At 65.1% G+C, this 57,671-nt stretch carries 52 protein-coding genes, 2 tRNA genes and 1 pseudogene (1 of these 55 running past the window's edge); 36 read left to right on the top strand and 19 right to left on the bottom strand.

Going from position 1 to position 57,671, the window contains the following annotated elements; all coding sequences use genetic code 11:
- The 13 genes from Q8P46_10290 to Q8P46_10230 form a co-directional block, all read left to right on the top strand.
- Positions 1-1,173: the 3' portion of a tripartite tricarboxylate transporter substrate-binding protein gene (locus tag Q8P46_10290; protein MDP2620547.1), read on the top strand. Its footprint begins 105 nt before the window's first position; the window shows 1,173 of its 1,278 coding nt (coding positions 106-1,278); its start codon lies off the left edge, out of view; its stop codon occupies positions 1,171-1,173.
- A gap of 33 nt (positions 1,174-1,206) precedes the next feature.
- On the top strand, positions 1,207-2,163 hold the full coding sequence (locus Q8P46_10285; GenBank protein MDP2620546.1) for an NAD(P)-binding domain-containing protein: 957 nt from the start codon (positions 1,207-1,209) through the stop codon (positions 2,161-2,163).
- A gap of 77 nt (positions 2,164-2,240) precedes the next feature.
- A complete protein-coding gene (locus tag Q8P46_10280) occupies positions 2,241-4,019 on the top strand; it encodes a thiamine pyrophosphate-binding protein (GenBank protein ID MDP2620545.1) in 1,779 nt (592 codons plus the stop codon).
- 248 nt (positions 4,020-4,267) lie between these two features.
- Complete coding sequence (locus Q8P46_10275; GenBank protein MDP2620544.1) at positions 4,268-6,307, top strand: tripartite tricarboxylate transporter permease; 2,040 nt, start codon at positions 4,268-4,270, stop codon at positions 6,305-6,307.
- Between the two features lie 84 nt (positions 6,308-6,391).
- Complete coding sequence (locus Q8P46_10270; protein ID MDP2620543.1) at positions 6,392-7,384, top strand: LysR substrate-binding domain-containing protein; 993 nt, start codon at positions 6,392-6,394, stop codon at positions 7,382-7,384.
- A gap of 188 nt (positions 7,385-7,572) precedes the next feature.
- Positions 7,573-8,682 (top strand): hypothetical protein, encoded by a 1,110-nt coding sequence (locus Q8P46_10265; GenBank protein MDP2620542.1) that lies wholly within the window; start codon positions 7,573-7,575, stop codon positions 8,680-8,682.
- 42 nt (positions 8,683-8,724) lie between these two features.
- Complete coding sequence (locus tag Q8P46_10260; protein MDP2620541.1) at positions 8,725-9,837, top strand: hypothetical protein; 1,113 nt, start codon at positions 8,725-8,727, stop codon at positions 9,835-9,837.
- 11 nt (positions 9,838-9,848) lie between these two features.
- Positions 9,849-11,390, top strand: coding sequence for an ethanolamine ammonia-lyase reactivating factor EutA (locus Q8P46_10255; protein MDP2620540.1), 1,542 nt, complete (start codon positions 9,849-9,851; stop codon positions 11,388-11,390).
- 50 nt (positions 11,391-11,440) lie between these two features.
- A complete protein-coding gene (locus tag Q8P46_10250; GenBank protein MDP2620539.1) occupies positions 11,441-12,670 on the top strand; it encodes an MFS transporter in 1,230 nt (409 codons plus the stop codon).
- A 9-nt stretch (positions 12,671-12,679) separates the two neighbouring features.
- The gene (locus tag Q8P46_10245; GenBank protein MDP2620538.1) at positions 12,680-13,384 is read left to right on the top strand and encodes an urease accessory protein; all 705 of its coding nucleotides are present in this window, start codon (positions 12,680-12,682) and stop codon (positions 13,382-13,384) included.
- 24 nt (positions 13,385-13,408) lie between these two features.
- Entirely contained in the window at positions 13,409-14,179 is a 771-nt protein-coding gene (locus Q8P46_10240) for a class II aldolase/adducin family protein (GenBank protein ID MDP2620537.1), read from the top strand.
- Positions 14,180-14,187: 8 nt separating this feature from the next.
- The gene (locus Q8P46_10235) at positions 14,188-14,667 is read left to right on the top strand and encodes a pyridoxamine 5'-phosphate oxidase family protein (protein ID MDP2620536.1); all 480 of its coding nucleotides are present in this window, start codon (positions 14,188-14,190) and stop codon (positions 14,665-14,667) included.
- A gap of 65 nt (positions 14,668-14,732) precedes the next feature.
- A complete protein-coding gene (locus Q8P46_10230; protein ID MDP2620535.1) occupies positions 14,733-15,947 on the top strand; it encodes a lytic murein transglycosylase in 1,215 nt (404 codons plus the stop codon).
- Between the two features lie 54 nt (positions 15,948-16,001).
- Here the strand turns inward: Q8P46_10230 and Q8P46_10225 are convergent.
- Both Q8P46_10225 and Q8P46_10220 read right to left on the bottom strand, forming a co-directional pair.
- Positions 16,002-17,173, bottom strand: a pseudogene (locus Q8P46_10225) (benzoate/H(+) symporter BenE family transporter).
- 85 nt (positions 17,174-17,258) lie between these two features.
- A complete protein-coding gene (locus Q8P46_10220; GenBank protein ID MDP2620534.1) occupies positions 17,259-18,134 on the bottom strand; it encodes a MurR/RpiR family transcriptional regulator in 876 nt (291 codons plus the stop codon).
- A gap of 165 nt (positions 18,135-18,299) precedes the next feature.
- On the opposite strand from Q8P46_10220, the gene Q8P46_10215 reads away from it, so the two are divergent.
- From Q8P46_10215 to Q8P46_10160, 12 genes are all read left to right on the top strand, one after another.
- Positions 18,300-19,112: an N-formylglutamate amidohydrolase gene (locus tag Q8P46_10215; GenBank protein MDP2620533.1), complete on the top strand. Its 813-nt coding sequence runs from the start codon at positions 18,300-18,302 to the stop codon at positions 19,110-19,112.
- Positions 19,113-19,301: 189 nt separating this feature from the next.
- Positions 19,302-19,814 (top strand): TRAP transporter small permease subunit, encoded by a 513-nt coding sequence (locus Q8P46_10210; GenBank protein ID MDP2620532.1) that lies wholly within the window; start codon positions 19,302-19,304, stop codon positions 19,812-19,814.
- Positions 19,811-21,133, top strand: coding sequence for a TRAP transporter large permease subunit (locus tag Q8P46_10205; protein MDP2620531.1), 1,323 nt, complete (start codon positions 19,811-19,813; stop codon positions 21,131-21,133). Before Q8P46_10210 ends, Q8P46_10205 begins: the two co-directional genes overlap by 4 nt.
- 150 nt (positions 21,134-21,283) lie before the next feature.
- On the top strand, positions 21,284-22,345 hold the full coding sequence (locus Q8P46_10200) for a TRAP transporter substrate-binding protein (protein MDP2620530.1): 1,062 nt from the start codon (positions 21,284-21,286) through the stop codon (positions 22,343-22,345).
- Between the two features lie 259 nt (positions 22,346-22,604).
- On the top strand, positions 22,605-23,975 hold the full coding sequence (locus Q8P46_10195) for a glutamine synthetase family protein (protein ID MDP2620529.1): 1,371 nt from the start codon (positions 22,605-22,607) through the stop codon (positions 23,973-23,975).
- A 19-nt stretch (positions 23,976-23,994) separates the two neighbouring features.
- On the top strand, positions 23,995-25,377 hold the full coding sequence (locus Q8P46_10190) for an aldehyde dehydrogenase family protein (protein ID MDP2620528.1): 1,383 nt from the start codon (positions 23,995-23,997) through the stop codon (positions 25,375-25,377).
- Positions 25,378-25,403: 26 nt separating this feature from the next.
- A complete protein-coding gene (locus Q8P46_10185) occupies positions 25,404-26,552 on the top strand; it encodes an iron-containing alcohol dehydrogenase (protein ID MDP2620527.1) in 1,149 nt (382 codons plus the stop codon).
- Positions 26,553-26,803: 251 nt separating this feature from the next.
- Positions 26,804-27,676, top strand: coding sequence for an ectoine/hydroxyectoine ABC transporter substrate-binding protein EhuB (gene ehuB / locus Q8P46_10180; GenBank protein ID MDP2620526.1), 873 nt, complete (start codon positions 26,804-26,806; stop codon positions 27,674-27,676).
- Between the two features lie 103 nt (positions 27,677-27,779).
- Entirely contained in the window at positions 27,780-28,508 is a 729-nt protein-coding gene (gene ehuC, locus Q8P46_10175) for an ectoine/hydroxyectoine ABC transporter permease subunit EhuC (GenBank protein MDP2620525.1), read from the top strand.
- Entirely contained in the window at positions 28,508-29,167 is a 660-nt protein-coding gene (gene ehuD, locus Q8P46_10170; GenBank protein MDP2620524.1) for an ectoine/hydroxyectoine ABC transporter permease subunit EhuD, read from the top strand. The genes ehuC and ehuD overlap by 1 nt, the downstream gene beginning before the upstream one ends.
- A gap of 3 nt (positions 29,168-29,170) precedes the next feature.
- Positions 29,171-29,962 carry an ectoine/hydroxyectoine ABC transporter ATP-binding protein EhuA gene (gene ehuA, locus Q8P46_10165; protein MDP2620523.1) on the top strand — a complete coding sequence of 264 codons (792 nt, stop codon included), beginning with the start codon at positions 29,171-29,173 and terminating at the stop codon, positions 29,960-29,962.
- Positions 29,963-30,064: 102 nt separating this feature from the next.
- Positions 30,065-31,285 (top strand): Xaa-Pro peptidase family protein, encoded by a 1,221-nt coding sequence (locus Q8P46_10160; protein MDP2620522.1) that lies wholly within the window; start codon positions 30,065-30,067, stop codon positions 31,283-31,285.
- Between the two features lie 42 nt (positions 31,286-31,327).
- Here the strand turns inward: Q8P46_10160 and Q8P46_10155 are convergent, their stop codons facing one another.
- Positions 31,328-32,518 carry an ABC transporter substrate-binding protein gene (locus Q8P46_10155; protein ID MDP2620521.1) on the bottom strand — a complete coding sequence of 397 codons (1,191 nt, stop codon included), beginning with the start codon at positions 32,516-32,518 and terminating at the stop codon, positions 31,328-31,330.
- The gene (locus Q8P46_10150) at positions 32,508-33,473 is read right to left on the bottom strand and encodes a PQQ-dependent catabolism-associated beta-propeller protein (GenBank protein MDP2620520.1); all 966 of its coding nucleotides are present in this window, start codon (positions 33,471-33,473) and stop codon (positions 32,508-32,510) included. Before Q8P46_10150 ends, Q8P46_10155 begins: the two co-directional genes overlap by 11 nt.
- 349 nt (positions 33,474-33,822) lie before the next feature.
- Here Q8P46_10150 and Q8P46_10145 point away from each other — a divergent pair, with 349 nt between their 5' ends.
- Positions 33,823-35,520, top strand: a complete 1,698-nt coding sequence (locus Q8P46_10145) for a PQQ-binding-like beta-propeller repeat protein (GenBank protein MDP2620519.1) — start codon at positions 33,823-33,825, stop codon at positions 35,518-35,520.
- A 79-nt stretch (positions 35,521-35,599) separates the two neighbouring features.
- Positions 35,600-36,181, top strand: a complete 582-nt coding sequence (locus tag Q8P46_10140) for a cytochrome c4 (GenBank protein MDP2620518.1) — start codon at positions 35,600-35,602, stop codon at positions 36,179-36,181.
- A 22-nt stretch (positions 36,182-36,203) separates the two neighbouring features.
- Here the strand turns inward: Q8P46_10140 and Q8P46_10135 are convergent, their stop codons facing one another.
- Entirely contained in the window at positions 36,204-37,130 is a 927-nt protein-coding gene (locus Q8P46_10135) for an ankyrin repeat domain-containing protein (protein ID MDP2620517.1), read from the bottom strand.
- 163 nt (positions 37,131-37,293) lie between these two features.
- On the opposite strand from Q8P46_10135, the gene Q8P46_10130 reads away from it, so the two are divergent.
- From Q8P46_10130 to Q8P46_10120, 3 genes are read left to right on the top strand one after another with little or no spacing between them, the layout of a single operon-like run.
- Complete coding sequence (locus Q8P46_10130) at positions 37,294-38,283, top strand: ABC transporter substrate-binding protein (protein MDP2620516.1); 990 nt, start codon at positions 37,294-37,296, stop codon at positions 38,281-38,283.
- Complete coding sequence (locus tag Q8P46_10125) at positions 38,273-39,052, top strand: ABC transporter permease (protein MDP2620515.1); 780 nt, start codon at positions 38,273-38,275, stop codon at positions 39,050-39,052. The genes Q8P46_10130 and Q8P46_10125 overlap by 11 nt, the downstream gene beginning before the upstream one ends.
- Entirely contained in the window at positions 39,021-39,770 is a 750-nt protein-coding gene (locus Q8P46_10120) for an ABC transporter ATP-binding protein (protein MDP2620514.1), read from the top strand. The genes Q8P46_10125 and Q8P46_10120 overlap by 32 nt, the downstream gene beginning before the upstream one ends.
- On the opposite strand, the gene Q8P46_10115 is transcribed toward Q8P46_10120, so the two are convergent.
- The 13 genes from Q8P46_10115 to Q8P46_10055 all read right to left on the bottom strand — a co-directional run bounded on the left by Q8P46_10115 (position 39,767) and on the right by Q8P46_10055 (position 48,104).
- Positions 39,767-40,570, bottom strand: coding sequence for an ABC transporter permease (locus tag Q8P46_10115; protein MDP2620513.1), 804 nt, complete (start codon positions 40,568-40,570; stop codon positions 39,767-39,769). The genes Q8P46_10120 and Q8P46_10115 overlap by 4 nt on opposite strands.
- Positions 40,571-40,572: 2 nt before the next feature.
- A complete protein-coding gene (locus Q8P46_10110; GenBank protein MDP2620512.1) occupies positions 40,573-41,310 on the bottom strand; it encodes an ABC transporter ATP-binding protein in 738 nt (245 codons plus the stop codon).
- Positions 41,311-41,597: 287 nt separating this feature from the next.
- Positions 41,598-41,933 carry a hypothetical protein gene (locus Q8P46_10105; GenBank protein ID MDP2620511.1) on the bottom strand — a complete coding sequence of 112 codons (336 nt, stop codon included), beginning with the start codon at positions 41,931-41,933 and terminating at the stop codon, positions 41,598-41,600.
- Between the two features lie 314 nt (positions 41,934-42,247).
- A tRNA-Phe gene (locus Q8P46_10100) sits at positions 42,248-42,323 on the bottom strand.
- Between the two features lie 200 nt (positions 42,324-42,523).
- Complete coding sequence (gene yacG, locus Q8P46_10095; GenBank protein MDP2620510.1) at positions 42,524-42,739, bottom strand: DNA gyrase inhibitor YacG; 216 nt, start codon at positions 42,737-42,739, stop codon at positions 42,524-42,526.
- A gap of 10 nt (positions 42,740-42,749) precedes the next feature.
- Entirely contained in the window at positions 42,750-43,373 is a 624-nt protein-coding gene (locus tag Q8P46_10090; GenBank protein ID MDP2620509.1) for a Maf family nucleotide pyrophosphatase, read from the bottom strand.
- 37 nt (positions 43,374-43,410) lie between these two features.
- Positions 43,411-43,629, bottom strand: a complete 219-nt coding sequence (gene infA / locus Q8P46_10085; protein MDP2620508.1) for a translation initiation factor IF-1 — start codon at positions 43,627-43,629, stop codon at positions 43,411-43,413.
- 115 nt (positions 43,630-43,744) lie between these two features.
- Positions 43,745-44,194 carry an arsenate reductase ArsC gene (locus tag Q8P46_10080; GenBank protein MDP2620507.1) on the bottom strand — a complete coding sequence of 150 codons (450 nt, stop codon included), beginning with the start codon at positions 44,192-44,194 and terminating at the stop codon, positions 43,745-43,747.
- Between the two features lie 3 nt (positions 44,195-44,197).
- Positions 44,198-44,698 carry a UPF0262 family protein gene (locus tag Q8P46_10075; protein MDP2620506.1) on the bottom strand — a complete coding sequence of 167 codons (501 nt, stop codon included), beginning with the start codon at positions 44,696-44,698 and terminating at the stop codon, positions 44,198-44,200.
- Between the two features lie 3 nt (positions 44,699-44,701).
- Positions 44,702-46,006, bottom strand: coding sequence for a histidinol dehydrogenase (gene hisD / locus Q8P46_10070; GenBank protein ID MDP2620505.1), 1,305 nt, complete (start codon positions 46,004-46,006; stop codon positions 44,702-44,704).
- Positions 46,006-46,500, bottom strand: coding sequence for a DUF2948 family protein (locus Q8P46_10065; protein MDP2620504.1), 495 nt, complete (start codon positions 46,498-46,500; stop codon positions 46,006-46,008). Before Q8P46_10065 ends, hisD begins: the two co-directional genes overlap by 1 nt.
- Positions 46,501-46,567: 67 nt before the next feature.
- A complete protein-coding gene (gene murA / locus Q8P46_10060; GenBank protein MDP2620503.1) occupies positions 46,568-47,857 on the bottom strand; it encodes a UDP-N-acetylglucosamine 1-carboxyvinyltransferase in 1,290 nt (429 codons plus the stop codon).
- A 97-nt stretch (positions 47,858-47,954) separates the two neighbouring features.
- Positions 47,955-48,104: a hypothetical protein gene (locus Q8P46_10055; protein ID MDP2620502.1), complete on the bottom strand. Its 150-nt coding sequence runs from the start codon at positions 48,102-48,104 to the stop codon at positions 47,955-47,957.
- Positions 48,105-48,212: 108 nt separating this feature from the next.
- Here Q8P46_10055 and Q8P46_10050 point away from each other — a divergent pair.
- The 6 genes from Q8P46_10050 (at position 48,213) to Q8P46_10025 (ending at position 55,339) form a co-directional block, all read left to right on the top strand.
- Positions 48,213-48,287 (top strand) — tRNA-Thr (locus tag Q8P46_10050).
- Between the two features lie 217 nt (positions 48,288-48,504).
- Complete coding sequence (locus Q8P46_10045; GenBank protein MDP2620501.1) at positions 48,505-49,281, top strand: SDR family oxidoreductase; 777 nt, start codon at positions 48,505-48,507, stop codon at positions 49,279-49,281.
- Positions 49,282-49,423: 142 nt separating this feature from the next.
- Complete coding sequence (locus tag Q8P46_10040) at positions 49,424-50,458, top strand: TAXI family TRAP transporter solute-binding subunit (GenBank protein MDP2620500.1); 1,035 nt, start codon at positions 49,424-49,426, stop codon at positions 50,456-50,458.
- A gap of 147 nt (positions 50,459-50,605) precedes the next feature.
- Positions 50,606-52,801: a TRAP transporter fused permease subunit gene (locus tag Q8P46_10035; protein ID MDP2620499.1), complete on the top strand. Its 2,196-nt coding sequence runs from the start codon at positions 50,606-50,608 to the stop codon at positions 52,799-52,801.
- 420 nt (positions 52,802-53,221) lie between these two features.
- Positions 53,222-53,479, top strand: a complete 258-nt coding sequence (locus tag Q8P46_10030) for a DUF4212 domain-containing protein (GenBank protein MDP2620498.1) — start codon at positions 53,222-53,224, stop codon at positions 53,477-53,479.
- Between the two features lie 12 nt (positions 53,480-53,491).
- Positions 53,492-55,339, top strand: coding sequence for a VC_2705 family sodium/solute symporter (locus tag Q8P46_10025; protein MDP2620497.1), 1,848 nt, complete (start codon positions 53,492-53,494; stop codon positions 55,337-55,339).
- A gap of 214 nt (positions 55,340-55,553) precedes the next feature.
- On the opposite strand, the gene Q8P46_10020 is transcribed toward Q8P46_10025, so the two are convergent.
- Complete coding sequence (locus Q8P46_10020; protein ID MDP2620496.1) at positions 55,554-56,936, bottom strand: methyl-accepting chemotaxis protein; 1,383 nt, start codon at positions 56,934-56,936, stop codon at positions 55,554-55,556.
- Between the last annotated feature and the right edge of the window lie 735 nt (positions 56,937-57,671).

Genomic DNA, 57,671 nt, shown 5'->3' with positions numbered 1-57,671 from the left:
AAGACGGTCACCATCTATGTCGGTTACAGCCCCGGCGGCGGCTACGATACCTATGCGCGCACGGTTGCGCGCCACATCGGCAAGCACATTCCGAGCAACCCGTCGGTCATCGTCAAGAACCGGCCCGGCGCCGGCAGCATGTTGCTCACCAACGAGCTTTACAACATCCTGCCGAAAGACGGCACGGTGATCGGCATCGTCGCGCGCGGCATGCCCATGGAGCCTCTGTTCGGCACCGAGGAAGCAAAATTCGACCCGCAAAAGATCAACTGGATCGGCTCGGCCAACAACGAGGTCAGCGTTTGCGTCTCCTGGCACACCTCGCCGGTCAAGAAGTGGCAGGATCTGCTGACCACGCCGCTGATCGTTGGTGGCACCGGCCCAGGCGCCGACACCGACACCTTCCCGCGGATCATGAACAACGTGCTCGGCACCAAGCTGAAGCTGGTCACCGGCTATCCGGGCGGCAACGACGTGCTGCTCGCCATGGAGCGCGGCGAGGTCGAGGGCCGTTGCGGCTATTCCTGGTCGAGCGCCAAGTCGCGCAAGGCCGATTGGTTGAAGGAAGGCAAGCTGAACATTCTCATTCAGATGTCGACCGGCAAGCATGAGGACCTTCCCGACGTGCCGCTGATCATGGACGCGGCGAAGACCCAGGCGGACAAGGACGCGCTTGAGCTGATTTTCGCCCGCCAGGAGTTCGGCAGGCCGTTCCTGGCCCCGCCTGACGTTCCGGCCGACCGGGTCGAGGCGTTGCGGACCGCATTCATGGACACCATGAAGGATCCGGAGTTTCTCGCCGACGCGGAGAAGCAGGACCTTGAGGTCAACCCGGTTTCCGGCCAGCGTGTCGGCGAGCTGATCGCCAAGCTCTACAAGGCCCCGAAGGACGTGGTCCAACTGGCCAAGGAGGCGAGCGAAAAGGAAGGCACGCTCGAGGTCACCGAGGCCAAAGTCGAGCTGATGAAGATTTCGGGCGCCGTCACCAAGGTCGACGACGGCGGACGGGCCATTCACATTGGCGACAAGTCGGCGGCCATCAGCGGCTCGCGCACCGAACTGACCATCGGCGGCCAGCCCGGCGATCGCGCCAACATCACGGTCGGGATGACGTGCGAGGCCGAGCTCACCGGTGAAGACGGCAGCGAGGCCAAGATGGTCTCCTGCAAGTAACGTCTGTACAGAGCATCGTGGTCGGGGCGGCGATTGAGCCGCCCCGCTCCTGCGGCGGCCTTCGCCGCCGCGCCGCCTGGCATCTCCGGCGGTGTGATCCTGTCTGCAAGCCACGACGGTGAGGCAATCATGAAGGCTGGGTTTGTCGGCGTGGGCGCCATGGGCGCTGCGATGGCCGGGCATGCGCGGCGTAAGGGCCAAGGCGAGGTGTTCGCCTACGACGTTCGCCGCGAGGCGGTCGAGGCACTCGCCGCCGACGGCATCAAGCCGGTCGAGACGCTGGCCGAAATGGCGCGTTCGGCCGACGTGGTCGTCGTCATCGTCGTCGATGACCGGCAGGTGCTCGACGTGACCGAGGCGATGAGCGTCGACGGCGCGGAGGGAACGCTGATCGCGGTTGCCGCGACCGTCCACCCCGACACCATGCGCAAGGCCGCCGAGATCGCTGGCCGCAAGGAGCTGCGGGTCATCGACGCGCCGGTCTGCTTCGGCCTTTCCGGCGCCGAGGAGGGAACGCTCGCCAGCCTGTGCGGCGGCAGCGCCGCCGACATCGATGACGCCCGCCCGGTGCTCGACTGCTACTCTCGCGCCGTCCACCATATCGGGCCGCTCGGCTGCGGCCAGATCGCCAAGACCGTCAACAACATGCTGCACTGGGCCCACTGCGTGGCCAATTTCGAGGCGCTGCTGATCGCCAAGCGTTTCGGCATCGACGCGCAGATGCTGCGCGAGGTGCTGCTGCAATGCCCGGCGCGCAATGGCACGCTGGAGAACTGGGACGCGACGCGTTTCACCTGGCCGGTCAAGGACATGGACATCGCGCTGGCGCTCGCCCGCGAGGGCGAGCTGACCCTGCCGTTATTCGGCCAGGTCGACCATCTCGTGCAAACCCTGACGCCCGACGCGGTCAAGGGCCTACTCTATGGCGAGGCCGCCCCCTATCTCGGGCGCGACATCACTACCAAGGGAGATGCCGGCCATGGCGGATAGTGCCGTCAGCCGGATCGGCTCCGTCGGCCTCTTTGGGAGATAGAACGCAAGCCTGGTTCAAGCGGAAAGGGGCAAGCATGGGCAATTCCAAGGACAAACGCGCGGCCAAAACCGCCGCTGCCACGGAGCGCTGGGGGTCCGACGTCATCGTCGACTTGCTGCGGCACTATAAGTTCCCCCATGCGCCTTTGAATCCGGGTTCGAGTTTTCGCGGCCTGCACGATTCCATGATCAATTACGGCGGCAACCGCCCGCAGATGCTGCTCTGCCCGCACGAGGAGGTCGCGGTGCAGATCGCGCACGGCTACGCCAAGGCGACGGGAGAGCCGCTGGTCGCCATCCTGCACAATCTGGTCGGCCTGCTGCACGCCAACATGGCCATCTACTACGCCTATCTCGATCGCGCGCCGGTGTTCATCGTCGGCGCCACCGGGCCGCTGGCCGAGAACAAGCGCCGCCCCCGCATCGACTGGATCCACACCGCCAATGTCCAGGGCGAGGCGGTCCGCAACTACACCAAATGGGACTATCAGCCGGCCAGTATCGACGGCTTTGCCGAATCCTTCTCCCGCGCCTATTCGATCATGATGACCGAGCCGACCGGGCCGGTTTACATGTGCTACGATGCCGGGCTGCAGGAGACGCCGCTTGATCACGCGGTGGCCATGTCGCCGAAAGAAGCGGCCTGGGCACCGACGAAGATGGCGCCCGATCCGGCGGCCTTGGCCGAGGCGGCCGAACGTCTCGTTGCCGCCGAGCACCCGGTGATCATGGCCGAATTCGTCGGTCGCGGCGCTGAGCCCTTCGAGCCTCTCGTCAAGCTCGCCGAGACGCTTGCCGCACCCGTTGTCGACATCTCCAGCAGGCTCAACTTCCCCACCACCCACCCCCTCAATATGAGTGAGATCAAGGAGGTCTTCGCCAACGCTGACGTGCTCCTGAATCTCGACGTGCGCGATTGGGAAAAGCCGACGACGCGGCTCAACAAGACCGAGCGCAGGACGCAGAGCGTCGTACCCGCCGGCTGCCATTGGATCGACATCGGCTTCGGCGACGTGGAGATCAGCGGCTGGTCAATGGAAAACCAGCGCCCGCACAATGCCGAGATCCGCATCCTCGCCGACACTTCACTCGCCATCCCCGAGCTGACCCGCCTGTGCCGTCGTCTGATCGGCCGCAGCGGCAGCCTCAAGGACCGCCTGGCCCGGCGCAGCGAAAAGATTGCCGAGGCGCATCGGAAGGCGCGCGCAGGCTGGGCGCACCAGGCGCGCGAGAACTGGGATGCAAGCCCCATCACGTTGCCGCGGCTCGCTCTGGAGGTGTGGGACGCTATCAAGAGCGAGGACTGGGTGTTGACCGCCAACTCGCTCGAGAGCTGGACCCGCAAATTGTGGGATTTCGACCGCCCCTGGCGACATCCCGGCCGGTCGCTCGGCACGGCGACCCAGATTGGAATCTCCCTCGGCGTCGCGCTCGCCCATAAAGGAAAGGGACGGCTTGTCGTTGACATCCAGCCCGATGGTGATTTGATGTTCGACCCTGGCGCGCTGTGGGTGGCGACCAAGTACGAAATTCCGATGCTGATCGTGATGTATAACAACCGCGCCTACTACAACGACTGGGAGCATCAGATTCTCATGGCACGACTGCGCGGCACCGACGAGGCGAAGGCCCATATCGGCATGGATCTGTTCGGGCCGGAGCCGGATTTCGCCGGATTGGCGCGCTCCTTCGGCTGGTACGCGGAAGGACCGATCGACAGGCCGGGCGAGGTCGGGCCGGCGCTCCGCCGGGCGATCGCCGAAGTCAAGTCCGGGCGGCCGGCCCTGCTCGATACGATCACGCAAAAACGTTAGGGACCGAGCGCAATCGGTCCCAGTCGCAATTGGGGGAAAGCTTAAGGAGTCGCGCACTGGGGGTATCGGCATAGCTGAACCCGTCTTACCGGGCGATGAGGCGGCCCGGCGGCAGCCCACCTTTTTCGAGCGTCGGTTGCGCCGGCCTCCGAGCCGAGCGGCGGGGTGAGTTCGTACCTGACTGTGCCCCCGCCCCGTCCCGCGGCCCCGCGCCGCCGGGAAGCGAACCTGGAAGTGGGAGAGACGACGTGGACGCCAGCCTTCTCGACGCAGCATTCACCGCATTTACGATCATGATCGAGCCGCATCGCCTGGCGTTCCTTTCCGCAGGCGTATTGGTGGGTCTGACGCTTGGCGTTATTCCCGGCCTTGGCGGTATCGTCGGGATGGCGCTTCTGCTCCCCTTCACCTTCGACATGGACGCCTATTCGGCATTCGCCTTCCTGCTCGGCATGGGATCGGTGACCACCACGTCGGACACGATTCCCGCGGTTCTGTTCGGGGTGCCGGGAACGGTCGGATCGGCGGCGACGATCCTGGACGGGCATCCCATGGCCAAGAAGGGCCAGGCGGGCCGCGCTTTCGGTGCCGCCTACTCGGCTTCGATGGTAGGCGGCGTTTTCGGGGCCTTGCTCCTCGGGATAAGCGTGCCGGTGCTGCGCCCGGTCATTCTTTTCCTTGGGTCTCCAGAACTCTTGGCGTTCGCCGTTTTCGGTCTGTCCATGGTGGCGGTGCTGAGCGGTGGAACGCCGATGCGCGGTTTGGCGATCGCTGCCTTCGGGCTGACGATGGCGATGGTTGGCGCCGGCCCACAGACCAGCACCCTGCGCTGGACATTCGGTTCGCTTTATCTGTGGGACGGCATTCCCCTGGTTCCGTTGACCCTCGGCCTCTTCGCCCTGCCCGAGCTCGCCGACATGGTGATCGCGCGCCGGCGCATCGCCGGCGATACCAAAATCGATTCCCGCTCCGGTCAGTGGCAGGGGGTCAAGGATACGTTCCGCAACTGGTGGCTGGTGATACGCGTCGCCTTCATCGGCGCTGGCCTCGGCTCCGTCCCCGGCATCGGCGCCTCGGTCATCGACTGGATCGCCTACGGACATGCGGCGCGGACCGAGAAAGGGGCGGAGAAGACCTTCGGCACCGGCGACGTGCGCGGCGTCCTCGCCTCGGAAGGCTCCAACAACGCCAAGGAGGGCGGCGCCCTGGTGCCGACCATCGCCTTCGGCGTGCCCGGCTCCGCCTCGATGGCGATCCTGCTCGGCGCCTTCCTGATCCACGGCCTGATCCCGGGGCCGGCCATGTTGAGCACGCATCTCGACGTCACCTACTCGATGGTGTGGAGCGTGGCGCTCGCCAACATCCTCGGCGCCGGCATCTGCTTCGCCTTCTCCAACCAGTTCGCCAAGGTCGCCCTGGTGCGCTACTCGATCATCACCCCGATCATCGTCACGCTGATCGTCATCGGCGCCTTCCAGGGCTCGCGCAACTGGGGCGATCTGTGGGTGCTGTTCTTTTTCGGCCTGTTGGGGTGGGGGATGAAGCGCTTCCGCTGGCCGCGCCCGCCCCTGATGATCGGCTTTGTGCTCGGCGGTATCGTCGAGCGCTACTTGTTCATCTCGGTGGGACGCTATGGCTGGGAATGGCTGGCGCGGCCCGTCGTCGTCGTCTTGCTGGCGCTGGCCCTGCTCGGGTTCCTGCGCCCGCTGCTCAGGGAGATCCGCGCCGAAGGCGGCCTCGGCGCGCTGCTGACCAACCTGGCGCCACCCCGGTTCGATCCGCAGGTCGTGTTCTACCTAGCGTTCCTGGCCTTTGTCGGGTTCCTGGTCGTCATCGCCACGGGGTGGGATTTTGCCGCCAACATTGCGCCGCTGATCATGGGCACGACGGCCCTCATCATGGCCGGCATGAGCCTTCTCAATTACGTGTTCCGCAGACCGGCGGTATCGGACCCGAGCAAGCCGAAACGGATGAGCCTCGACGTGGAGGTCGACGATGCCGGTGCCGCAGTCGCTCTGGTCGCCCGGCGCGCCACGGTGTTCCTGGTTTGGATACTCGGCCTGTATCTGGGCATTTACCTGATCGGCATGTTGCCGGCTCTGTTCCTGTTCATCGTGCTGTACATGCGCGTCGACGGCAACGAGCGCTGGTCACAGGTGGCGGCCGTGGCGGCGTCAATCACGGCCTTCAACTTCGTGCTGTTCGACTATTTGCTCAGGATTCCGTGGCCGCGCGCCATCATCGGCGACCTGTTGCCCGACCTGCGCTACGCTTATGGGCTGTTCTGAGCGCACAGGGCGTCTTTTGGCTAGACGGAAACACTATGGTCGGTGTATTAGACATACCGATATTGTATTTCTGGAAAGGCCCTCATGGACGTCCGCCAGCTGCGCTATTTTCAGCGCATCGTCGAACGCAAGAGCTTCAGCGAGGCCTCGCGGCACCTTCGCATCGCCCAGCCGGCGCTCGGCCTTCAGGTGCGCCAACTCGAGGACGAGCTGGGCGTCAAGCTGCTCAACCGCCACGCCCGCGGAGTCACGCCGACGGAGGCCGGTCAGCTCCTCTATGAGCATGCCGGCATCATCCTGCGCCAGATCGAGCGGGCCAAGCACGAGATCGCTGACATCGCCGCCTCCCCGCGCGGCAAGGTGGCCATCGGCCTGACGCCGACGGTGAGCCTTATCCTCGGTGCCACCCTGGTCGAGAAGTATCACGAGGCCTGCCCCAATGTGAGCCTGCGCATCGCCGAGGGCCTCAGCGAGGTCCTGGTCGAATGGGTGGCCAGCGACAGGCTCGACCTTGCCTTCACCTACAATCCGTCCTCGACGCGCGGGCTGCTGCTGGAGCCGCTGCTGACGGAGGATCTGTTCGTCATTGGCCCGCCCGACGGGATCACCGCAGGGCGCGATACGGTGCCGTTTGCCGCGCTCTCCAAACTGCCCTTGGTGCTGCCGAGCGCGCCCTACATGTTGCGCCACCTGGTCGAGGAGGCAGCCAACAGGAGCAATATCGAGCTGCAAATCTATCTCGAGATCGATTCCGTCCAGACCATGAAGGAGCTGGCCGAGCACAAGGTCTGCTATACGGTGCTGCCGATGGGAGCAGTGCGCAGCGAGGTTGTCGACAAGCGCCTCGCCGCCAGCCGTATCGTCGAGCCGGATCTGGTGCGCACGCTCTATGTCGTCCATGCCCGCCGCCGGCCGACGTCGAAAGCCTTCGCCATTCTCAACGACCTTATCCGCCAGCAGGTCAAGCGCGAGATCGCCGGCGGCAGCTGGTCGTGGTGGCCGGTGGTCAAAACCGACAAACGGCCGGCCAGAGGGCGGCGGCGCGCCGGCGCCGCTGTCGCAGCCCATCAGGGCTGAACGCCATGAACGATGGGATAACGATATAAGGCATGCATCTAATTCGTATCGATTTTTTGTCTTTGCGCGTCACTTGGCGAGCCGCTAATGGTCAGTATTCGAAGCTGCCCCTTACCCGGCGGCGCGATGGCCTTTGAGGGCACCGTTGCACCATCACACAGCGCACGAGATTGAGAGGAAGCTCACCCATGGCCGAAACTTCAGAGCCGAGATTTTTGTTTGATCCCTATTTGGACTGGGCGGGAAATCAAGGCATCCCTATCGTTGAGGACTTCGGCGTCGACCTGACGAAAGTCAAAACCAAGCCATGGGGCTGGTTCGATGCCAAGGGCGCGCTCGTGCATCTGAAGGGGCGCGGCGACTTCGTCACCATGTTCGTGATCGACCTCGATCCGGGCGCCAAATCGGCGCCGCAGAGCCACTTGTTCGAGGAAGTGATCTACGTCCTCGACGGCCACGGCTCGACCACCATCGAGACCCATGACGGGCGCACGCACCATTTCGAATGGGGACCGAAGAGCCTGTTCGCGCTGCCGCTCAACGCCAAATATCAGCATTTCAACGGCTCCGGCCAGGAGCGTGCCAGGCTCGCCTCGACCAACAATCTGCCACTGGTCATCAACCTGTTCCACAATGACGAGTTCATCTTCCAGAACCCGTACCGGTTCGTCGACCGGGAGGGCAAGGAGGGCTATTTCTCCGGCGAGGGCGACTTCATACCCAAGCGGCCGGGCCGGCATATGTGGGAGACGAATTTCATCTCCGACCTCGCCGAGTTCGAGCTGCAGCACTGGGCGGCCCGCGGCGCCGGCGGATCCAACATGATGTTCGTGCTCGCCGACGGCACCATGCACGCGCATATCTCCGAGATGCCGGTCGGCACCTACAAGAAGGGCCATCGGCACGGCGCCGACTTTCATGTCTGCTGCGTCAAAGGCGAGGGCTATTCACTCTTGTGGTACGAGGGCGACAAGGACTTCGTCCGCGTCGACTGGGGCCATGGCGTGGTGTTCGCGCCGCCGGACGGCATGTTCCACCAGCACTTCAACACCAGCCCCTACAAGGCCCGCTATCTGGCCACCGCCTTGGGCGGCCTGCGCTACCCGACGACCCAGGAGAAGAAGGACATCTTCATGGGTATGGACGTCAACATCCGCGATGGCGGCGCCCAGATCGAATACGAGGACCAGGACCCGCGCATCCACGGCATCTATCTGGAGGAGCTGCACAAGCACGGCGTGGAGTCGAAAATGTCCGAGTTCATCGATGAATCGCCCTATCAGAAGGTGACCGCATGAGCTTCGCCTGCTGACCAATTCACAACGGCCGGAGGGCGGACGATGAGTGAGAGCAACGAACCGAGATTTCTGTACGACCCTTATCTGGACTGGGTCGCGGGCGAGGGCGTGCCGGTCGTTGAGGGTTTCGGCATCGATCTCATCAAGGTCGAGACCGGGCCTTGGCCCCGGTTCGACACCGACGGAGTCATCGCGCACCTCAAAGGGCGCGGCGATTTCGTCTCCGTGTTCATCATCGACTTGCCGCCGGGCGCCAAGTCGGCGCCGCAGCGCCACCTGTTCGAGGAGGTGATCTACGTTCTGTCCGGCCACGGCTCGACGCGGATCGAGACGGCCGACGGCCGCAGCCACCATTTCGAATGGGGGCCGAAAAGCCTGTTCGCCCTGCCGCTGAACGCCACCTACCAGCATTTCAACGGCTCCGGCCGGGAGCGCGCCAGGCTCGCCTCGACCAACAACTCGCCGATCGTCATGAATGTCTTCCACAATGACGATTTCGTCTTCAACAACGACTTCCAATTCAAGGACCGCGAGGGCAAGGAAGGCTATTTCTCCGGCGAGGGCGATTTCATACCCAAGCGGCCGGGTCGGCACATGTGGGAGACCAATTTCGTCCCCGACCTCGCCAGGTTCGAATTGAAGACCTGGGAAGCGCGCGGCGGCGGCTCGTCGAACATGAAGTTCATCCTCGCCGACGGCACCATGCACGCCCATTCCTCGGAGATGCCGGTCGGCACCTACAAGAAGGGCCACCGCCACGGCCCCGACTTCCACGTCTATACCGTCACCGGCCATGGCTATTCGCTGCTGTGGTACGAGGGCGACGAGGACTTCAGGCGCGTCGACTGGCAGCACGGCGTCGTCTTCGCGCCGCCCGACATGATGTATCATCAGCACTACAACACGGCGGAGGAGCCGTCCCGCTACCTGGCGGTGGCGCTGGGTAGCCTGCGCTATCCCTTCACGGCCTCGAAGATGGGCCTGTTCTCGGGCGGCGTCGACAAGAGCGTGCTCGATGGCGGCAACCAGATCGAGTACGAGAATCAGGACCCGCGGATTCACATGATCTATCTGGAGGAACTGCGCAAGAACGGGGTCAAATCGCGCATGGGCGAATTTATTGATGAATCGGCCTATCGCCGTGCATCAGTCTGAAGCGTTTCGTCATGCATGAACTTGGCTTCGACCATCTGCATCCCTCCGCCGAGGATCGCGCCCGCCTCAGCGAGACCATCAACTCCGTCGACAATGTCGACCTGACCACGGTCGGCATCGATGTGGGCTCTTCGACCTCGCACCTGATGTTCTCCATGGTGCATATGCAGCGGCTCACCGAGGCGCTGTCGAGCCGCTTCGTCATCGTCGGCCGCGAGGTGATCTGGCGCTCGCCGATCATGCTCACCCCCTACCGCGGCGACGACACCATCGACGCCGACGCGCTGAAGCGCTTCTTCGATCGCTGCTACGGCGAGGCCGGGCTGAAGCCTGAGGACATCGATTCCGGCGCGGTGATCCTGACCGGCGAGGCGTTGAAGCGGCGCAACGCGCGGGCCATCGCCAATCTGTTCGCGGCGGAAGGCGGCAAGTTCGTCTGCGCCAGCGCCGGACACAATCTGGAGGCGGTGATGGCCGCCCACGGTTCCGGCGCGGTGGCGTTTTCCAAGAGCGAAAAGAACATCGTGCTCTGTGTCGACATCGGCGGCGGCACCACCAAATTCGCCCTGGTGCGCAACGGCCATGTGCTCGCCAAGGCCGCGGTGGCGGTCGGCGGCCGGCTCGTGGCCTTCGACGGGAAAGGCCGCATCTCCCGCATCGAGGACCCGGCGCTCGGCATCGCGCGGGAGGCCGGCGTTACGCTCGAGCTCGGCGAAAAGCTTTCCGACGCCGACCGCGAGCGTCTGGTCGCGACCATGGTCGAGGCGCTCGTCGCCTGCATCCGCCAGCAGCCGCAACGCGGCCTCGTCGCCGAGCTGGCGCTGACCCCCTGGCTTCCGGCGGAGCCGAAGCCGGACGTCATCGCCTTTTCCGGCGGCGTCGCGGAGTTCATCTATGGCCGCGAAAGCGGCGATCACGGCGATCTCGGCCGCCAGCTCGCCGACGGGCTCGTCGCGGCGTTGCAGGACAGGAAGATCCCCTACCCCGTCTACGACCCGGGACAGGGCATCCGCGCCACCGTGATCGGCGCCTCGCAGTTTTCGGTTCAGGTCTCCGGCAACACCATCCTGGTGTCGCACCCCGAAACTTTGCCGTTGCGCAACGTGCCGGTGATCCATCTGCACCTTCATCTGAGGGGCGACTTCACTGCCGATCAGGTGAGCGCGGAGATCGCGCGCGCGCTTGCCCGCTTCGACATCGCCGAGGGCGACAGCACCGTCGCGCTGGCCTTCCGCTGGGAGGGCGAGCCGCTGCACGCGCGCCTCCACCGCCTCGCCGAGGGCATCTGCAACGCCATGCCGAAGACCTTGCGGGCCGGCCAGCCGATGATCCTGATGATGGACGGCGATGTCGGGCGGACGCTGGGCGAGATCCTGCGCCGCGAGCTCGACGTTAAGGGCGCCATCGTCTCGGTCGACGGCTTGCAGCTCAAGGATTTCGACTATGTCGACATCGGCGCGGTGATCCGGCCGACCAACGTGGTGCCGCTGATCATCAAGTCTCTGCTGTTCTCGGCACCCGAAGCGGCCCTCGCGGCGGCAGCGGGAAGTTAGGACACTTCGACGGCGCGGTGCGCGGCACCGCTCTAAAGGATGCATGTGCCATGACCATGCTGGTGTCGAGGCTGGGGCGAGATGCGCGGGTGCTGGGCCTGGTTGGCACCGGGCACTTTCTGAGCCATTTCTACAATCTCACCCTGCCGCCGCTTCTGCCGCTGCTGAAGACCGAGTTCGACGCCAGCTACACCGCGCTGGGCCTCGCCATGACCTGCTTCTACGCCGCCTCGGGCATCGTCCAGGTGCCGATCGGGTTTCTCGTCGACCGCATCGGCGGCCGGCTGGTTCTCGTCGCCGGGCTGATGGTCGAGGCCGGCGCCATCGGCCTGATATCGCTCGCCCAGAGCGTCGAGGCGCTGGTTGCGCTCGCCTTCCTGGCCGGGCTCGGCCACAGCGTCTTCCACCCCGCCGACTACAAGATCATCTCCGCCTCGGTGGAGGAGAAGCGCATGGCGCGCGCCTTCTCGATCCATACGTTCTGCGGCCATCTGGGCAGCGCCATGGCGCCTGCTGTGATCATCTTCCTGGTGGCATTGGCCGACTGGCGCGCGGCCTTGGTGATGGCGGGCGCGGTCGGCATCATCACCGCCATCGTTATCCTCCTGCAGGGCGACGTGCTGCGCGACGACGCAGCCGTAGCCGAGCGGCCGGAGAAGACGGAGGCGCCGTCCTCGGCGGCCGTGCGCACCGGCTCGACGGCGGAAGGCATCCGCTTTCTCATGTCGGTGCCGATGCTCACCTTCTTCCTGTTCTATGTCATGACCTCGGTGACATCGAGCGGGATGAACACCTTTTCGGTCACCGCCGTGGTGTCGCTGTTCGACGCGCCGCTGGCTGCGGCCAATACGGGGCTGACCGGGTTCCTGTTCGCCAGCGCCATAGGCGTGCTGATGGGCGGCTTCATCCTCGACCGCACCAGCCGCCACAATCTGGTCGCCGCCCTGGCTTTCCTGCTTACGGCGGTTGCCGTCATGATCATCGGCTCGGTGGCCCTGCCGAGCGTGCTGCTGATCGTGCTGTTCACGCTCGCCGGCTTCAGCCAGGGCGTGGTGCGGCCGGCCCGCGACATGCTGCTCAGGGCCGCCGCGCCTCCGGGAATGATCGCCAAGTCCTTCGGCTTCGTGTCGACCGGCATGGCGGTCGGCGGCATGCTGGCGCCAGTGCTGTTCGGCTGGCTCATCGATCTGGGCGCGCCGCAGGCGGTGTTCTGGGCGCTCGCCGGTATCATGCTCGTTGCCGTGCTCATCGTGTTGGTCCCCCTGTCAAGAAAACGGTAGTCAAGACCCATGGACCTGATATCGACCCTTCTCCTCGGCGTCCTGCTCGGCATGCGCCACGCGCTCGATGCGGACCATGTGGCGGCGGTCGCTTCTCTTGCGACGCGAAGCGCCTCGAGCCGCGAGACGGTGCGGCTCGGCATCGCCTGGGGCGTCGGGCACACGCTGACGCTGTTTGCGGTGTCGGTCGCCGTGCTGCTGCTCGGCGCCTCCTTTTCGGGACCTGCCGCCACCATGGCCGAGTTCGCCGTCGGGATCATGCTGGTCGTTCTCGGCGCCGACGTGGTTTGGCGCGCGGCGCGACAGCACATCCACGCCCATCCCCACGCCCACGCCGACGGCAGCGTGCATCTGCACGCCCATTCCCACGCCGGCGAGCAGCAGGCGCACGAGCACTCGCGCCACCGCCACGGCCACCGCGCCGGGATGCCGGCGCGCGCGCTCGCCGTCGGCCTGATGCACGGGCTTGCCGGCTCGGCGGCGCTTTTGCTGCTCACCGTCGCCACCGTCGAGCGGCCGGCGCTCGGCATTCTTTATGTGGCTCTATTCGGCGCTGGCTCGATCTTCGGCATGGGGCTTCTGTCGCTGGTGGTCGCCCTGCCGCTGCGCGCCCTTGCCCGCCATGCGACGCCACTTCTTGGCGGCCTGCACGTGCTCGTCGGCGGCGGCACCATGATCCTCGGCGCCTGGATCATGGTTGAGCTTGCGGCCTGAGACGACAGCAAAACGGAGGTGATCATGGACGTAGCGGTGAAAGCCAATTTCGACGAGGCTCAGCGCACTCTGCGCACCGAGCTTTCCGCCTGCGTGCGGCTGATGCACGATGCGGACATCCTCAACTATAACGGCCATGTCAGCGGCCGCATCGCCGGCGAGGAGACGCTTCTCATCCACTCGCTGTCGACGCCGCGCTCCGAAGTCGGTCCTCAGCACTTCGTGGTCTGCGATCTGGACGGCCGGGTCGTCGAGGCGGCCCCCGGCCTCAAGGCGCCGAGCGAGGTCTTCATTCACAGCGAAATCTACAAGGCGCGGCCCGACGTCGGCGCCATCGCCCACATCCATTCGGAAAATGTCATCGCCTTCACACTGACCGAGGAAAGCCCGTGCCTTAAGCTGATGCGCTGCGACGCGGTGCGCTGGCGCAGCGGCATTCCGACCCATCCCGACCCGACGCGTATCCGCGACAACCAGCAGGGTGCCGAGCTTGCCGCCACCCTCGGCCCGCATCGGGCGGCCCTGATGCGCGCCCACGGCGCGGTGCTGGTGGCCCCCGACGCGCGCGCCGTATTCGCCGATACGATCCAGTTCGACGAGAACGCTCGAGCCCAGATTCTCGCAGCCACGCTCGGCACGCCGGCGCCGCTGACCGAGGCCGAGCTCGACGCGCTGTCCGAGGCCTCGCCGCCGCAATTCATCGACCATTACATGAACAAGATCTGGCAGTATTATGCGCAGCGCGGCTTGGCGGCGGGGCTCTTGCCGAAGGAATGGGCGGAGCATCTGGCCTAGGGGCCGATATGGACGAGGCCGAGCTGCGCGCCGAAATCGTCGCTTTCCTCGACGCCCATACGGTGATGTCGCTGGCCACGGCGAGCGCCGCAGGGGTTCACGCCGCCTCGCTGATGTATGCCCGCGACGGCTTTGCGCTCTACTGGGTCTCCGATCCCGACTCCCGCCATTCCCGTGAGCTTGAGGAAAACCCGCGAGTCGCCGCGACGATTGCGCCCGACTATGACGATTTCAAAGAGATCCGAGGGCTGCAGATCCATGGGCGCGCGCGCCGGCTGAAGAGTCCGGCCGCCCGCGCCAAGGCCATTGCCAAGCTCACCATGCGCTACTCGTTTCTCAAGCAGTTCTTTTCCGGGCCCGCCGACCTGGTGCGGCAGATGCGCAATGCCGTACCCTACCGCCTCGACCCTGAGCACATCACCCTCATCGACAATTCAAAGGGCTTCGGCCACCGCGACGTCCTTGTGCTTGACGAGCGCAACCGGTGACGGGGGTTGACGAGGCCGTTGCGGCTGGCACAGTGAGGCCTCTGTCATGGATTCGGAGTGAAGCTATGCGTCGGCAGAAGACAGGCTGGGCATTGACGGCGATGCTGCTTTTCGGCGCGCTGACGATGGCGGGCCCGGCCGCGGCCCAGTGCGGACAGGGGATCTCCTTCGAACGCTGGCTCGACGGAATCAAGCGCGAAGCCGCTGCCGCCGGCATCTCGCGGAACACCATTGCCAGGGCGCTCGAGGGCATCACCTTCGACCAGAGCGTGGTCAATGCCGACCGCCGCCAGCGGGTCTTCTCTCAGAGCTTCCTCGAATTCTCTGACCGCATGGTCGCCCAATACCGCCTCGCCCAGGGAGCCAACCTGTTACGCAAATATTCATCGACATTCTCCCGCATCGAGCAGCGCTTCGGCGTGCCGGGCCCGGTGCTGGCCAGCTTCTGGGGGCTCGAGACCGATTTCGGCGCCAATATCGGCAAGGGGTCGACGCTGCGCGCGCTGGCGACGCTCGCCTATGACTGCCGGCGGCCGGAGGTGTTTCGCCCGCAGCTCCTCAGCGCCCTGCGCATCGTCGAACGCGGCGACCTGCAGCCGCACGAGATGATCGGTCCCTGGGCCGGCGAGCTCGGCCAGACCCAGTTCCTGCCCTCGCACTATGTCGATTATGGCGTTGACTTCGACGGCGACGGCCGGCGCGATCTGTTGCGCAGCGCGCCCGACGCGCTGGCCTCGACCGCCAACCTGCTCGCCGCCCATGGCTGGCAACGCGGCGAGCCGTGGCTCGAGGAGGTGCGCGTGCCGGCGCGCATGCCTTGGGACCAGGCGGACCTTGCGATCATGCACCCGCGCAGCCAATGGGCGCGCTGGGGGGTGCAGCGGGCAAACGGCGCGCCGCTTTCCGCCGACGCCATGCCAGCGACGCTGCTCCTTCCCATGGGGCGCAATGGGCCGGCCTTCCTCGCCTACCGCAATTTCCAGGTCTATCTGGAATGGAATTCCTCCCTCGTCTATGCGACGACGGCGGCCTATTTCGCCACCCGCCTTGCCGGCGCGCCGAAGGTCTCCCGCGGCCGCGGCGAGGTGACGCCGATCAGCTACGCCGAGACCAAGGAATTGCAGCAGCTCCTGCAAAGGCAGGGGCTTTCCGTCGGCAAGGTCGACGGCATCATCGGCGAGCAGACGCGGGCCGCGGTCAAGGCGATGCAGATCAGGCTCGGCCTCCCCGCCGATTCCTACCCCACCCATGAACTCTTGGCGCGCATGCGCGCGGGCTGAGCGGGCGATATCCACGGCGGCGGGTGGGAATGCCAGGGCCGCCGGACGCACCTGCTATTTCTGACTCCGCTCGCGCCAATAGCCGAAAAGGTCTGTCCGCTCGGCAAGAGCAGAGACCGCGACGCCCGCCGGCAGCGCCCAAAAGCCCGACGTGATCCCCAAGACCGAAAAGGGCGTCGCAGCGACCGCCAATGCGACCAGCGCTCCGAACCGCAACTTGCCGCCGAATGCGGTCTCCAGCGCCCCTTGCAGCGATGAGAGGATAGCCAAGCCGGCAAGGGTCACCACGAACGTCCGGGAAGCGCCACCAGCAAGGAGGTCAGCGTCCCCGCCCCGAGCGCGATCGTGACCGTTAGCACCGCCGCGATCGTCGCGGCCCAATAGCGCCTCTCCTTTGGGCCCGCTTCCGGTCCGGCGAGGATGGCCGCCCCGGTTCTGGTGACCGTGGAGGCATGACCTCCGAGAAACGCATTGACGATCGAATTGACGCCGGTCACGATCGTAATTCGCGCGACCGGGACGGGGTACTCCTGCGCGATCAGGAACCCCAGGCCCTGAACGTTCCCCAGGCCCATGGCCAGAATGATCATCGGAAGGCTCACGGCGACAAAGGCCGCAAACGAGAAATCCATTCCCGGATAGCCCAAGTCGGGAAACGCGAAGGAGATCGCTCCGGGAGCCGTATCGCCGAACAGAAAAACCGCCACGCCGCCGACGACGATGGCCAGCCCCATCGGCGGCACCTTCGGACTGGCGATGAACCGACCGGCCAGATAGGCGCCGAGCGTGACGCCCGCCACCAGCACGTCGCTGACGGTCGCGGCGACCATCCGCGTCACATAGACGAGGATGCTGCCGCCGAACATGCCCATGACGATCGGCAATGGCAGCCACACCATGATCCGCTCGCCGATTCCCAGAAGCCCGAGAACGACGATCGCGATGCCCGCCATCAGATTGGCGCCGGCGATCTCCGGAAACGTGAACTTGCCGGCGAGCGTCCCGAGATAGATCATTCCCGGGATCGTCCAGGTAATCGGGATCGGCTGCCGGTAGTAGAGCGAAAGGCCGACGGTGACCGCCGCGCTTGCAAACCAAATAATGAAAATCCAGCTCGACGACTCCGCCCGGCTAAGCCCAAGCGAGGCCGCAACCTCCAAGTGGAGCGGCAGAGCGCCGAACGCATACCAGACATAGGCCGTCAAGCCGGCCCAGAATGCGGCCATATTGAGATCGTTGAGACGAGTCCCCCACATCGGGACAGACTAGAGCGGTTCCCGGTCATAGGAAACCGGTTAGCCGGGTACGCCTCTAGACAAACTTCCTGAACATCTTCGTCCGATCGAACAGCGCCTCGAGCGTTTTCATTCGATCCTTGGTCTCGTCCCAGGTTGCGGTTTGAACGGCCGCGATCAGCGTTTCGACGATGAACAGGGTGACGACCGAGGAGTCCCACGCCGACGGTGCCTCGATGCGGGCGTGGAAGCTGTGGGTGGCGTGCTTGGCAACCGGAGAGCCCCATTGGTCGGTAAAAAGCACCAATGTCACGTCCTTCGACTTAGCCATTTCGGCCAGCCGCAGGATGTCGCGCTCGTAGCGGCGCACGTCGAAGGCGACGAGCACGTCGCCTGCCTTCATGTTCAGCACATAATGCGGCCAGGTGTTCGAACTTGAGGCAACCAGCGTCACCCCGTTGCGGATCACCTGCATGTGGGTGAAGAAATACTCGGCCAGCGACCGCGTGATCCGGCCGCCGACCATGTACACCGCGCGCTTCCGGTCGGCCAGCAGCGCGGCCACGGCGTTGAAGACCTCAGGACTGACCTGCCTCAGCGTCTGACGCATATTCTCCATGACCGCGTCCGCGAAGCGGTTCAGGATGTGAGTATCCGGCGCGTATTCCGCCCAGCGGTCATGTTTGGCGATCGGGTTGGAGATCGTCGCCTCGAGCTCGGCGCGCAGCGTGGCCTGCAGATCAGGGAAGCCGCCAAAGCCCAGCTTCTTGGCCATGCGCACGACGGTCGGCGTCGAGACGTCGGACGCTTCGGCAACGGTGGTGATGCTGCCCAGTCCCGACACCGGATAGTTCGCCAGTATCGCGTTGGCGAGCTGCCGCTCGGCCCGGGTCAGGCTCTCGAACTTGCCGCGAATGCGTTCTGCGACCGTGAAGTCCTGCGCCGTCTCCATAGCTGCTTGCCTCCCGATCAGCGACGCGACAGGTCGACGCCAAGCGCCGATGAAACAGAATTTCCACAGAGTACGCTAAAGAAGAGATTTTTTCAGAAATCCACTTGACTGTCTCCACATTTCTGAAAAGCTAATTTCGGATTGAGGGGGAGAGTGCCTTTGGTCATGGTGATCCACTCAGCAACGGACGATCCTGCCGCGAACGGGGTCGTTGAAGTGATCAATCCATCGGCCAAAGGGGATTTCGTGCTCGTCTGCGAACACGCCTCCAATTTCATCCCCGCCGAATTGCACGATCTCGGGCTGACGGGCGATGCCGTAAAAAGCCACATCGCCTGGGATCCCGGCGCATTGCGGGTCGCCCGGGAGATGTCGTCGATCCTCGGCGCACCGCTGGTTGCGCAGCGCGTCTCTCGCCTCGTCTATGACTGCAACCGCCCGCCGGAGGCGCAAAGCGCCGTGCCGGCGGAAAGCGAAATCTACCGGATTCCAGGCAATGTCGAACTTTCGGCCGCCGCCCGCCGGGCGCGGATCGAGCAGTATTATGCGCCGTTTCGCGACGCGCTGGCCGCCTGCCTCGACCGGCGAATGGCGACAGGGCGCGCGCCGGTGATCGTTACCGTTCATTCCTTCACCCCGGTCTTCAAAGGCGTGAGGCGCGACCTCGACATCGGCGTTCTTCACGACGCCGACAGCCGGTTCGCCGACGTGCTTCTCACGATCATCGAAGCGGAAACCGGCCTCGTGATCCGCCGCAACGAGCCTTACGGCCCGCAGGACGGCGTGACCCACACGCTGATCGCGCACGCCCTGCCCCGGGGTCTGTTGAACGTCATGCTCGAAATTCGCCATGACCTGATCGCGGATGCCGCCAGCCAACGCGCCATGGCCGAGCTGCTGTCGGAATGCCTGGTGATGACGCTGGCGGCAATTGGGGAAACGACGAACGGCTCCGAACGCGCACAGGGCGCCAACTGACAAAAACCTGGCCCGGCGATGGCAGGCCAAGGGGAAAGACATGGACGCACGAACAGGCGGCGCCACTTTCAGGATCGAGGATGGGTGGATCGGACAGCGTGGATCGATCGCGCATGTCACGGATGACGCTCGGCCAGCGGAGTAGTTTGACTCCGGAAAAAGAAGTCCTGTTTGAGCAGGAAGAAGTATATGCCTAGAGCAATAAGAACTTACATACGGTATGTTGAAACAGTAAACCGTATTATCGGCCGTCTCATGATGTATTTCATCTTCGTTATGATTGGTATCCTTCTATTTTCATCTATGTCGAGAACCTTCTTTAATGTATCCTACATTTGGGTTGTGGAGATGGCGCAATTCACGATGGCTGCCTATTACTTGCTTGGCGGCGGCTACTCCATGCAGCTCGATTCCCATGTCAGAATGGATCTTCTCTATTGCCGGTGGTCGCCGAGAGGAAGAGCCGTAGCCGACTGCATTACCGCTTTGTTTCTCCTCTTCTACCTGGTGTTTCTCCTCATCGGCGGCGTTTCAAGCACGCAATATGCACTGCAATACGGGCAGGTGAATTACTCCGCCTGGGCGCCATACATGGCGCCGATCAAGATCATCATGACCATCGGCATCGCGCTGATGCTGCTGCAGGCCGTCGCTATATTCTTCAGGGACCTGGCCACGGCCAGAGGGGAGACGCTGGCATGAGCTATGAGCTTATCGCTCTGCTGATGTTCTCCACGATGATGGTCATGCTTTTGACCGGACAACGCGTGTTCGGCGCGATCGGTTTTGTGGCCACGGCGGCGGCTTTGCTCCTGTGGGGGCAAGGCGGCGAGGAAATGCCGTTCAATGCAAGCTTTCAGTTGCTGAACTGGTATGCGCTCGTAACCCTGCCGATGTTCATTTTCATGGGCTACATGCTGTCGGAGTCGGGCATAGCCGACGACCTCTACAGAATGTTCCATGTCTGGTCGGGTCCGGTCAGGGGCGGCTTGGCCATTGGGACAATCGGCTTGATGGTCATCATATCGGCCATGAACGGGCTGAGCGTCGCCGGCATGGCCATCGGCGCCAGCATCGCCCTGCCGGAAATGCTCAGGCGCGGCTACGACAAGGTGATGATCACCGGGGTCATCCAGGCCGGCAGTTCGCTCGGCATCCTGGTGCCCCCCAGCGTTGTCCTTGTTCTTTATGGATTAATCGCCAGGCAACCGGTCGGGCAGCTTTGGCTGGCCGGCGTATTTCCCGGCCTTATGATGGCGGGCCTTTTCATCGCCTATATCGCCGTCAGATGCCAGCTTCAGCCCCAGCTCGGTCCGGCCTTGTCTTTGGAAGAGCGACAAATCGGCTGGGTGGAAAAGTTTCGGCTGCTCAGGGCCGGCATCATTCCCCTGATCATCTTCTTTGCCATGACCGGCCTGTTCCTGATGGGGGTGACCAGCCTCGTCGAGAGCTCCGCCGTCGGCGCGGCATCCGCCACCATTGCCGCCCTCGCCAAGGGCCGGCTGACCCGGCAGGTGCTGGAGGACACGACACGCAAGACCCTCAGCATCAGCTGCATGTTCATGTGGATCATTCTGGCGGCACTTTGCTTCAGCGCCGTTTTTGACGGTCTCGGCGCCGTGCGCGCGATCGAATCTCTGTTTATCGAGAGGTGGGGGCTGAGCCCGTGGGGCATCTTGGTGATGATGCAGCTCTCCTACATCCTGATGGGGATGTTCCTGGACGATACGGCCATGCTCGTCATCGTCGCCCCTCTCTATGTCCCCCTGGTCATCGCTCTGGGATTCAACCCGATCTGGTACGGCATTCTCTACACGATCACCTGCCAGATCGCCTATATGACGCCGCCCTTCGGCTACAACCTGTTCCTTATGAGAGCGATGGCACCACCGGAGATAACGCTGGGGGACATATACCGGTCGATCATACCCTTTGTTGGGGTCATGATACTCGGATTGGCCATAGTCATGATCTTCCCCCAGATCGCCCTGTGGCTACCAGAGCAATATTATTTGAGATGAATTTGCAAAACGGCGAATCTGTTGCAAACACCGAGACATAAACGACAGGAGGTTTGGGACCCGGAGGAAACATAACTGCTCTATTCGGGAGGCTATACGCCCAATAGCGGGTTAGACTCTGGTCAAATTACCAGGAAGGGAGCGAGTGACATGACAAAGACATCTAAGATGAACAAACGCGAATTTCTCAAGACGGCAGGAGCAACGACGGTCGCCGCAGCCGGCGCCGCGACGTTGAGTGCGCCCTATGTGAAAGCGCAAACTCCCATCAGGTGGCGGCTTCAAACCTATGCCGGCTCCGCGTTGGCGGAGCATGTCATCAAGCCGTCGATTGACGCGTTCAACAAGGTCGCCAATGGAGACATGGTCATCGAGCTGTACAACGCCGATCAGCTGGTGCCCCATGGCGAATTGTTCCGCGCCATGCAGCAGGGCACGATCGATGCCGCCCAGAGTGACGACGACTCCATCGCCGCCCCTGTCGACGTATCGGTGTTCGGCGCCTACTTCCCCTTTGCGACGCGTTACAGCCTCGACGTTCCGGCCCTGTGGAACTGGTATGGGCTGAATAAGATCTGGGAAGAGGCTTACGCCGAAGTGGAAGGCGTCACCTGGCTCAGCACGGGGGCGTGGGATCCCTGCAATTTCTCCACCACCAAGCCGATCCGTTCGCTTGCGGACCTCAAAGGGCTGCGCGTGTACATGTTCCCGACCGGCGGCAAGTTCATGTCCCGGTTCGGCGTCGTCCCGGTGGCCCTTCCCTATGAAGACGTGGAAGTCGCCATTCAAACGGGCGAACTTGACGGGGTCAGCTGGTCCGGCATCACCGAGGTCCACACCGTCGGCTGGGCCGAGGTGACCAAATACTACCTGACCAACCCTATTTCCGGTGCCTGGGCGGGCTCGTATTTCGCCAACACCGAACGATGGAACGCAGTGCCGGACCACCTGAAGGAACTGTTCAGGCTTTGCATGGACAGCTCTCACTACTACCGGCAGCATTGGTATTGGTGGGGCGAGGCCAACTACCGCACGAAGGGTAAGCTTGAGCTGACCACGATTCCCGAATCGGAGTGGAAGACGGTGGAGGACGAAGCCGTCAAGTTCTGGGACGAGATTGCCGCCCAGAGCCCGAGGAGCGCCAAAGTGGTCGAGATCCTCAAGCAATACAATGCGGACATGGCCAAGGCCGGTCCTCCCTACCGCTACTGATTGGCACCGATTCAGTGCGGCATGAATGCCTTCCTGAAGCTTAAAGAAATGCCGATAGAAGGCTGATTTCATTAACTATCCCCGGGGGGATACCCCCGGGGAAGATGCGGCCGACAGTGAGACGACAAGACCTATTGGAGGCAGATTGCGGCGGGCGTAAAGGACGGTTCTAGGGCAACTTCAAGAGATAAAGGCCGCATCCGGTTCGGCCCTCGTGTGGCCGCTCCCCTTCACGATCAAAGTCAGAATGGCGGTCCAGATGGCAGGTATCTTGACACTCGACGAACTGAGAAAAGCCGTGACGTCGGGCGAGATCGACACCGTACTCGTTTGCATGGTCGACATGCAGGGGCGGCTGATCGGCAAGCGCTGCCAGGGCGAATATTTCGTCGATGAGGCGCACGAGGCAACCCACGGCTGCGACTATCTCCTCGCCAACGATATCGACATGGAGCCGGTGCCGGGCTACGCGGCGGCGAATTGGCGGAAGGGCTATGGCGACTTCGTCATCAAGCCCGACATGGCGACGCTCAGGCGCATTCCCTGGCTCGAAGCCACGGCGCTCGTCCTGTGCGACGTGCTCGACCATCACACGCAGCGGGACGTGCCGCACAGCCCGCGGGCGATCCTGAAGCGGCAGATCGCGCGGCTTGCCGAGAACGACATGAGGGCCTTCATGGCCTCGGAGTTGGAGTTCTATCTTTTCGACGAGGATTACGAGGCGATCCGGCAGAAGCACTACGCAGATCTGGCGACCGCCGGGCACTATATCGAGGACTATCACATCTTCCAGACGACCAAGGAGGAGGATGTGATGCGGGCGATCCGCACCGGGCTCAACGCCGCCGGCATACCGGTCGAGAATTCAAAGGGCGAATGGGGGCCCGGCCAGGAGGAGATCAACGTCCGCTACGACGATGCCCTGACCATGGCCGACCACCACGCGATCCTGAAAAACGGAATCAAGGAGATCGCTCACCTGAAGGGCAAGGCCGTGACCTTCATGGCCAAGTGGGACTACCGTCTCGCCGGCTCCTCCTCCCATGTCCACGCATCGCTCTGGGACAAGGCCGGCAAAAAGTCCCTGTTCTTCGATCCGAAGGCCGAGTTCGGCATGTCGAAGCTGATGCGCCAGTTCATGGCGGGGCAGATCAAATATGCCGGTGACATCACCTGGTTCCTGGCGCCTTATATCAATTCCTACAAGCGCTTCCAGGTCGCCACCTTCGCGCCGACCAAGGCGATCTGGAGCCGCGACAACCGCACCGCCGGTTTCCGGCTCGTCGGTGAGGGCTCCAAATCGGTCCGCAGCGAGTGCCGCATCGGCGGCGCCGACCTCAACCCCTATCTCGCCTTTGCCGCGCTTCTGGCGGCCGGCCTCGCGGGGATCGAGGAAGACTTGGAGCTGGGCGCCCCGTTTGTCGGCGACGCCTATTCCGGCAGGCGCTTGCGCGACATTCCGAAAACGCTTCGTGAGGCGATGAGGCTCATGGACAGGTCGAAAATGCTGCGCTCAGCCTTTGGCGACGACGTGATCGACCACTATGTCCACACCGCTGAATGGGAACAGTTTGAATATGATCGCCGGGTCACCGACTGGGAGCTGAAACGGGGCTTCGAACGGTATTGACCGGCAGGAGCGAAGAGCCGTGTCTAAAAACGTGAAAATCATCTCGCCGATCGACGGCTCGGTCTATGCCGAGCGGCCGGTCGCCGCCGACGCCGAAGTCGATGCAGCCGTCAGCGCAGCCCGTGCCGCGCAGGCGGAATGGAAGAACGTCCCGATCGCCGAGCGCAGCCGATACGTGCTCGCCGTCCTCGACGCTCTGATTGCCATGAATGACGACATCGTCACCGAGCTTGCCTGGCAGATGGGCCGGCCGGTGCGCTATGGCGGCGAAAAGGGCGGCGTGGAGGAGCGGGTGCGGGCCATGGTCGAGATCGCCGAGGATGCGCTAAAGCCATATGTCCCGCCGGAAAAGCCCGGCTTCCGCCGTTATGTCGCCCGCGAGCCGCTCGGCCTCGTGCTCGTCATAGCGCCGTGGAACTATCCCTACCTGACGGCGGTGAACTCCATCGCCCCCGGCCTCATCGCCGGCAATGCGGTGATCCTGAAACACGCCAGCCAGACGCTCCTCGTCGGCGAGCGCTTCGCCAAAGCTTTCGAAAAGGCAAGCCTGCCGAAGGGGTTGTTCCGCAATCTTGTGCTTTCGCATGAACAGACCGAAAGACTGATCGGGTCGGGCAAGATCGACCACGTCAATTTCACCGGCTCGGTGTCCGGCGGCAAGACCGTCGAGCGGTCCGCGGCCGGGACATTCGCCTCGCTCGGCTTGGAGCTCGGCGGCAAGGACCCCGCCTACGTCCTGGCCGACGCCAAGCTCGACCATGCGATCGCCGGCCTCGTCGACGGCACTTTTTACAATTCCGGCCAGTGCTGCTGCGGCGTCGAGCGGATCTATGTCGATGAGCGGGTCTTTGACAACTTCGTCGACGGTTTCGTCGACCTGACCAACAAATACGTGGTCGGCAACCCGCTCGACGCAGCAACGACCCTCGGCCCGATGGCACGCGGGTCCTTCGCCGACACGGTTCGCGCCCATACCGCCGAGGCCGTGCGCAAGGGAGCAACGCCGCTCGTCAACATGAAGATTGCAAACGACAAGGAAGGCTCCCCTTATCTGGCCCCGGAAGTGCTGACCGGCGTCAATCATCAGATGCTGGTCATGCGCGAGGAAAGCTTCGGCCCGGTCGTCGGCATCATGAAGGTGCGAGGCGACGAGGAGGCCATCGCCCTGATGAACGACAGCCCCTACGGATTGACGGCTTCGGTCTGGACCGCCGATATGGATCGCGCCGCGGCGATCGGCGCTGAGATCGAGACTGGCACGGTCTACATGAACCGCTGCGACTATCTCGACCCCTATCTCGTCTGGACCGGCGTCAAGGATACCGGCCGCGGCGCCACCCTGTCGAAATACGGCTATGAGGCGCTGACCCAGCCGAAAAGCTACCATCTGCGCGAAGTTTAGCCGGCTTCGCTATTCAGGACATCGAAATGACCGCACCGACCGCAAACTGGAGCTATCCGACCGCCATCCGCTTCGGCGCAGGCCGCATCAAGGAGCTTGCCGAAGCGTGCGCGGCGGCGGGGATCGCCCGCCCGCTTCTCGTCACCGACAAGGGGCTCGCCAACCTGCCGATCACGAAAAACGCCCTCGACATCCTCGATGCCGCGGGCCTCGGCCGCGCCATATTCTCGGATGTCGATCCGAACCCGACCGACAACAATCTCGACGCCGGCGTCGCGGCCTTCAAGGCCGGCCGCCATGACGGGGTGATCGCGTTCGGCGGCGGCTCGGCGCTCGATCTCGGCAAGCTGGTGGCGTTCATGGCCGGCCAGACGCGGCCGGTATGGGATTTCGAGGATATCGGCGACTGGTGGACGCGAGCGGATGCCGACGCGATCTTCCCCAGCGTCGCCGTGCCGACCACCGCCGGCACCGGCTCCGAGGTCGGCCGCGCCGGCGTCGTGACGAACTCCCGGACACATGTGAAGAAGATCATCTTTCATCCGAAGATCATGCCCTCGGTGGTCATCTGCGACCCGGAGCTAACGGTCGGCATGCCGAAAGCGATCACCGTCGGCACCGGCATGGACGCCTTCGCCCATTGCCTGGAGGCCTACTCATCGCCCTTCTATCATCCGATGAGCCAGGGGATCGCGCTCGAGGGGATGCGGCTGGTCAAGGAGAACCTGCCCAGGGTCTTTGCCGACGGCGGCGACATCGAAGCCCGCGCCCATATGATGAGCGCCGCGGCCATGGGTGCGACCGCCTTCCAGAAGGGGCTCGGCGCGGTGCATGCGCTCTCCCACCCGGTCGGCGCCCTCTACAACACCCATCACGGCACCACCAACGCCGTGGTGATCCCGCCGGTTCTGCGGTTCAATCGCCCAGCCATCGAAGACCGGCTCGCGGCGGCTGCCGCCTATCTCGGCATCGCCGGCGGCTTCGACGGGTTCTACGATTTCGTGCTCGGTCTGCGCGCCAAGCTCGGCGTGCCGGACAAGCTGCGCGATCTCGGCGTCGGCGATGACCGCATCGACGAATTGGCGGCCATGGCCATCGAGGATCCCAGCGCCGGAGGCAATCCGGTAAAGCTGACTCTCGATTCCGCCAAGACGCTGCTCGAAGAGTGCATCTGACCTGCCAATCGGGCCTCCCCTGAGATCGCCCGCAGGCTCGGAACGATAAGCGCCGCAGGGAAAAACCGCCTGATTCCGGTCCAAATTTGCATTCGCCGGGTGGGGTTGCTAGGCTGCTGCCCTTAACACCGCAGCCTGGATGGGCGCTCGGGAGAGCGTTTTTCCCGTCCGGCTGGCGGGTCGTGTTGTTTCTTCGCCGGCCTGCTCGCTGCTGAAAACCAGTCCACGAACCGTCCGATGGGAGGCTCACCATGTTCTTTCAATTCACCCGCCGGCATTTCGCCGTAGCGGCTTTGTCGGCGCTCGGGGCGTTCGCCCTGTTGGCGACGGACCTGTCCCCGGCAAGCGCCCAGACCACGCTGGAACGGATCGAGGCGCAAGGCTATATCCGCGTCGGCTTCGCCAACGAGGCGCCGTTCGGCTACGCGACGCCGGCCGGCAAGCTCACCGGCGAAGCGCCGGAGGTCGCCAAGGCGGTGCTCGCCAAGATGGGCATCGCCCAGGTCGACGGCGTGCTCACCGAGTTCGGCTCGCTGATCCCGGGCCTCAAGGCCGGCCGCTTCGACATCATCGCCGCCGGGATGTTCATCAACCCGCAACGGTGCGAGGAGATCCAGTTTTCCGAGCCCTCCTACGGCATCGGTCAGGCGTTCCTGGTCAAGGCCGGCAACCCCAAGAACATCATGGATTATTCGACGGTCGCCAAGAACGCCGGCCTGAAGCTCGCGGTGATGGCGGGCGCCGTTGAATCCGGTTACGCCAAGGAGGCGGGCGTCGACCCGTCCCAGCTCGTGGTGCTGCCCGACCAGTCGAGCCTGCTCAAGGCCGTGCAGGCCGGCCGCGCCGACGCCGCCGCCCTGACCGCCCTGTCGATCGCCAACCTCGCCGAGAAGGGCGACGGCGTTGAATCGACCGAGCCCTTCGGCATGGTCGCGGGCCAATCCGTGAAGGGGCACGGCGGCTTCGGCTTCCGCAAGGAGAACCAGGCGCTGTTCGAGGAATTCAACAAGCACCTCAAGGCCTTCCTCGGCTCAGACGAGCACATCGAGCTGGTCACGCCCTTCGGCTTCGGCAAGGGCTATCTGCCGAACAAGACCATGGCGGAGCTGTGCGGCGGCATGTGAGCGGTCCGCCGCGCTGAGCGCAAGCAATGACCCTCCTCCGGGCGCGCGGCGGCGCCCCGGGGGAGGCCCCGCGTCAGAGTGACGGCAAAGGGGGGCAAGGGGCATGAACCTCCGCCACGCGGTCCCGCTGGTCATCATTGCGTTCACGGCCGGCCTCGCGGTCGCCAGTTTCGCCGGCTTCAAAGAGTTCATACCGGGGCTGCTCGAAGGCGCGGTGATCACGGTCGAGATCACGCTTGGCGGCTGCGCGCTCGCGGTGGCGATGGGGCTCATCGCCGCGCTTGCCAAGATGTACGGGCCCTGGCCGCTGCGCTGGCTGTCCATCGCCTATATCGAGACGTTCCGCGGCACCTCCGCCCTGGTCCAGCTTTTCTGGCTGTTTTTCGTCCTGCCGCATTTCGGCGTCACGCTGGAGCCGCTGACGGTGGCGGTGCTGGCGCTCGGCCTCAATGTGGGCGCCTATGGCGCGGAGGTGGTGCGCGGCGCCCTGCAGGCGGTGCCCAGGGGCCAGTGGGAGGCGACCATCGCGCTCAACATGCCGCGCATGACGGCGCTGCGCCGGATCATCTTCCCGCAGGCCTTCGTCGCCATGATCCCGCCCTGGGGCAATCTATTCATCGAGCTTCTCAAGTCGACCGCGCTGGTGTCGCTGATCACCATCTCCGATCTCACCTTCAAGGCGCAGCAGATGAACCAGACGACGCTGCGCACCGTCGAGATCTTCACCATCGTGCTGGTGATCTATTTCGCCATCTCGCTGATCGTCACCTTTGCCATGCGCGGGGTCGAGCGCAGGGCCGCGCGGGGCCTGGCGCGCGGCAGGGTGCACTGATGTTCTGGGACTGGAGCTATACGGCCGAGATTCTGCCGATCCTCGCCCAGGCATCGATCGTCACCATCGAGGCGACGCTTCTCGGCTTCGCGCTGGCGGCGACCCTGGGCCTTGTGCTGGCGATCATGCGGATGTCGCCGACGGTCTGGGTCTCCTGGACGGCGGTCGCCGTCATCGAGTTCGTCCGCTCCACGCCGCTGCTCATCCAGATCTTCTTCCTCTACTTCGTGCTGCCGGAATTCGGCATCGTGCTCGGCGCCATGACCGCTGGCGTCATGGCGCTCGGGCTGCATTACGGCTGCTACTGCTCGGAAGTCTACAGGGCGGGCCTCGACAACATCCCCAAGGGCCAGTGGGAGGCCTCGATTGCGCTCAATCTGAGCCCCGTCGTCACCTTCCGCGACATCATCATCCCCCAGGCGATCCCGCCGGTGGTGCCGGCTCTCGGCAACTATCTTGTGGCGCTGTTCAAGGAGACCCCGCTTCTGTCCGCGATCGCCGTGCTCGAGCTGATGCAGACGGCGAAGATCCTGGGCTCCGAGTATTTCCGCTACATCGAGCCGATCACGCTCGTCGGCCTGTTCTTCCTGGTGTTCAGCCTGATCTCCGCCTGGCTGGTGCGCCGGGTCGAGGCCCATCTCAACAGACGCGGGAGATAGACAATGGCGGCCAAGAAATCCTCCGAACCCATGGTCCGCTTCGACAAGGTGACCAAGCGCTACGGCGAGCTTGTCGTCCTCGACGAGCTCGATCTCGAGGTCGCCCGCAACGAGAAGGTGGCGGTCATCGGCCCGTCGGGCTCCGGCAAGACCACCGTGCTGCGCATGCTGATGACGCTGGAGCGCATCGACGGCGGCGTCATCTGGGTCGACGGCGAGCCGCTCACCCACATGCGCAAGAACGGCGAGCTGGTGCCCGCCGACACCCGCCACCTGCGGCGGGTGCGCGGCAAGATCGTCATGGTGTTCCAGCACTTCAACCTGTTCCCGCACATCACGGCGCTGAAGACCTGCATGGAAGCGCCGCTGCCGGTTCTGCGTCTCTCCAGGAAGCAGGCGCAAGAGCGCGGCGCCGAACTGTTGGAGATGGTCGGCCTCAGCGACAAGCTCGATCACTATCCGGGCCAGCTCTCCGGCGGCCAGCAGCAGCGCGTCGCCATCGCTCGGGCGCTCGCCATGCGGCCCAAGATCATGCTGTTCGACGAGGTGACCTCGGCGCTCGACCCGGAGCTCGTCGGCGAGGTGCTGAACGTCATCCGACGGCTCGGCGAAAAGCACGACCTGACCATGCTGATGGTCACCCACGAGATGGGCTTCGCCAAGGAGTTCGCGGACCGGGTGTGCTTTTTCTACGAGGGCAAGATCGCCGAGGAGGGGACGCCGGCTCGGATCTTCACCAACGCCGAGAACGAACGCACCCGCCAGTTCCTCAGCGCCGTGCTCGAGGCGCGATGACGCGCGCGGGCCGGCGCCTCGCCGGCCCGCCCCAGGCGGCGGTTTCGCCTCACCGGATCATGATCTAGTCTCGATGATCTTCGCCAACCGGGAGATCGTCTCATGACCGCCGGCGTTTTCGACTTCACGGAGAAGGAATATCGGACGCGCCTCGGCAGGCTGCGCGAGCGGATGGCGGCGCACGATCTCGACCTCTGTCTGATATCGACGCCGGAGAACATCTATTATCTCACCGGCCTCGACCATTGGGGCTATTTCGCGCCGCATACGCTGATCGTTCCCGCCGACGGCGAAATGTTTCTGGTGACGCGGCGCATGGAGCGGGTCACCGTCGCCAACCAGGTCCGCAACGTCGCCTTTCACGGCCACGAGGACAGCGAGACCGCCGCCGACGTGGTCGTCAAGCTCCTGCAGGACAGCCCGCACGCCCGCGCCCGCACCGATGCGGCGGCCGACGCGGTGGCCGACATGATCGAGGAGCAGACCGAGGGCCGGCGGCGGATCGGCCTGGAGAAATGGTCGGCGGGCCTGCCCTACGGTCTGGCCGAGGGTCTGTTCGCGCGGCTCGACAAATCCGAGTGGATCGACATGTCCGGCTGGCTCGACGAGGCGAGGCTGATCAAAAGCCCGCTCGAGCAGAGCTTCATGCGCCAGGCGGCGGTCATCTCCGACGCGGCCATGCTGGCGGCCATAGACGCCATCCGCGACGGGGCGCGCGAGCGCGACGTTGCGGCGGAGTGCCATCGGGCGCTGATCCAGGCCGGCGGCACGTTTCCGGGCTTCGGGCCGTTCATCCGCTCCACCGCGCGTCTCGGCGAGGAGCACACCAGCTGGGGCGACGGCGAGTGCCAGAGCGGCGATGTCGTCTTCCTCGAGCTGTCGGGCTGCTTCAGGCGCTACCACGCGCCGCTTGGCCGGCTCGTCTTCGTCGGGCCCGCGCCGGCCGAAAGCGTCGCCATGGCCCAGGTCTGCCGCGAGGCCTTCGCCGCCGCGGTCGCCGCGTTTCAGCCGGGCGCGCTCGCCAAGGACGTCTACCGGGCGTGGCAGAGCGTGGTCGACGCCGCCGGCCTGCCGGAATACCGGCGCCACCATTGCGGCTATTTCGTCGGCATCGGCTTTCCGCCGTCGTGGATGGGCGGCAACAAGGCGTCCGGCCTACGCGACGGCAGCGACCTTGAGATCCGCACGGGGATGAGCGTGCACATGATGTCCTGGCTGATGAACACCGGGCGCGGCGATTACTTCCTGTCGAACACGGTGCTGCTCGGCCCCAACGGGCCGGAAATCTTGACCAAGACGCCGACCACCGTGATCGAGCGCTAGCCGGCCGCCGCCCGTAAGCCCGAAATTGCCGCGGGCTTGCCGTCACGGCCCCGCGGGACAGGCCGATTCCGGGGCGTCCGCGCCGAGCGTGTCCAGCGTGTTGCGCTGGTGCAGAAAGCCCTCCACAGGCGCTATGGCGATGACCGCCCGATCGGTGTGCAGGAGAATGGGCTGGCGCAGCTGACGGTCCCAGGGCCGGAAATTCCCCGCCACGCCCTTATACATGTCGAAGGTGAAGGCATCGTCGACCAGGAACCGGCGCAGGCGGTCAGTATCCGTCGTCTTTGCCCGCGCGACCGCTTCGACGATGCCGCGCACCGCCGCCCATCCCGCCCAGTCGGCGTTGCCCATGCGCCTTCCGGCGAGCTTGTCGAAGCGCTGGTTGAGCTGCGGTGCGCCGTACCGCTCCAAGGTCCAGTGCCAGGCCGCCGCGTGCAGCCCCTCGCTGCCGACGACGGGGCGCGGCAGATAGGTTGCGAAGGGAACGTAGCGCCCGAACTCGCCTTCCGAATCGGCGAGGAAAACGACGTCGTAGCTTGCCCCTCCGGTCAGCAGCAGCGTGTTGTTCTCTTCGCGCTCGCGCGGGTCGTTGCTGAGGATGAAGACGCGGCGGTCGACGATGTCGAGCCGAAACTTCTTGGCCGCGGCCTCGAAGGCGTCGGCGACGGCGCGGTCGCGGGCTGCATCGCTGGCCAGCACCAGAACCCGCTGCCAGCTCCGCTGCCTCAGATATTGCGCCAGCGCGTCGGCGAGCATGGAGTCGCTGGGGACAACGTGAAACAGCGCCGGCGAGCAGTCCTCGCCGCGCAGCCGGATGTCCCCATGCCGCACGTTGAAGAGGATCAGGCCTGGCGTGTCGCGGAAATGTCGGGCCGTAGCGATCACGTCTTCTTCCGGCAGGTCGAGGAGAAAGACCTTGGCGCTATTCTCGGCCTGCGCCGCTTCGATGGCCTGAACGGCGGAGGTTCCAGGCGCGATCTCGCGCTCCACGAGATCGAAGGCAAGCGCAATCGCGCTTGCGATCATGCGGCTGTCGCGGACCGCAAGTCTCGCGCCGTCAAGCGGACGGTGTTCCTGGTGCAGGAGCAGGCCGGTATAGGCCCGCTGCAGCTGATAAGCGGCATCATCGGCACGGTAGAGATAGACGAAGGCAAGCCCGCCGTTCTGCGCATCGGCGCCGCTGGCAAGCACCAGCCAAAGCCAGACAAAGGCGATGAACAGCCTATTGGTCATCGATCAGGATGCCGTAGGGGACCATGCCGACGGGCACCGACTTGACGGCCCGAAGCGTTTGGGTATCGATGATGGTTATGTCGTCGGACAGGCCGTTCGCCACATACAGCGTCTTCTCGTCCGCGGTCAGCGCCAGGCCCCAGGCGCGTTTTCCCACCAGGATGTATTTGAGCACCGAGCGGGTCGCCACGTCGACCACCGCCACATGGTTCGCCCTGCCGAGCGCCACATAGGCGCGGCTGCCGTCGCGGGTGATGAGGACATCGACCGGAGTCACCTGTTCCTTGCGGTAGCCCGTCGGCAGGAAGGTGATATCGCCGACGAGGGTCAAGGTTTCGACGTCGATGATGTCGACAATGCCGGCAAGCTCGGCCGAGACCCACAACTCCTTCTCGTCGGCCGTCAGGGCGAATCGCCGCGGCCGCGTGTCGACCAGGATGCTCTTGATGACCGCATCCTTTTCGGTATCGATGACGTGCACCAGATTCGCCGCTTCCGATGCGACGAAGACCAGCCGGCCGTCGCTGGTGATCTGCACGCCCTCGGGCTCTGCGCCGGTCTCGTATTCGGCGATGAGCTCGCCCGTCTCCACGTCAAAGACACTGGCCGCCGAATCCTCCTCGTTGGACACGTACAGACGGCGGCCGTCCGGGTGGAGATCGAAGGTCTCCGGCTCCTCGGCATTGCGGATGCGCGAGACGAGCTTGAGGCCTGCCGTCTCGTAGATGGCGATGGTGCTGTCGTCGGCGCAGCCGACGAAGAACTTGCTGCGGTCAGCGGAAAAATGCATGCCGCGCGGGCGGGCGCAGGTCTCGATGGTCTGCACCACCTCGTGGTTCGCATCGAGGACGGTCAAGGTGTTGGATTTTTCGTTGCTGACGATGACACGGCCGCTGCCCGCTGCAACGGCGTCGCTTGCAATCAGGCTGCACCCGGCACTGGCGAGGAGGACCACGACGGCTCTCGTTTGCAGACCCCGCGTGCGGCGGCGATCACGCCATGCCGTCTCCTGCTCCTCTGTAATTTGACGGGATGCCGTGCTCACGGTATCTGCCCTTGGCGCAACTCGCCCGCCAATGATCAGCCGCGCGAAAACGGCCCGAAGCGGCCGGAGCGGCCATCGAAAAGCCTCAGTCATTGCACTGATCTCCATGAACGCCACCAGGTGAAGACCGGACCGCCATCGTACCAACGATCCGGTGCAATTGCGTTGCCCATATGTTAGAATTAATTCTATTAAACATGTAGCCGTCGAAGTTAGAACGGTTCGTTCGCGGCAAAATTCACGTCAGAGGGAGGAAATCATGTCACGTGTGAAAAGCCGATGGCAGGGGACCTATATTGCCATGGCGGGCCTGGTTGGGTTCGTGCTCAGCCAGACCGGATTGAATGCCCAGGAGGGCGAGAAAGGCACGCTTTACGGCGATATGGGCACGGTGACGCAGGACCTGCTCAGTCGCGCCGCTGGCGACGGCAACAACTTCCTGCACACCAACGGTAATTACAGTCAGACGCGGTTCTACCCGAACCGCCAGATCAACGTCTCCAATGTCAGCAAGCTTCGCCCGGCGTGGATCTTCCAGACGGAAATCGTCGAGACCATGGAGACGACGCCGATCGTGGTCAACGGCATCATGTATGTGACGACCGCGTTCGACCACGTCCACGCGCTCGATGCGCGCACCGGCGCGGAGATCTGGCACTACAAACACGCGATGGGACCGGTCACCACCTATTGCTGCGGCCCCAACAATCGCGGCGTCGCGGCCCATGGCGACATGGTCTATCTGGGCACGCTCGACGCCAAGACCGGCAAGGTGGTCTGGGAGCAGCAGATCGCCGATCCGGAGCTCGGCTACAGCGAGACCATGGCGCCGACCGCCGTCAACGGCATGATCCTGATCGGCACCAATGGTGGCGAGTACGGCATCCGCGGCTTCGTCAAGGCGTATGACGCCAAGACCGGCGATCTCAAGTGGACCTTCAACACGGTCCCCGAGAACTCGGTCGGCGTGTGGGCGACCCATGACGCGACCGGGCGCGACATGCTGCGCGACATCGCGGCCGAGAAGGCGGCGCTCGAAAAGATGGGCGATCCTTATAAGACCCTGGGCGGCGGCGTGTGGCAGAACCCGGCGGTCGACCTGGAGATGAACCGTATCTTTTTCGTCGTCGGCAATCCGTCGCCCGACCTCGACGGGGCGCTGCGTCCGGGCGACAATCTGTATACGGACTCCCTTGTCTCGGTGGACCTGAATACCGGCGAATATGCCTGCCACTTCCAGTATATCGCCCACGACGTATGGGACCTCGACGCGGTCAGCCCACCGATCCTCGTCGACGTCCAGAACGCCGAGGGTGAGACGGTTCCCGGCGTCATCCACGGCGGCAAGTCCGGCCACGTCTATGTGCATGACCGCCGCGACTGCAGCCTGATCCGCTTCTCCGAGGCGATGGTGCCGCAGGAGAACATGTGGGTGCTGCCGACGGCCGACGGCGCGCGGATGCTGCCCGGCGCCAATGGCGGCGTCGAATGGTCGCCGATGGCCGCGAACCCGGGCCTCGGCCTGACCTACGCCATCAATCTGCACCAGCCGATGACCTATCACGTCGAGTCGACGCCTTATCCGGAAGGCAAGTTGTGGCTCGGCGGCGCCTTCAAGGTGATCCCGGAAGAGGAGCAGTGGGGCAATGTCACGGCCGTCGACTACAACACCGGCGATATCCGCTGGCAGGTGAAGACCGAGCAGCCGATGATCGGCGGCGTGCTGGCGACCGCCGGCGGACTGGTGTTCACCGGCGAGGGCAACGGCCAGTTCAAGGCCTACGACGCGGAGACGGGCGCGGTGCTGTGGAACTTCCAGGCCGGCGCCGGCGTCAACGCGCCGCCCGCCTCCTACACGGTCGACGGCAAGCAGTACATCGTCGTCGCCGCCGGCGGCAATACCCAGCTCAACTACAAGCGCGGCAACAACATCATCGCCTTCACCCTGGCCGAGTGACGCCGGAACCGAGTTGCGCTAAAGACAGGCGGAGCGCCCCGCGGGGCGCTCCGTTTCCTTGTGCCGGAGGATATTCGAGGTGCGCCTGTCTACCCTGTTCGCAATCGTTCTCGTTTTCTCGCTGACCCTTGCGGGGTATGGACGCGCCGACGATCCGCCGGCGGAGATCGCCGACAGAGTCGAGCTGTGCGCCACCTGCCATGGCGCCGACGGCCGGCCGGTGCTGGAGGAAGCTCCCATCATCTGGGGGCAGGAATATTTCTACGTCTACACCCAGCTTCGCGACTACCAGGCCAGGCGGCGCGCCAGCGAGACCATGCAGCCGGTCGTCGCCGATCTGAGCCGCGACGAGATGAAGGCTCTGGCGCAATATTTCTCCGAGCGCAAATGGCCGGCGCTGGGCTACAAGGCCTCCGATGAAGACAACGCCATTGGGCACAGGGTCGCCACCGCGGGCCAGTGTCCGCAGTGCCATCTCGCCACCTATCCCGGCGACAGCCGCATCCCGCGCATGGCCGGCCAGACGGTGGCCTATCTCGACAAGACGATGCTCGATTTCAAATATAAGCGGCGCATGAACGCGCCTGAAATGGCCGCTCTGATGGCAAGCTTCTCGGAGGACGAAATTCGCGCCATGGCGGCTTTTCTTGCCGGGCTGTGAGCTCCGGACACTCGCGCTCCCGCTATTCGCCGAGCGCCTTTTTCACGGTTTCGTCGGCGGCAAGCTCGATCGCCCCGCGGCCGTCCCTGGCCTTGTGGCCGATATCCGCCCCGCGCTGCTTCAGGAACCGCACGATGGCGGCATGGCCGCGCGCGGCCGCGGTCATCACCGGCGTCCAGCCGCGATCATCCTCCGCCTCGATGTCGGCGCCGCGGCCGACCAGCAGCTCGACCATTTTCAGCCCGTCGCTCTCCGGCGTGTCGTTGGTGTGGCCGGCCGCCCACATCAGAGCGGTCAGCCCGTGGCCGTAGCGATGGTCGACATCGACGCCCTGGTCGAGGAGCGTCTCGACGATGCCGACATAGCCGCGCGCGGCGGCGTAGACGATCGGCCCCTTGCCGGTGCCGTCGGCTTCCGCGGGATCGGCGCCGTGCTCCATCAGAAGCCGCGCGATGCGGTCATTGCCATGGAAGGCCGCTGCCGCCAGCGGCGTTATGCCGTTGCGGCTGACGAGCCCCGTGCCCGCGCCCGCCTCGAGCAGGAATTGGACCGCCTTGCGGCGGTTGCCGGTCACCGCGCTCAAAAGCGGCGTCGAGCCGGCGAGATTGGGCTGCTCGATGTTCGAGCCCTTTTGCAGGAGGAATTCCATGATCTCCACATGGCCTGCGCTCGCGGCATGGTGCAGGGCGATATTGCCGAACCGGTCGCGGGCGGCGACCGAGGCGCCATCCTCGATCAGCTCGGCGACGATCTCGGGGCAGCCCTTTTCGGCGGCCTCGAACAGGAAGAAGTCGAGCCGGCGCTCGTTGAGCTCGCGCGCCTTCTGGCGGATGCCATCGCGCAGCTCGGTGCAGACGAAGACGTTCCCGTCCCCGGCTGGAGCCCCGTCCGCGCCCTGTGGCAGGGGCGTCAGGCCTTCGGCCGAAGTCGCAAGAAGCGCAGCGGGCAATATTGCAAGCAGGAACCGTAATCCGTATCGCATGGCCTTCCACCGACAGGCTGGCTGCGCCGCCGCGCAACCGCCGAAAGGAAACCGCTCCAGCCTAAAGCGCAGTTTCCTTGCTGTCGCGGATTACTTACAATCATTCGAAACTATGGTCGGGAGGAATTTCATGGCCGCTTTGCCATTCGTGCGCGCGATCGCAGCCGCGATCGCGGTCCTCGTCTTCATTCCAAATATCCAGGCCGCCGAAGCGGTTCGCGTCGGCGTGCTGAAGTTCGGCACCGTCAACTGGGAGCTCGACAGCATCAAGCAACACCGACTGGATGAGGTGGAGGGCATTGACGTCGAGGTCGTCCTGTTCGCCGGCGAGGATGCGACAAACGTGGCGCTGCAGGCCGGCGAGGTCGACGTGATCGTCAGCGACTGGCTGTGGGTGTCGCGCCAGCGCAGCGCTGGGCAGGACCTCACATTCGTTCCCTTCTCCTCGTCGGTGGGCGCCATCATGGTTCCAGACGCCTCGCCGATCCGCACGCTCGCCGACCTGAAGAACAGGAAGATCGGCGTCGCCGGCGGTCCGCTCGACAAGGGCTGGCTCCTGATCCAGGGCCTGGCCAAGCGTGATTTCGGAATCGACCTCGCCAAGGCGGCGCGACCTGTTTACGGCGCGGCGCCGCTGCTCGCCGAGAAGGCGGTCCAGGGCGAGCTCGATGCGGTGCTCAATTTCTGGCACTACTGCGCCAAGCTCGAGGCGCGCGGCTTCCGGCGGCTCATCGGCGCCGACGAGGCGGCGATCGCGCTCGGCGCGACCGGCCGCATCGCCGCCATCGGCTATGTCTTTCACGAAAAATGGGCGAACGCGCATCCCGCCGCGGCCATCGGCTTCGTCAAGGCCTCGCGCGCGGCCAAGCAGATTCTGGCAGGCTCGGACGCAGAGTGGCAAAGGCTCGACGCAATCATAAAGTCCGACGACGCGGCGCATCTCAACGCGCTGATGACCCGCTTCCGGGAGGGCATCCCGTCACGGCCCACCGCCGAGGAGGAGGCCGATGCGGCGCGCCTTTACGGCATCCTCGCCGAGCTCGGCGGCGAACGGCTCGTCGGCGCCTCGATGACGATGAGCCACGGGACCTATTGGGCGACGCTGAAGCATGGCTTCTGACCGGCGTTTCAACCGGGCGGTCGCAGTCGCGGCCATCCCGCTTGGCTCGCTGATCGCCATCGGGCTTGCCTGGGCGTTGCTTGCCGCCTTCGCCGATCCGCGCATCCTGCCGGGTCCGGCGGCGGTCGCCCGCGTGGTGCTGCGCGAGGCGGCCGCTGGCGATCTGTTCTTTCACCTCGGCATGACGCTATGGCGGGTCGCCGCCGCCTTCCTGGTGGCGATGGTCGTCGGCGGGGCCATCGGCCTGTGGCTCGGCCGCAGCCGGCTTGCCGACCGCATCCTCGACCCCTGGCTGATCCTGTTTCTCAACATCCCGGCGCTGGTCGTCATTGTGCTGGCCTATATCTGGTTCGGCCTCAACGAGGCGGCGGCGATCGGCGCGGTCGCCGTCAACAAGATTCCGAACGTCGTCGTCACCTTGCGCGAAGGCTCGCGCGCGCTCGATCCGGCCTATTCGGAAATGGCGCAGGTCTACCGCTTCTCGCGCCTGAAGCTGTTGCGCGACGTGGTGGTGCCGCAGCTTCAGCCCTACATCGCCGCCGCAACCCGTTCCGGCATCGCGCTGATCTGGAAGATCGTGCTCATCGTCGAGCTTCTCGGCCGCTCGAACGGCGTCGGCTTCCAGATCCACCTCTATTTCCAGCTTTTCGACGTGGCGGCCATCCTCGGCTACACTCTGGTCTTCGTCGCCGTCATGCTCCTGGTCGAGTTCTTCTTGGTGCAGCCGTTTGAAAATCGTGCAACCCGTTGGCGCCCCCGGCCGGCTTGACGTTCGGATCGCCGAGAAGCGCTTCCAGGCGGCGGGCGGCGGCAGCGTCGTCGCCCTGCGCGATCTTGCCTTCTCGGTGGAGGCCGGAAGCTTCACCTGCCTGATCGGCCCGTCCGGGTGCGGCAAGACGACGACCTTGCGCATCGTCCTCGGCCTCGACGCGGACTATGAGGGGACGGTCGCGTTCCCCTATCCCGATATCCGCATGGCCGCCGTGTTCCAGGAGCCGCGGCTGCTGCCTTGGCGCACGGTGGAGCACAATGTGCGGCTTGCGCTCGCCAAGACGGACGCCGGCAAGCCGCTCGACGATCTGTTCGCCATTCTGGGGCTTGCCGAAATGCGCGAGCGCTATCCCGGCGAACTGTCTCTCGGCCAGGCGCGCCGGGCGGCGCTCGCCCGCGCCTTTGCCGTCGAGCCGAACCTGTTGCTCCTCGACGAGCCGTTCGTCTCGCTCGACGCGGCGACGGCGGCCAGGCTGCGCCGGCTGTTGATCGATGTCTGGCAGGCGCGGCCGACGACGGCGCTGATGGTCACCCACAATGTGCGCGAGGCGGTGGAACTCGCCGACCGGCTGATCTTCCTCACGCCGGGCCCCGCCCATGTGGCCGGCGAAATGGCCCTGCCCATGTCCCGCGCCGAGCGCGGCGCGGAGGTGATCGGCGATCTTCTTTCCGACATCGTGCGGCGGTTTCCGGGCACCGCCGAGGAATGGGACTAAGCGCCGCCCGCGGTCCGGCTGGCGCGGAACCAGCGCGTCGGATCGTAGTTCCACACCGCGAGCGCCATGAAGCCCATGAGACACCCGGCGACGACCGCCAGCGCTGGGGCGTTCAGCTCGCCGTAAAGCGCAAAGCGCACTAGCTCCACCACATGGGTAAACGGGTTCCACGCGCAGATCGTGGCCAGCGTCTCGCTCGTTTCGCGCATCTTCCACAGGGGATAGAGGCCGCTCGACAGGAAGAACGTCGGAAAGATGACGAAATTCATCACCGCGGCGAAATTCTCAAGCTGGCGGATGAGTGAGGAGATCAGGAGGCCGATCGAGCTCAGCATCAGTCCGGCCGGAATCAGCGCCGGCAACAGCCAGACAAGGCCGGAGGCCGGAAGTTCGGTGCCGAACAGCATCGCCAAAGCGAGGAACGCATAGACCTGGACGATCGAGACGATGACGCTGGCGAGGAGCTTGGCCGACAGCAGGTACCAGCGCGGCAGCGGCGTCGTCAGAAGAACCCGCATCGAGCCGATTTCCTGGTCGTAGACCATCGACAGCGACGACTGCATGCCGTTGAAGAGCTGGATCATCCCGATGAGGCCGGGAACGATGTAGACGTCATAGGTGACGTAGGTCTCGTAGGGGGCGATGATCGACAGGCCGAGCGCGGCGCGAAATCCGGCGGCAAAGACGATCAGCCACACCAGCGGCCGCACCAGGGCGGCGAAGAAGCGGCCGCGCTGCTGAACGAAGCGCAGAAGCTCGCGGACGATAATGCCCCCGAGGGCGCGAAGAGCGTGCCGCAGCGTCATGCAGCACCATTGGTCAGGCGGGCAAAGGCCGCGTCGAGGTCTTGGGCGCCGGTCTGCGCGACGATGTCGCCGGCGCGCCCATTGGCGACGACCCGGCCCTTGTTGAGGATCACCAGGGGGTCGTCGTCGCCGACCTCGTCGATGAGATGCGTCGCCCACAGGGCGGCAACGCCGTCTTCGCGCGCCCGCCGTTGGACGTGAGCGATCAGCGCCTTGCGGGTCGGAATGTCCAGGCCCACTGTCGGCTCGTCGAGGAGCAGGATCGAAGGCTCATGCAGCAGCGCGCGGGCGATCTCGACGCGGCGGCGATGTCCCGAATTCAGCGCCCTCACCTTCTCCGCAAGCCGTTCGGCCATGTCCAGCCGCGTCAACTCCTTGAGGATCCGGGCGTCGGCCTCACCGGAGGCAATTCCTCTCAGGGCCGCGAAATAGCGCAGATTCTGGCGCGCCGTCAGATCGAGGTCGAGGGTCTGCTGCTGAAACACGATGCCGAGCGGGGAAAGCGCCGCAGCGCCGTTCGCCCCCAGATCCCGGCCCAGGATTGCGATGCGGCCGGCGGGAATCGCAAACAGCCGGCAAATCAACCCGAACAGGGTTGATTTCCCCGCTCCGTTTGGACCGAGCAGGATGGTGACCTTACCCGGCGCGACATCGAATGTGACGTCATCCAGCGCCTTGGCCTTGCCGTAGGCGAAGGAGACATTTTCGATGCTGAGCGCGGGCGAACGATCCATGGTCGAGCTGCCTCCACGGCTGCGGACGAAAAGCTTCGGTGGCCGAACCGCTCGCCAACCGCGCCGATGACGCCGGCTTGCGCGGCCGAGGTCCGGCTCCGCTTGCCTAAACTAGCAGGGATTCCCTGACCTCAAAGGGATGTAACGGGCGGTCGCTGAGTGGATGACGCCCCGACGACGACACGGCGCCATTGGATGAGAACTGCAATATTCTATGTTTTTGGGATATCCGAATAAAGAACAGCAGTCCTTCGCCGAGTCGTCTGCGCAGCCTGGAGGCCAGTCCGTCAGGCCTTGGCGCGAAAGATCTTCACCTGGCCCAGCAGGTCTTCCCAGGTCTTGATCTTGTCCGCGGAGTTGGGGGTCGCCGCCTTTTCGATGAACGGTTTCCAGATCTCTTCGGGTATGCCGCCGGTGGGCCCCGACTCGGCGATGCCACGAGCAAGCTGATGGTTGAGCCGCGGGAACTTCTTGCGGTTGAGCCGTTGAGCAGATGCATCGCGATCGGTAAGCGCCGAGGCATAGTCATCGAGGCGCTCGTAGGCCGTCGCCCGCAAAAAGTGCCAGTCCTTGGCCCTGCCCGGCCGTTTCGCCAGGGCCTCGCCGGCGAGCTCCGCGGCCATTTTCAGCTCCTCGTTGCCGAGCGTGACCAGGAACGGGCTTGCTTCCTAATAGATCTTGAGCAGGTCCTTCAGGGCTGCCAGCTTGTTGCCCGCCAGATAGTTCGACGCGAAACGCGCCCGCGTGTCATTCGAGAAACGCGTCCGCCCGCCGCCTCTTCGCCTTGCCGCCCGGCTTGTCGCCCTAATGGGCAACGATCTCGTGGCCGTTTGCGCCCAATCTCGCCAAGAGTTCGCCGCGCGGTCGTTCCCAAGCCCTGGAAATTGCAGCGTGTTCACTTCTAAGATATTGAAATATATGTATTATTTGGAAGGAATGGTGCCCAGGGGCGGGATCGAACCACCGACACGCGGATTTTCAGTCCGCTGCTCTACCAACTGAGCTACCTGGGCCCGTGGGTTTGTCCCGTGCGGGCCACGCCCGGTGCGCCGCTCGTCGCGTCCGCGGCCGGCCAGGGGCCACGCCTTATAGGAAATCCCAAAATTCCTGTCTAGAGCGGTTGCCCCTCATATGGAAGCATTTGACCGGCGGCCTGCCGGCGTCGCGGATCAACCGACCGGATCGGCTCTTGCGTCGGCCGCTTTCCGCGCGCCTATCCGCCCGCCTCATCGCCGTTTGCGGCGCCCTCCTCCCTTTTTTCCTCCTCGCCCGGCTCCTCCTCGGCCGCGGGGATCGCATAGCCGCCGGTCAGCCAGCGGTTGAGGTCGATGTTGGCGCAACGCTTCGAGCAGAATGGCCGGTAGCGCGCATCCTGCGCCTTGCCGCAGATCGGGCAGCTTGGCTTGGGGCGTTTGATACGCGCGGACATCGGGTATCGGTCAGGTCTGCAGCCAATTGTCGATGATCGGATAGTGCTCGCTCTCGAGCAGACGCAAGGTCTCGTAGAGCGGCAGGCCGACAACCCCGCTATAGGAGCCCACGAGCTTGACGACGAAGCCCCCCGCCAGGCCCTGGATGGCGTAGCCGCCGGCCTTGCCGTGCCACTGGCTGGATTCCAGATAGGCGTCGATTTCCGCGCTGGTCAGCCGCTTGAAGCGCACCCGCGTCTGCACCAGGCGGGAGCGGAAGGCGCCGCTCGCGGTGACCAGGCAGATCGCCGAATAGACCCGGTGCGCGCGCCCCGACAACATCCGCAGGCAGGTCGCCGCCTCCTCCTTCATGTTCGGCTTGGCGAGCACCCGGCGGCCGATCGCCACCACCGTGTCGGCGGCGAGAATCAGCGCCCCCTTCAGCTCGACGTCGCGCTGGGCATTGCGGTAGGCGACTTCAGCCTTGGTGCGCGCCAGCCGGCCTGCCAGCGTCCGCGGCATCTCGCCCTTGCCCGGCGTCTCGTCGATCGCCGTCGGCCGCAGAAAATCCGGCACGACGCCGGCCTGTTCGAGCAGTGCCAGACGCCGGGGCGAGCCGCTGGCAAGGACGAGTCTCGGCCGCGCGTTTGTCATCTGGCAGTGTGCCCGATCGCTCTAGAGCGGTTCCGCTCTACTTGAATCGATAGGTGATCCGCCCCTTGGTCAGATCGTAGGGTGTCATCTCGACCAGTACCTTGTCGCCCGCCAGCACGCGGATCCGGTTTTTGCGCATGCGCCCGGCCGTATGGGCGATGATCTCGTGGTCGTTCTCGAGTTTGACCCTGAAGGTCGCATTCGGGAGTAACTCGGTGACCGTTCCCGGAAATTCGAGCAACTCTTCCTTGGCCATGAATGTCCTTTCGTCGCTCCTCTTCGACGCCGCCGCGCGAAGGCGCCGCAAAGCTATACAATTCGAGGCGGCTTGTGAACAGCGCAGGTACCGCCTCGGCGACTTCCGCCACCCGTCACACGCTCGGCCCTGGCCGCCAGTCGAAACGCGCCTTGATGCGCTCAGTCAGCTGGTCGCGGACCGCGCGATAGGCGGCAAGCCGCTGCTCGCGGTTGCCGGAGACGTGGCTCGGGTCGATGGTCGGCCAATATTCGACTTCCACCGCCATGGTGCGGGTCAGCTCCAGCGCCTGGTGGTGCGCCTCCGGCGCCAGCGTCACGATCAGGTCGAACAGCGTGTCATGCAGTTCGCCGATCGCGTGCGGCGCATGCCTCGACATGTCGATGCCGATCTCCTCCATCACCGCGACCGCAAACGGGTCGATCTCGCCGGAATGCACGCCTGCGGATTCGACATAGACCCCGCCCGGAAAGAAATGGCGCATCAGAGCAGCGGCCATCGGCGAGCGCACGGCGTTCAGCCTGCACGCGAACAGCACCGCGTCGGGCAACTCGGCGGCCGCCACCCGTCAGCCTTTCCAATGCAAGACGCAGATCAGCGTGAACAGGCGCCGCGCCGTCTCGTAATCGACCTCGATCTTGCCCTTGAGGCGATCGATCAGGATCTGCGTTCCCTCGTCGTGGAGCCCGCGGCGGCCCATGTCGATGGCTTCGATATGGCTCGGCGGCGCCGTCTTGATTGCCCTGTAGTAGCTCTCGCAGACCAGGAAATAGTCCTTGACGATGCGCCGGAACGGCGCCAGCGACAGGATGAAGGACATCTCCTTGCCCCTGCGGGCGGCGACCTGGAAGACGAGGCGCCTGTCGATAATCGACAGTGTCAGCTCATAGGGCCCCTTGCCCCCGCCGACCAGCGCGAACTCATTGCATTCCAGGAGGTCGTAGATCGCCACCTCGCGCTCATGCTCGATCTCGGCTACGGCGCGACCGATGGTGGCCTCGTCGAGCGCAACGCGCACCAGGCGGCGCGCGTCGCCGCCGGCGCCACCCTGCTTCGGCGCCTCCCCCATGCGCTAGTTCCGAGGGATGTTGAGCCGTGCGGCCACGGAGCGCGCGTGCGCCTCCAGCCCTTCGGCGCGCCCGAGCGTGACCGCCGCCGGCCCGATCGCGGCCAGGGAGTCGGCGTCGCATTTCAGGATCGAAGTGCGCTTCATGAAGTCGAGAACATTGAGGCCGGAAGCAAAGCGCGCGCTGCGCGCCGTCGGCAGCACGTGGTTGGGGCCGGCGACGTAATCGCCGACCGCCTCCGGCGTGTAACGGCCGAGAAACATGGCGCCGGCGTTGCGCACCCGGCCCGCCAGCTGCTCCGGGTCGTCGGTGGCGATCTCCAGATGCTCCGGCGCCACCCGGTCGATGAGCGCCACCGCCTCGTCGAGACTTCCGACCTCGATGACCGCTCCCTGGTCGCGCCAGCTCGCCGCCGCGACCTCGGCCCGCGGCAGGGTCTTGAGCTGGCGCTCGACCGCAACCAAGACGGCGTCGGCCAGCGCCACCGAATCGGTGATCAGGATCGACTGGGCGGCCTCGTCGTGCTCGGCCTGCGCCAACAGGTCGATGGCGATCCAGTCCGGGTCGTTGCTGCCGTCGGCGACGATCAGAACCTCGGAGGGTCCGGCGATCATGTCGATGCCGACCTGTCCGAACACCTGCCGCTTCGCCGCCGCCACGTAGACATTGCCGGGGCCGACGATCTTGGCGACCTGAGGGATCGTCTGCGTGCCGTAGGCAAGCGCTGCGACCGCGTGGGCGCCGCCGATCCGGTAGATCTCCTCGATGCCGCACAGATGAGCGGCCGCCGCGAGAACCAGCGGGTTGAGCGCGCCTTCCGGCGCCGGCACCACCATGGCGATGCGCGGGACGCCGGCGACGCGGGCGGGAATCGCATTCATCAGCACCGAGCTCGGATAGGCCGCCGTGCCGCCGGGCACGTAGAGGCCGACGGATTCGACCGCGGTCCATTTGTGGCCGAGCTCGACCCCGTCCGCGTCGACGAAGCGCTCGTCGGCCGGTAGCTGGCGCCGGTGATAGGCTTCGATCCGCCGGCACGCAATGGTCAGCGCCGTCAGCGCCTCCGGATCGACCGCGGAAAGCGCCGCCTCGACCTCCTCCCGGCGGATGCGGAAGTTGCCCGGCTCCAGATCGAGCCGGTCGAACTTGCGGGTATAGGTGATGAGCGCCGCATCGCCGTTGGCGCGCACCGCGGCGATGATCGCCGCGACCTCCGCGTCGATGTCGGCGGCCGTCTCGCGCTTGCGCGCCAACAGGGCGGCAAAGGCGGCCTCGAAGTCCGCGCTGCCGGCTTGCAATCGAACGGCCATTATCGTCCCTGCGATTTGCGTCCGGCTCCGGCGGCCGGCTTGCCCTCGTCGAGCGCGTGCGCCGGCCGCGTGTCCGTTGCCCAGCATGCGCCGAGGTCGCGCAGCGCCGCCTCGATGCATTCGACGTCGAGGCGGACCGTGCCGCCGCCGGCGAAGACCAGCTCGATATGCCCGGCTGGCGGTTCGTTCTCCACGAAACGGATCGCCAGCAGTTCCAGAACCGCGTCGCGCGCCTTGGGATCCAGGTTCCGGGTCTTGACCTTGCGCACGCGATCGAAATGCAGGCCGGTGCGGCGGCGCTCGAAGTTGAGCTGGCGGCGGCGCGGCCTCTGCTCCAGCGCCTGCTCCCAGTTGAAGCGGTTGAGGATTAGCGCGAAGCGCTGCTGGCGGGGTAGATAGGTCATGTCGCCGACGCGCATCACGGCGTCCTGGAGATGGGCCGAAATGACCTCCAGATCCTCCGCGTCGAGCGCGATCAGCTTGAGATGTTCCATGGCTTGTTAGATAGCCCCGTCGGGCGCGTCAGGCAATGACCGCCTGTCCCGTAATCCATGCTTTCGCTCAGCCGGTCAGCCGCTCGATATCGGCGCCGGCGCGGCCGAGCTTTTCCTCGATGCGCTCGAAGCCGCGGTCGAGATGGTAGACGCGGTTGATGATGGTCTCGCCCTCGGCCGCCAGCCCGGCGATGACCAGCGACACAGAGGCGCGCAGATCCGTGGCCATGACCTGAGCGCCCTTGAGGCGGGGAACGCCCCTGATGGTCGCCATTTCGCCGTCGAGTTGGATGTCGGCGCCGAGCCGGACCAGCTCCTGCACGTGCATGAACCGGTTCTCGAAGATCGTTTCGCGGATCTGCGAGACGCCGTCGGCGGTGGCGACCAAGGCCATGAGCTGGGCCTGCAGGTCGGTGGGAAAGCCCGGAAACGGCGCCGTCGCCACCGTGACCGGCCCGAGGCCCGCGCCGTTGCGCTGAACGCGGATGCCGGCATTGGTCTTCGTCACCTCGGCGCCGGCCTCGCCCAGCACCTTGAGCGGCGCTTCTATGAGGTCGCCCCGCGCGCCTTCGAGCACCACGTCGCCGCCGGTCGCCGCGACCGCCATGGCGTAGGTGCCGGTCTCGATGCGGTCGGGCAGCACCGCGTGACGCGCGCCGCCGAGCGCGGCAACGCCCTCGATCCGCAGGGCAGACGTGCCGATGCCGGAGATTCTCGCTCCCATCTTGTTGAGGCACTGGGCGACATCGCCCACCTCAGGCTCGCGCGCCGCGTTTTCGATCACCGTCTCGCCCCGCGCGAGCGTCGCCGCCATCATGACATTGTGGGTGCCGCCGACGGTCACCTTGGGAAAGCGGATGGGAGCGCCGGTCAGGCCCTTCGGCGCGCGGGCCACCACATAGCCGCCATCGACCGAGATGTCGGCGCCGAGCGCCTTGAGCCCCATCAGGTGCAGATCGACCGGCCTGGTGCCGATGGCGCAGCCGCCGGGCATCGACACCCGCGCCTCGCCGCAGCGGGCGAGAAGCGGCCCCAGCACCCAGAAGCTTGCCCGCATCCGCGAGACCATCTCGTAAGGTGCCGTGGTGTCGACGATGTCGGCGGCGGTGAGCCTGTAAATGCGGCCGCGATTGCCGGCATCGCCGGCCCGCTTGCCGTCGACGGCAAGATCGACGCCGTGATTGCCGAGAATGCGCGCCAGCATGTTGACGTCGGCGAGCTCGGGCATGTTTTCGAGCGTCAGCGGCTCCGGCGTCAGCAGGCTCGCGATCATCAGCGGCAGGGCCGCGTTCTTGGCCCCGGAGATGGCGATCGTGCCTTCGAGGCGCCGCCCGCCGCCGATCCTGATCCTGTCCATGCCGTCTCCGTCTTACGCCCGTCGCCCGGTGGGTTTAGCCGAGCCCGCACCGCGCGGCAAGGGCGCCGCCGCGCCTCGCCCTCTCGCCTCGCCGAATTCAGCGCTTCGGCACCTTCTCCTTCGCCGCTTCCTGGCGTGCGCCGCGCGCCCGCTCCTGCGCCTTGCGCCTGGCAAGATTGGCTCTCAAGGCCTTCGCCAGCCGATCGCGGCGATCATCCTTCCTTGCCGGCTTCTTGGCGTTTGCCATCTGCGCCCCATCTTGCTTCATCGCCGCGGCGCGAGGCGCGCTTGCGCGGGCCCCGCCCGTGTGGCAGTTTGCCCCCGCGCCGGTCGGCCCGGCAACACCCCTTTTCGCGCCGCCGTAGCTCAGTGGTAGAGCGCGCCCTTGGTAAGGGCGAGGTCGAGTGTTCAATCCACTCCGGCGGCACCATTCTTCTCAATGACCTGCATCGTTCATGCATTGCTGTTCATGGGTTGCGGAAGCGCTTGGAAAGCACCCTCTTCCGTTCTCGGTCCGGTCGGCCGGGCCGCCACGCGGTCGGATATGTCATGCTCACGAAGGCCCACTTCGATGCGGTTCGGCGGGGCATTGTCAGCCTGCCGGATGCTCGCTAGACAGCCGATGCATCCTCGAGAGAATTGTGCACATGGATCTTGGACTTGAGAATCGACGCGCCGTCGTCATCGGCGGCGGCACGGGCCTGGGTCGGGCTATAGCGGCCGCGCTGGCCGCGGAAGGCGCCGACGTTCACATTGCCGGACGCAATGCCGACGCCTTGGAAAGGGCCGCGGACGAGATCGGCGAAAGCGCCGGGAAACGCCCGGCGCCGATCGCTTTCGACTTGGCAAGGCCCGCCGAGATCGAATCGCTCATCTCGGAAGTGGGCAACGCGGATATCTTGATCAACAATTGCGGAGGCCCGCCCGCGGGACCGGTTGTCGCGGTTACGGACCAGGCTTGGCTCGCGAATTTCGAAACGATGTTTCTCGGCGCCGTCCGCCTGACCCGAGGATTTCTTCCCGGCATGAGGGAGCGCGGCTGGGGCCGCATCCTCACCATTGTGTCGTCCGGCGTCATCCAGCCGATTCCGAATCTGGGCATCTCCAACGCGCTTCGCTTGGCGCTGGTCGGCTGGAGCAAGACGCTTGCCGGCGAAGTCGCCGCCGACGGCGTCACCGTGAACTGCATTGCGCCCGGCCGCATACACACAGATCGCATCGACGAGCTCGATGCCGGCGCGGCGGAGAGACAGGGAAAGTCCATCGAACAGGTGCGCGCGGCGTCGCTGAACACGATACCGGCGGCGCGCTATGGGCATGTCGAGGAGTTCGCCGCCGCCGCCGTGTTTCTGGTGAGCGCGCGGGCAAGCTATCTGACCGGCTCAGTTCACCGCGTCGATGGGGGCTTCATCCGTTCGATTTGAACCGCCGTCGAGCCGATGACGACGGGCCAGTTGCCGCGACCCAATCGGGTTGCAAGTCGCGCGAGATTGAAACACTATCGAGCACAGGACGGTATATTGGGAATTTCGCTTTGTAACGCATAACAACAGTGGAGGAATCAGCATGACTCTGAGGATCAGCCGCCGCACATTCTTCGCCGGCGCCGCTGGCGCCGCCAGTCTGGCCATCGGCGGCAGGGCTTTCGCCCAGGCCGCCGACCGCCAGTACATACTGGCCACCGCCACCACCGGCGGGACCTACTATCCCGTCGGCGTCGCCATCGCCACCCTGACCAAGGTGAAGCTGGAGCCGACGCACAAGGTCTCGCTGTCGGCGATCTCGTCCGCCGGGTCGGGCGAAAACGTCAAGCTGATGCGCGAGAATCAGGCGCAGTTTTCCATTCTGCAGGGTCTTTTCGGCGCCTGGGCGGCGAAGGGAACCGGCATGCTCAAGGCCGATGGCCCGCAGAAGAACATCCGCTCCGTCAGCATGCTGTGGGTGAACGTCGAACATTTCGTGGCCCTCAGCGAATTTGCCAAGACCGGCACCATGGCCGATCTGCAGAACCTGAAGGGCAGGAAGTTCTCGATCGGCGCGCGCAATTCCGGCACCGAAGGCTCCGGGCGCAGCATACTGGCCGGGCTCGGCTACGATACCGACAATCATTTCGATGTCGTCTATATGGGGTACAACCCGACCGCCGACGCGTTGCAGAACGGCACCATCGACGGCGCCAATATTCCCGGCGGCGTTCCGGTGACGGCGGTGACGCAGGCGCTCGCCAATATGGGCGACAAGCTTCGCGTGCTGGACTTCACCGACGACGAGGTGACGCGCAGCAATGGCGATATCGGGGTCGATCTGTGGACCCGCTACGTGATCCCGCCGGATTCATATCCGGGTCAAGCGAAACCGATCAACACGATCTCGCAGCCCAATTTCCTCGCCGTCAACGCCGATGTCGACGAAGAGGCCGTCTACCTCATCACCGAGGCGATCTTCGACGATCTCGGCTTCCTGCAGAACATTCACAAGGCGACCCTGGACATGGCGCTGGAAAAGGCGCTCGCCGGCCTTCCCGCGCCGCTGCACCCCGGCGCGGTCAGGTTTTATCAGGAAAAGGGCATGACCATCGCACCCGCGCTCATGCCGACTTGATGTTGCGTGGCGATGGGTTTTCGACCCGCCGGTGAGCAAGAGAACGGCGGCCTTGCCGGCCGCCGTTCACTTGTCGGTGCGCGCTAAGCGTCCCGCTCAGGACGGCGTCGCGGGCGGCGGCGGCGCGGTGGGCTTACATGAAGACACATGACGGACGAGCGTGAGATTCCCGCCGCTTCCGGCGAGACACCGCCATCGGTGAAAGACGACGCGGACGTCGGCCGCGCGCCGGAACCCGGCGAATTCATCGCCCACGTCCGCGGGGAAAAGTCGTGGGCGGGGCCGATCGTGTTCTGGGCGGGGGTCGGCATCTCGCTGGTGCACATCTATCTCAACACGCTCGGCACCCTGTCCGAGCTGTGGTTCTCGGCGATCCATTTCGCGAGTTTCGGTTTCCTGGCGGCTCTCATCTATCCCCTCGCGCGGGCGCGCCGGCCTGGCGCCGTCGGCGCGATCGCGGCGGTGGATGTCGCGCTCGGGCTGATTGTCGTGGCCTCGGTCGCCGCCTTCTTCATCGGCGAGAACGCGTTCTACGAGCGCGGCTCCTACTTCGTGACGAGGGACTGGATATTCTCGATTCTCGCGGTCTTGATGTGCGTGGAGCTGACGCGCCGCACGACCGGCTGGATCATCCCGACGATGATCGTGCTGTCGCTCACCTATGTCGGGTGGTGGGGGCGTCACGTCACCGGCATCTTCCATTTTCCCGGGCTGACCTGGGAAACAATCCTGTTCCGCAGCTTCTACGGGGACGACGGAATGTTCGGGCTGATTGCCCGCATTTCGTCGACCTACGTGTTCATGTTCATCCTGTTCGGCGGCTTCCTGGTGCGCTCGGGCGCGGGCGACTTCATCATCAACATCGCCCGCATCTCCGCCGGCCGCCTCACCGGCGGGCCCGGCCTGGTCGCGGTGTTCGGCTCGTGCCTGTTCGGCTCGATCTCGGGCTCGGCCGTGGCCAACACCGTCGGCACCGGCGTCATCACCATCCCGCTGATGCGCCGCGCCGGCTACGAGGCGCGCTTCGCCGCTGGCGTCGAGGCCGCCGCCTCCACCGGCGGCCAGCTCATGCCGCCGATCATGGGGGCCGGCGCCTTCGTCATGTCGAGCTACACCCAGATCCCCTATCTCACCATCGTCGCCGTCTCGTTCCTGCCGGCGCTGATGTATTTTCTTTCGGTTGCCTTCTGGGTTCGCATCGAGGCCAAGCGAAAGCGCATCGCCGGGCTGGTCGACGATGACGTCCCCCCGATCGGCCAGGTGCTGCGCGACGGCTGGCATTCGCTGGTGCCGATCGCAGTGCTGGTCGGTTTCCTGATTGCCGGCTATACGCCGACTTACGCCGCCGGTATCGCGATCATCTCGGTCGTGGTCGGCTCCTGGCTCGGCAGCAGCCCCATGGGCGTGCGCGCGGTGCTCGAGGCGCTGGCCATCGGCGCGCGCAACATGACCAGCACCGCGGTGCTGCTGATTTCGGTCGGCATCGTGGTTGGCGTCATCGGCACGACCGGCATCGGCAACACCTTTTCGCTGATGATCGTGAGTTGGGCGCAGGGCAATCTGCTGATCACCATCGTTCTGGTCGCGCTCGCCTCGCTGGTGCTCGGCATGGGGCTTCCGGTGACCGCCGCCTATATCGTGCTGGCAACGCTTTCGGCGCCGGCTCTCTATGAACTGATTACCCGCAACGAACTCATCGTCGCGATTTCCGACGGCCAGGTGCCCGAGATGGCCCGCGCCGTCATCGGCCTTGTCGCCCCCGACAGGATCGCGGCGATAGGCCTGCCGATGGATCTCGGCGCCGCCAAGGCGCTGGTCGCCGCCATCCCGATGGAAATGATGCGGCCGGTCGTCGAGCAGACGCTGTCGCCGGCCTATCTGACCGCGGCGTTGCTTTCGGCGCACATGATCATTTTCTGGCTGTCGCAGGACAGCAACGTCACGCCGCCGGTTTGCCTCACCGCCTTCGCCGCCGCAGCAATCGCCAAGACGCCCCCCATGGCAACCGGATTCACCGCCTGGAAGATCGCCAAGGGGCTCTACATCGTACCGCTGCTGTTCGCCTATACGCCGTTCCTGGTCGGCGACATCTGGCAGTCGCTGATGATCTTCTCGTTCGGCACCATCGGCATCTACTGCCTGTCGGGCGCCTGGGCAGGCTTCCTCGAAGGCCCGCTGCCGCACTGGGCACGGCCGATCCTCGCCGGCATCGGCGTGCTGCTGCTGTGGCCCAACCACCCGCTGTGGAACGTCGGCGGTCTTGTCATTTTCGCGCTGTTCATGACCATCAGCATATTCGCCGAGCGGCGGGCGGCACGGCGCGCCATGAGGCCGATGAGCTGATCGCCGCCGCCATGGCCGCAATGCTGCTCGACGAAGCAATCCCTCCCGCTGCCGAGCGATATCCTCCTCAAGGCGGTCTGCGAGAAGATCGGCGCCCTGCCGAAGAAGGAGCGGAACCGGCTTCACCATACGCTTGCCGGCATCCGCAACTATGTCGGCATCGTCGAAGACGCCATCGCCGAGGCGGCGAGCCTTGCTCCCGATGTCGGGGACGCATCCTTTCTGCCCGAGCCTCCGCCCGTGCCGCTCCCATCCGGTACCGATATCGCGGATTTTCCTGCCGTCCCGCGGCGCGCGCGGCGGCTGGACAAGGTGGCGTTTGTATGCTGCCTTGGTCCGCCTTGTCTACCTTGGTCGATGCGTTCGACGGGGCCGGTTTCGCGCCGTATGGGCGGCGTTCAGACGGGAGGGAAGCATTCCATGGCGGGAGCTGATTCGGGCGGATATTGGGGCAAGACCAGGCGGCTTGCGGGGATCACATTGGCGATCTGGGCGTTCTTCGCCATCGTCATCCACTTCTTTGCCGTGCCGCTCAACGGCTTCACGGTCCTCGGCTTCCCGCTCGGCTTCTACATGGCCGCACAGGGCTCGCTCGTCGCCTTCGTGGTCCTGGTCTTCTGGTTCGCCGCGCGCCAGGATGCCATCGACCGTGAATATGGCGTCGCCGAAGACGACTGACGGGACGGCGTCATGGCGAACGGCACGGGCAGCGGGGACATCGAAGGCAATCTCGGCAGGGTCTACGCGATCTATACCAGCGTCTTTGCCGCGTTCGTCATCCTGATGGCGATTCTCGAGCAGATCGGCGTCTCCGAGCGGGTGATCGGCTATCTGTTCATCATCGTCACGCTGGTGCTATACGCCGGCATCGGCGTCATCGCGCGGACGGTGCAGATTTCCGAATATTTCGTCGCCGGCCGGCGCGTTCCCGCCTTCTATAACGGCGTCGCGGCGGCGGCGAGCTGGGTTTCCGGCGGCGCTTTCGTCGGCATCGCGGGCTCGCTCTACGTGCTCGGCTATGACGGGCTTGCCTTCGTCATCGGCCTCAGCGGCGGCTTCGTGCTGCTCGCCGTGCTGATCGCGCCTTATCTGCGCAAGCTCGGCGCCTATACGGTCCCCGACTTCCTGGCCGCCCGCTTCGGCGGCGACATCGTCCGCATTGCCGGCGTCGTCGTGCTGGTCTGCTGCTCCGTCGCCTTTCTGACGGCGCAGCTGCAATGGACCGGCATCATCGTCTCGCGCTTCCTGGGCATGACCTTCCAGACGGCGATCGTCATCGGCCTGATCGGCATTCTTCTGTGCTCGGTTCTCGGCGGCATGCGGGCGGTGACCTGGACCCAGGTGGCGCAATATATCGTCCTGTTCGCCGCCTTTCTCGCGCCGGTGATCATCCTGTCGGCGCAGCACTATGCCGTTCCGATCCCGCAACTGACCTACGGCGCCGCCTTGCAGGAGATCACGGCGCTGGAGACGAACATGGCCGTCCAGGGTCTGGTCGAACCAAGCCAGCTCAAGCCGTACCTGACCCCTTTCACGAACTATGATCCGGCCAACTTCTTCCTCCTGATTCTCTGCCTGATGGCCGGCACGGCGTCGCTGCCGCACCTGCTGATGCGCTACGTCACCACGCCGAGCGTGCGCGAGGCCCGCAAGTCGGTCGGCTGGTCGCTGCTGTTCGTCTTCCTCCTTTTCTTCACCGCGCCTGCTTATGCCGCCTTCGCCAAGCTCGAGGTCTATCAGAGCGTTATCGGCGCAAGCCTCGACGCTCTGCCCGATTGGATCTACGCCTTTGGGCGGATCGGACTGGTGCAGGTTTGCGGCGCCGATGCCACCGCCGTTACCGCGATCAAGGCGGCCTGCGCGGCCCTCGGCAACGCCGACGGGCTCCTGCACCTGAGCGATCTGTCGATCGACCGCGATGTCATCGTCATCGCGACGCCGGAGATCGCGGGCCTGCCCTATGTGATCGCCGGTCTGGTGGCCGCCGGCGGCCTCGCCGCCGCCCTCTCGACGGCCAACGGCCTCCTCATCGCCGTCGCCAACACGCTGAGCCACGATGTCCACTACAACCTGGCCGATCCCAAGGCCTCGACGGCGCGGCGGCTGGTCGTCGCCCGGGCGCTGGTGATCGCGGTCGCCGTCGCGGCCGCGTGGCTCGCCACCGCCAATCCGCTCGACATCCTGTCGACGGTCGCCTGGGCGTTCTCGCTGGCCGCGGCCGGCAACCTCCCGGCGCTGGTGCTCGGCGTCTGGTGGAAGCGCTGCACGCGCGAGGGCGCCATCGCCGGCATGTTGACGGGCTTTGCCGTCAGCCTGTTCTACCAGATCTTCACCCAATATGGCGGCATGGGCGAGTGGTTCGGCGTCAGAAACGTCTCGGCGGCCGTCTTCGGCCTGCCGATCGGCTTCGCCACCATCTATGTGGTGAGCCGGCTGACGCCGGAGCCGTCACGGGAGATCGAGGATTTCATCGACGAAATCCGCACCCCGCGCGGCGAGACCATGGTCGATGCAACACGCAAGAAGGGCGCCGCCTGATCGCGTCGATCCTGCCCTGAATGAAGCAAACGGGAGGTGTCAGCCGCGACGGCGGCTGCGGGCGCGGGAGAGGGGAAAATGGGCCGGGCGCAAGATCCCCGCCAGGACGCCGGTCAACCATGTTCTGAGGTCCGGCAGCGCCGCGATGAAGGCTCGCCAGCCGTCGCTCTGCTGCTCTCTGGTCAGGTTTCGGCACATGTGGCAAGGATAGGACCTAGACGGCGACGCTGTCCAGGAAGCTTTCGACCCGTTGCTCCAGCTTGACGGCGGCCGATTCGACCGCCTCCGAGGCCGCCAGCACCGTGGCCGCGGCGCTGCGCGTCTCGTTCACCGCGTTGGTGACCTCGTCGAGAACGCCGACGACCACCTTCGTTCCCTCGGCCGCGCCGGACACGTTGCGCGATATCTCGCCGGTCGCGGTGCTCTGCTCTTCGAGCGAATCGGCCACCGCCGAGGTGTGGCGGTTGATTTCCTGCATGCGCTCGGTATTGCGCCGGATGGCTTCGACGGCGCTGGTGGTCGAGGTCTGCACGGCGGCGATCTGCACCGAGATCCGCTCGGTCGCTGCCGCGGTTTGAACGGCGAGCGACTTCACCTCGGAGGCGACCACGGCGAAGCCCCGGCCGGCTTCGCCCGCGCGCGCGGCTTCGATGGTGGCGTTGAGAGCGAGCAGATTGGTCTGTTCGGCGATGTCGCGGATCAGATTGACCACGTCGCCGATCTCCTGCGTCGCCTGCATCAGCCGGTTGATCTCCTCGTTGGTGCTGTGCGCTTCGCTCACCGCGAGCTTGACCAGTTCCGCCGCCTGGCCGACCTGCCGGCCGATCTCGGTGATCGACCCCATCAGCTCCTCCGCCGCCACCGCCGCGGCGGCAACATTGGCCGATGCCTCGTCCGAGGTGTGGACGGCGCTTGCGGTACGCTCGGAGGTTTGACCGGACGATTGCGACAGCTTCACCGCGGTCGACTTCATCGCCGTCGTGCTGTCGCTCACCGTCCGCAGGACCTTCTCGACGCTCTCGCTGAATGATGTGATCGCCGCTTCGATCGCCATGCGGCGGCGCTCTTGCTCGGCAAGCGAGGCGCTTTTCCGTTCCGCTTGAATCCGCTCGGTAATGTCGTCATGGGTGCCGACCCAGTAACTGCCGCCCTTGATCGCCCGGTTGACGACCGAGACCGCGCGTCCGTCCGGCGTTTCGACGATCCGGCTCATCCCGCCCTTCTCCCTGATCGAGGCGAGGATCTCGGCGCGATATTGCTCCGGCTCGATATCCAGGCTGCCGGTCAGTTTCCGATTCTTGATGACGTCCAACAGCGTGCATCCGGGCTTCACGATGTCGCGCGACAGGCCGTACATTTCGATATAGCGCTCGTTGCGGACGACAAGGCGCTCGGAGGAATCGAACATGACCACCCCTTGCGTCATGTTGTTGAGCGCAATGGTGAGCAGGACGCTGTCGTCGCCCAGCGCATAGCGGCCCGTTGAGCGCATCCGTCTCAAGAAATAGACGGCGGCAAGTCCAACCAGCACAATAACGGCCACACCGGCGGCGATGAGGCCCCAGTCGTACCCGATTGCCGGTTCCGTCGGAATCACGGTGATGCATCTCCTCGTTCGACCAATCCTGCGCCTTATTCAATTCAAAAATGGTTAACCGGCACTTGCCGCATGACCCGATATCAACGCCCAACGCCGCCCCGGCGGTCGCTGGTCCGTGATGAGGGCAGATAAGTTATTGGAATCATTGAGGTCAAAAGATGTGTGAATCCGATAGCCTTGACGGGGGATGGATGCGAGGCGTTGGCGCGCGCTGAACCGCGCCTTACGCGAAGCCGGGTGGGGGGTGTGGCGGCGCCTCGTCTTCACCCCCCGTTAACCGTGATTATCGAAACCGAACTCGTTTTTTCGCGGTTTTCCGCTAATCCCACCCAAAAGTTATCCCCGCTCTGCGGAGCGCCCTTAGACTCGGACCCATCCCCAGCCCGGGGGCCGGCGTGGCTAGTCCGTCTGGCAGCGTGGGCGGGGGAGCGGTGCCCGCGGCGATGAGTGGAGTTTAACGGGCTCCTCGCCCCGGGCGTGCCTTGCCCGACCCTGGAGCACTACGACTCCAGCGCCAGAGAGCTACGCGTGAGACCCACGCGGAAGACGTGGGCGGGAAGATCGGAAAGACACCGCGCGCGGGCGTCGCAACGTCGCCCCATTGAGTACTCGTGAGTACTCGCTCTATCGCGGCGCTGCGGCGCTCGCGCGAGGCCCCGCTCTGTCCGGGGCCGGAGGAAAGAAAGCAAACCCCGGATCGATCCAGATCGCGGCAACGGCGAAGCTCGGCCT

This window comes from Hyphomicrobiales bacterium (genome assembly GCA_030688605.1).
In the GTDB taxonomy this organism is placed as follows: Bacteria; Pseudomonadota; Alphaproteobacteria; order Rhizobiales; family NORP267; genus JAUYJB01.
The sequence above is the reverse complement of the archived record's forward strand: the minus strand, read 5'-3'. Positions and strand labels throughout refer to the sequence as shown.

Excerpts from the sequence above, each read along its gene's own strand:
- Q8P46_10280 (MDP2620545.1), top strand. The coding sequence starts at position 2,241 with ATGGGCAATTCCAAGGACAAACGCGCGGCCAAAACCGCCGCTGCCACG.
- Q8P46_10270 (MDP2620543.1), top strand. The coding sequence starts at position 6,392 with ATGGACGTCCGCCAGCTGCGCTATTTTCAGCGCATCGTCGAACGCAAG.
- Q8P46_10265 (MDP2620542.1), top strand. The coding sequence starts at position 7,573 with ATGGCCGAAACTTCAGAGCCGAGATTTTTGTTTGATCCCTATTTGGAC.
- Q8P46_10260 (MDP2620541.1), top strand. The coding sequence starts at position 8,725 with ATGAGTGAGAGCAACGAACCGAGATTTCTGTACGACCCTTATCTGGAC.
- Q8P46_10255 (MDP2620540.1), top strand. The coding sequence starts at position 9,849 with ATGCATGAACTTGGCTTCGACCATCTGCATCCCTCCGCCGAGGATCGC.
- Q8P46_10250 (MDP2620539.1), top strand. The coding sequence starts at position 11,441 with ATGACCATGCTGGTGTCGAGGCTGGGGCGAGATGCGCGGGTGCTGGGC.
- Q8P46_10245 (MDP2620538.1), top strand. The coding sequence starts at position 12,680 with ATGGACCTGATATCGACCCTTCTCCTCGGCGTCCTGCTCGGCATGCGC.
- Q8P46_10240 (MDP2620537.1), top strand. The coding sequence starts at position 13,409 with ATGGACGTAGCGGTGAAAGCCAATTTCGACGAGGCTCAGCGCACTCTG.
- Q8P46_10235 (MDP2620536.1), top strand. The coding sequence starts at position 14,188 with ATGGACGAGGCCGAGCTGCGCGCCGAAATCGTCGCTTTCCTCGACGCC.
- Q8P46_10230 (MDP2620535.1), top strand. The coding sequence starts at position 14,733 with ATGCGTCGGCAGAAGACAGGCTGGGCATTGACGGCGATGCTGCTTTTC.
- Q8P46_10220 (MDP2620534.1), bottom strand. The coding sequence starts at position 18,134 with ATGGAGACGGCGCAGGACTTCACGGTCGCAGAACGCATTCGCGGCAAG.
- Q8P46_10215 (MDP2620533.1), top strand. The coding sequence starts at position 18,300 with ATGGTGATCCACTCAGCAACGGACGATCCTGCCGCGAACGGGGTCGTT.
- Q8P46_10210 (MDP2620532.1), top strand. The coding sequence starts at position 19,302 with ATGCCTAGAGCAATAAGAACTTACATACGGTATGTTGAAACAGTAAAC.
- Q8P46_10205 (MDP2620531.1), top strand. The coding sequence starts at position 19,811 with ATGAGCTATGAGCTTATCGCTCTGCTGATGTTCTCCACGATGATGGTC.
- Q8P46_10200 (MDP2620530.1), top strand. The coding sequence starts at position 21,284 with ATGACAAAGACATCTAAGATGAACAAACGCGAATTTCTCAAGACGGCA.
- Q8P46_10195 (MDP2620529.1), top strand. The coding sequence starts at position 22,605 with ATGGCAGGTATCTTGACACTCGACGAACTGAGAAAAGCCGTGACGTCG.
- Q8P46_10185 (MDP2620527.1), top strand. The coding sequence starts at position 25,404 with ATGACCGCACCGACCGCAAACTGGAGCTATCCGACCGCCATCCGCTTC.
- ehuB (MDP2620526.1), top strand. The coding sequence starts at position 26,804 with ATGTTCTTTCAATTCACCCGCCGGCATTTCGCCGTAGCGGCTTTGTCG.
- ehuC (MDP2620525.1), top strand. The coding sequence starts at position 27,780 with ATGAACCTCCGCCACGCGGTCCCGCTGGTCATCATTGCGTTCACGGCC.
- ehuD (MDP2620524.1), top strand. The coding sequence starts at position 28,508 with ATGTTCTGGGACTGGAGCTATACGGCCGAGATTCTGCCGATCCTCGCC.
- ehuA (MDP2620523.1), top strand. The coding sequence starts at position 29,171 with ATGGCGGCCAAGAAATCCTCCGAACCCATGGTCCGCTTCGACAAGGTG.
- Q8P46_10160 (MDP2620522.1), top strand. The coding sequence starts at position 30,065 with ATGACCGCCGGCGTTTTCGACTTCACGGAGAAGGAATATCGGACGCGC.
- Q8P46_10155 (MDP2620521.1), bottom strand. The coding sequence starts at position 32,518 with ATGACCAATAGGCTGTTCATCGCCTTTGTCTGGCTTTGGCTGGTGCTT.
- Q8P46_10145 (MDP2620519.1), top strand. The coding sequence starts at position 33,823 with ATGTCACGTGTGAAAAGCCGATGGCAGGGGACCTATATTGCCATGGCG.
- Q8P46_10130 (MDP2620516.1), top strand. The coding sequence starts at position 37,294 with ATGGCCGCTTTGCCATTCGTGCGCGCGATCGCAGCCGCGATCGCGGTC.
- Q8P46_10125 (MDP2620515.1), top strand. The coding sequence starts at position 38,273 with ATGGCTTCTGACCGGCGTTTCAACCGGGCGGTCGCAGTCGCGGCCATC.
- Q8P46_10110 (MDP2620512.1), bottom strand. The coding sequence starts at position 41,310 with ATGGATCGTTCGCCCGCGCTCAGCATCGAAAATGTCTCCTTCGCCTAC.
- Q8P46_10105 (MDP2620511.1), bottom strand. The coding sequence starts at position 41,933 with ATGGCCGCGGAGCTCGCCGGCGAGGCCCTGGCGAAACGGCCGGGCAGG.
- yacG (MDP2620510.1), bottom strand. The coding sequence starts at position 42,739 with ATGTCCGCGCGTATCAAACGCCCCAAGCCAAGCTGCCCGATCTGCGGC.
- Q8P46_10090 (MDP2620509.1), bottom strand. The coding sequence starts at position 43,373 with ATGACAAACGCGCGGCCGAGACTCGTCCTTGCCAGCGGCTCGCCCCGG.
- infA (MDP2620508.1), bottom strand. The coding sequence starts at position 43,629 with ATGGCCAAGGAAGAGTTGCTCGAATTTCCGGGAACGGTCACCGAGTTA.
- Q8P46_10075 (MDP2620506.1), bottom strand. The coding sequence starts at position 44,698 with ATGGGGGAGGCGCCGAAGCAGGGTGGCGCCGGCGGCGACGCGCGCCGC.
- hisD (MDP2620505.1), bottom strand. The coding sequence starts at position 46,006 with ATGGCCGTTCGATTGCAAGCCGGCAGCGCGGACTTCGAGGCCGCCTTT.
- Q8P46_10065 (MDP2620504.1), bottom strand. The coding sequence starts at position 46,500 with ATGGAACATCTCAAGCTGATCGCGCTCGACGCGGAGGATCTGGAGGTC.
- murA (MDP2620503.1), bottom strand. The coding sequence starts at position 47,857 with ATGGACAGGATCAGGATCGGCGGCGGGCGGCGCCTCGAAGGCACGATC.
- Q8P46_10055 (MDP2620502.1), bottom strand. The coding sequence starts at position 48,104 with ATGGCAAACGCCAAGAAGCCGGCAAGGAAGGATGATCGCCGCGATCGG.
- Q8P46_10045 (MDP2620501.1), top strand. The coding sequence starts at position 48,505 with ATGGATCTTGGACTTGAGAATCGACGCGCCGTCGTCATCGGCGGCGGC.
- Q8P46_10040 (MDP2620500.1), top strand. The coding sequence starts at position 49,424 with ATGACTCTGAGGATCAGCCGCCGCACATTCTTCGCCGGCGCCGCTGGC.
- Q8P46_10035 (MDP2620499.1), top strand. The coding sequence starts at position 50,606 with ATGACGGACGAGCGTGAGATTCCCGCCGCTTCCGGCGAGACACCGCCA.
- Q8P46_10030 (MDP2620498.1), top strand. The coding sequence starts at position 53,222 with ATGGCGGGAGCTGATTCGGGCGGATATTGGGGCAAGACCAGGCGGCTT.
- Q8P46_10025 (MDP2620497.1), top strand. The coding sequence starts at position 53,492 with ATGGCGAACGGCACGGGCAGCGGGGACATCGAAGGCAATCTCGGCAGG.